The organism is Mycobacterium gastri, assembly GCF_002102175.1.
Taxonomy (GTDB): Bacteria; Actinomycetota; Actinomycetes; order Mycobacteriales; family Mycobacteriaceae; genus Mycobacterium; species Mycobacterium gastri.
Genome location: NZ_LQOX01000101.1, coordinates 1 through 57,035, shown reverse-complemented (window position 1 = coordinate 57,035; position 57,035 = coordinate 1). Strand labels below are relative to the sequence as shown.

Here is a 57,035-nt window from a genome sequence, read left to right as displayed (position 1 = left end):
CGCGCCCGCGGGGTCAAGTTGTGGTCCTTGACGGCTCGCTCGGAGGCCAGCAGCACCGCGCTGGCGCCGTCGGAGATCTGGCTGGCCAGCGCGGCGGTCAGCCGGCCACCTTCGACGAGGGTCGGCAGTCCGGCCATTTTTTCCAGCGATGTCTCGCGAGGTCCCTCGTCCAGGCGGAAGTCGCCCACCGCCACGATCTCGTTATCGAAATGCCCTGCCCTGATTGCGGAGAACGCACGCTCGTGACTGCCGAGCGCGAACCGCTCCATCTCCTCACGAGAGAGGTTCCAGCGATCGGCAATCAACTCCGCACCGCGGAACTGCGAGATTTCCTCGTCGCCGTAGCGGTGCTGCCAGCCTTTCGACTCGGCCGTCGGAGAGCTGAACCCGAATTGCTTGCCAACCTCCATGGCCGACGAGATCGGGATCTGACTCATGTTCTGGATGCCGCCGGCCACGATGATGTCGGCCGTACCCGCCATAATGGCTTGTGCGCCAAAGGAAATCGCCTGCTGGCTGGAGCCGCATTGCCGGTCGACGGTGACACCGGGTACTTCCTCCGGATACCCCGCGGCCAGCCACGCCAGCCGGCCGATGTTGCCGGCCTGTCCGCCGATGGCATCCACACAGCCTACGATCACATCCTCGACGGCGGCTGGGTCCACGTCCAGGCGTTCGAACAACCCCCGGAATACGCCGGCCCCCAGGTCGAGCGGGTGCACGCCGGCGAGTGATCCGTTGCGCTTGCCGACCGCTGTTCGCACGGCCTCGACGACATACGCCTCAGGCATGTCACACTCCTTCTCTCGTGATCCCGCCAAGAACGATGGCGAGGTATTTCTGACCCACCTGCTCGGCGGTGAGCGGTCCGCCTGGCTGATACCAGCGCACCGATACCCAGGTGGTGTCCCGGATGAAGCGGTAGACCAAGTCGACGTCGAGGTCGGGCCGGAAGTAGCCCTCAGCGACGCCCTGCTTGAGCACCTCCACCCACATCTTGCGCTGCTGCTTGTTGCGGTCCTCGAGATAAGAGAACCGCGGCTGCGACGACAGTCGCTGGGCTTCGTCCTGGTAGATGACGACTTGGGCGTGCCTATGCTCGATCGCCTCGAACGACGCCATGAACAGGCCCTTGAGCCGTTCCAGCGGATTGGGCTCGGTGTCCACGATTTCGCGATAGCGGGTGAACAGCCAGTCGAGGAACCCCCGCAGTAACTCGTCGACCATCTCCTCCTTGGAGGAGAAATGGTGGTACAGGCTGCCGGAGAGGATGCCGGCGCCGTCGGCGATGTCGCGCACGGTGGTGGCGCGCAGGCCGCGCTCGGCGAACATTGCTGCGGCGAGCTCCAGCAACTCGTCTCGCCGGCTAATAGCCTGACCGGCCACTCGGTCCATTGGACCACACTATCAACCAAGCGCTTGCTCGGCCAGCGAGAGCCTCCCCGTCCGACTCCGTCCGATAGACCGGCAGCACCATCATCGGTCACTAGGACCCAGGGCCCGCGACTGGAAACAACCGCTCCCAACTCATGGCAAAACGGTGGTCCCACCACCCTGGCAGCCGGCAGGCGGCAGGCGGCCGCGCGCGGTTCCGTCAGGACCGCGCGCGGCGCGCCCTTAGCACCTCGAGCGCGCGGACGAGCCCGTCGCGCACTCCGTAGCAGTATTCCTAATGGCCTCCGTGGCCACCTCCGTGGCCACCGCCGTGGCCACCGCCGCCGTGGCCACCGCGGTGGCCACCGCCGTAGCCTCCGTGGCCGCCGCCGTGGCCTCCGTGGCCGCCGCCGTAGCAGAACGAGTTCCAGTACCCGCACCACGGCGGGTTGCTCGGAAGGGGGCCAGGCTGTGCTTGAACGCTCGCAGCCGCACCTAAGCCGGCCAGCCCTAAACCGGCGGTGATAGCGACTGTCGCTGCAGCGGACATGAATCGTTGCTTCATGGTGCGGGCGGAGCCCCCGGGAACTCGACGCGCTCGCCGGTTGCTACCTGGCAAAAGGTTGTTGTTCATTTGATCTGTCGCTTTCGTATATGTGCCCCAAATGGAGCGTTGAACGTCGGTCAGCGATCACCGGCCGTCGTGGCATGGCACAACGACCTGACGCTGATCGATCAGCGACGAGCCACGCAGAACTGCGTCAAAAGGTCTTGACCGGTGCGGGCAGTGGGCAGCACTTTGGGCGGGCCCCGCCCGGCTGCCACCACAAGATTGGCCAGCGCAGCCGTGACAGCGATGCCTGCCGCCACGGCACCAAGTGCTACCAACGTGGTAGCCGAGCGCGGGCACACCGCGGTCGCGAACACGTCGTGACATTGCGTCAACGAGCCGGCGAAAGAATGGGCGTGATCGACGTTGACAGCGAATTCACCGCCCAGCGTGGCGACCAACGGATGCGGCTGATGGGACGCGTGAGTCTCCGAATCCAGCAGCGAGGAGTGGCCGACGAGGGCAACAAGGAAGGCTGCTGTCGCCACGGCGATCAGTGATCGCCACCGCGGCAGCCTGAAAGCGGAACTCAGCCACACAACGCCTAGAGACCGAGTCATCCGTTCCCCCACGGACCTCATACCCCTATAGGGTACGCCGTGAGTGTTGGGCCGGCAACTGAGCGGCAAGCATCACGAAAAGTGCCCGCGAAACGCCCTCGGTGCATCACTTAAGAATGCCCGCGAAATGGTTGATGCTCGCCAGGCATGGGAAGTGGGTTGTCGATGTCGTCTCGCGCCGAGATCACCGCGAAGTTCGCCAAGGCGTATGTGAAGGCGTCGAAGGCGAACAAGGGTCAGATTCTGGATCAGGTGGTGGCGGTCACCGGCTGGTCGCGTGACAACGCTCGGCGCCGGTTGAGGGGCCGCGGCCGGCCACCGGGGGTAGGCCGGGCAATTCGCCTAACGGCTTCGCTGGCAGCACATGCCGACGTTGTCGCTACGCGCTAGGCGGCGGACCGAAACCACACCTCTCCCGGCCGGCGACTGCGATTGCCAATAGACTCACCAACCGCCTACGGATGCTGGTTCGATACCGAAATGACCTCGCCCGTAAGGTAACTCGAGTAATCACTGGCCAGAAACGCGATGGTGGCCGCGACCTCCCAGGGTTCGGCGGCACGGCCGAACGCCTCTCGGGCGGACAGCCGGTCCAGCAGCTCGGCCGAGGTGGTCTTGTCCAGGAACTTATGCCGGGCGATGCTGGGCGAGACGGCGTTGATCCGAACCCCGTACTCGGCGGCTTCTATTGCACTGCAACGGGTTAGCGCCATCACCCCCGCTTTGGCGGCGGCGTAGTGCGCCTGTGAGTGCTGGGCCCGCCAGCCCAGCACACTGGCGTTGTTGACGATCACGCCGCCGTGCGGGGCGTCGCGGAAGTACCGCAGCGCGGCCCGGGTGGCCCGGAACACCGACGTGAGGGAGACGTCCAGGACACGGTCCCACTCGTCGTCGGTCATGTCGGCCACCGGCGTCTGGCCACCCAGGCCGGCGTTGTTGACCAGCACGTCCAGCCGGCCCATGCGCGCGGTGGTCGAGTCGATGAGAGCGTCCACCTGCACACTGGACGTCACGTCGCAGAGCACGCTTTCGACCCGGCCGAGCCCCAGCGCGGCCAGTTCGGCGGCGGTCTCCCCCAACCGTCGCTCGTGGTGGTCGGAGATCACCACGTCGGCCCCCTCGGCAAGCGCGCGGCGCGCGGTGGCCGAGCCGATACCGGTACCCGCGGCCGCGGTCACCACCACCACTTTGCCGTTCAAAAGTCCATGCCCGGCAATCTCTTTCGGCGCGACGGACAAATTCATCCCTTGACCTCCCGCGGCAAGCCGAGCACCCGCTCGGCAATGATGTTGCGCTGAATCTCGTTGGAACCGCCGTAGATGGTGTCGGCCCGGGTGAACAGATACAGCCGCTGCCATTCGTCGAACTCGCCGTCGGTCAAGACCAGTCCCGGCTTGCCGATCACGTCCATCGCCAGCTCCCCGAGGGAGCGATGCCAGTTGGCCCACAACAACTTCGACACGTTGTCCTGACCGGGTTGCTCAACGGCCGGCCCTTCCAAGGTGGCCAGCGCATAGCTGCGCATTGCCCGCAGCCCGGTCCACGCCCGGGCCAGCCGCTCCCGGATGAACGGGTCGTCGGCGGCGCCGGTACGCCACGCGAGCTCGACCAACCTCGAAAGCTCACGGGCATAGACGATTTGCTGACCCAGCGTGGACACTCCGCGCTCAAAGGTCAGCGTCGCCATCGCGACCCGCCACCCGTCGCCCGGCTGGCCCACCACCATGCCGGCGTCGGTGCGGGCGTCGTCGAAGAACACCTCGTTGAACTCCGAGGTGCCGGTGATCTGGACGATCGGGCGGATCTGCACCCCGGGCTGATCCAGCGGCACCAGCAGATACGACAGCCCGGCATGCCGCTTGGAGCCCTTCTCGGTGCGCGCCACCACGAAGCACCACTGCGACAGGTGCGCCAGTGACGTCCACACCTTCTGGCCGTTGATCACCCATTGGGCGCCGTCGAGTTCCGCGGTGGTCGACACGTTGGCCAGGTCACTGCCCGCGCCCGGCTCCGAATAGCCTTGGCACCACAGCTCGGTGACGTCGCGGATGCGCGGCAGGAAGCGCTGCTGCTGCTCGGGCGTTCCGAACGCGATCAGGGTCGGTCCCAGCAGCTCTTCACCGAAGTGGTTGACCTTCACCGGGGCATCGGCGCGGGCGTACTCCTCGTAGAACGCCACCCGGTGCGCGGTCGGCAGTCCCCGTCCACCGTGTTGCACCGGCCACCCCAGGCAGGTGAGCCCGGCAGCGGCGAGGTGCTGATTCCATGCCCGGCGTTCTTCGAACGCCTCGTGCTCGCGTCCCGGCCCGCCGAGCCCCTTGAGAGCTGCGAATTCGCCGACCAGATTGTCCGCGAGCCACTGGCGGACCTCGGCCCGGAACTCCTCGACGTCCTGCATGACCTGTAGGCTAACCTACCAAGCACTTGCTTTGTTAGGCCGTCGGTGAAGGGCGCCGCGCGCCGCTTAGAGGAGCATTCGATGACCGACGATCCCCGCACCGTGCCCGCGGCGCTGGATCGTCTCGCGGGCACGCTCCCCAACCACGAGGTGCTGGTCACCGACGACCGGACGTTCACGGCGACCGCCCTGCGGGACGAGGTACATCGGGCCGCGGCCGCGCTGATCGCGCTGGGTGTCGAGCCCGGCGATCGGGTGGCCATCTGGTCGCCGAACACCTGGCACTGGGTGGTGGCCTGCCTGGCGATCCATCACGCCGGGGCGGCCATGGTGCCGCTGAACACCCGCTACACCGCCGAGGAAGCCGCCGACATCCTGGGCCGCACGCGGGCGCCGGTGCTGTTCGCGATGGGCCGGTTCCTCGGCGCCGACCGGGTCGCCGGCCTGAACTCTCAAGCGCTGCCCGCGCTTCGGCACATCGTGCGGATTCCGATCGAGGCCCCAGAGACCGGCGATCCTGTCCAGGGCACCTGGGACGAGTTCATCGCTCAAGGCACCGACACCGATGCCGTCGCCGCCCGCGCGGGCGCGGTCACCGCCGACGACGTCAGCGACATCCTGTTCACCTCCGGCACCACCGGCCGCAGCAAAGGCGTGCTGTGTGCGCACCGGCAGTCGTTGTCGGCCTCGGCGTCGTGGGCCGCCAACGGCAAGATCACCGGCGACGACCGCTATCTGTGCATCAATCCGTTTTTCCACAACTTCGGCTACAAGGCCGGCATCCTGGCGTGCCTGCAGACCGGCGCGACGCTGATCCCGCACCTGACGTTCGATCCGCTGCGCACCCTGCAGGCGATCGAGCAGCACCGCATCACGGTGTTGCCCGGGCCGCCGACCATCTACCAGACCCTGCTGGACCACCCGGCGCGCCGCGACTACGACCTGAGCTCGCTGCGGTTCGCGGTGACCGGGGCGGCCACCGTGCCGGTGGTGCTGGTGGAACGGATGCAGACCGAACTCGACATCGACATCGTGCTGACCGCCTACGGCCTGACCGAGGCCAACGGCATGGGGACCATGTGCCGCCCCAATGACGACGCGGTGACGGTTGCCACCACTTGCGGGCGCCCGTTCGCCGGGTTTGAGCTGCGCATCGACGAATCGGGCGAGGTCCTGCTGCGCGGTCCGAACGTCATGCTGGGTTATCTCGACGACCCGGAGGCGACGGCGGCTGCCATCGACACCGACGGCTGGCTGCACACCGGCGACATCGGCGCCGTCGACGAGGCCGGCAACCTGCGCATCACCGACCGGCTCAAGGACATGTACATCTGCGGCGGGTTCAACGTCTACCCCGCCGAGGTGGAGCAGGTGCTGGCCCGGCTGGACGGGGTGGCCGATGTCGCGGTGATCGGTGTTCCCGACCAGCGCCTCGGCGAGGTCGGCCGGGCCTTCGTGGTGCCCCGGCCTGGCGCGACGCTCGACGAAGCGACGGTGATCGCTTACACCCGTGAGCATTTGGCGAACTTCAAGGCGCCGCGGTCGGTGCGGTTCGTCGACGCCTTGCCCCGCAACGCCGGCGGCAAGGTGGTCAAATCACAACTGCGAGAGTTGGCCTGAATGGACCTGGCATTCGATGAGCAGACCCGGGCCTTGCAGGCCGAGGTGCGCGAGTTCCTATCGGCCAACAAGGAGTCGATCCCGACGAAGTCCTACGACAACGCCGAAGGCTTTGCCCAGCACCGGCATTGGGACCGGGTACTGTTCGACGCCGGACTGTCGGTGATCACCTGGCCGAAGAAGTACGGCGGCCGCGACGCCCCGCTGCTGCACTGGGTCGTGTTCGAGGAAGAATACTTCCGCGCCGGAGCGCCGGGCCGGGCCAGCGCCAACGGCACGTCCATGCTGGCGCCCACCCTGTTCGCCCATGGCACTCAGCAGCAGCTGGACCGGATACTGCCCAAAATGGCCAGCGGTGAGCAGATCTGGGCCCAAGCCTGGTCCGAACCCGAGTCCGGCAGCGACCTGGCTTCGCTGCGGTCCACGGCAACCAAGACCGACCGCGGCTGGCTGCTCAACGGTCAGAAGATCTGGAGTTCACGGGCGCCGTTCGCCGACATGGGTTTTGGGTTGTTTCGGTCCGATCCGTCGGCCGAGCGGCACCGCGGCCTCACCTACTTCATGTTCGATTTGAAGGCACCGGGCGTCACGGTGCGGCCGATCGTGCAATTGGGCGGCGACACCGGCTTCGGTGAGATCTTCCTCGATGACGTCTTCGTGCCCGACGAGGACGTCATCGGCACCCCGAACGACGGTTGGCGAGCGGCCATGAGCACGTCGAGCAACGAGCGCGGCATGTCGCTGCGCAGCCCGGCCCGCTTCATGGCCGTGGCGGAGCGGCTGGTGCAACTGTGGAAAGCCAACGGCTCACCACCGGAATTCGCCGACCGCGTCGCCGACGGCTGGATCAAGGCCCAGGCCTACCGGCTGCAAACCTTCGGCACGGTCACCCGGCTCGCCGGCGGCGGCGAGCTGGGCGCCGAATCGTCGGTGACCAAGGTCTTCTGGTCCGAGCTCGACGTGGCATTGCATCAGACCGCGCTGGACATCCTGGCCGCAGACGCAGAACTGACCGGCCCGTGGACCGATGGCCTGTTGTTCGCCCTGGGCGGACCGATCTATGCGGGCACCAACGAAATCCAGCGCAACATCATTTCGGAACGGCTGCTTGGCCTGCCACGAGAGAAGAAATAACCGTGGACTTTGCGTTTGATCAACAACAACGTGATTTCGCCGCCAGCATCGACGCGGCGCTGGGCGCTGCCGATCTGCCCGGCGCGGTTCGCGCCTGGTCGGCGGGCGACGTCGCGCCCGGCCGTAAGGTGTGGCAGCAATTGGCCAACCTCGGCGTTACCGCACTCAACGTGGCGGAGAAGTTCGACGGTCTGGGCGCCGATCCGGTGGACCTGGTGGTCGCGCTGGAACGGCTTGGCCGCTGGTGTGTGCCCGGCCCGATCACCGAATCCATCGCCGTGGCACCGGTTTTGCTCGCCAACGACGATCAGGCCGAACGCAGCACCGAGTTGGCAACCGGTGAGCTGATCGCGACGGTCGCGCACCCCCCGCACACACCGCGCGCCGTCGACGCCGACACTGCCGGACTGGTGTTGGTGGTCGACGGAGGCGGAGTCAGCGAGGCATCGATAGGGCAACGCCACCAGTCCGTCGACCCCAGCCGTCGCCTCTATGACGTAACGCCGACCGGCGAACGCTGGCACGCAGACATCAAGCGCGCCTACGCGTTCGGCGTATTGGCCACTGCGGCGCAACTGGTAGGTGCCGCCGAAGCACTGCTGAGCGCGGCCGTCGACTATGCCAAGCAGCGGGCGCAGTTCGGCCGGGTCATCGGCTCTTATCAGGCGGTCAAGCACAAACTCGCCGACGTCCACATCGCGGTAGAACTGGCCCGCCCCCTGGTATACGGCGCGGCGCTGTCATTGGAGCCGCGCGACGTCAGTGCGGCGAAAGCAGCGGCATCCGAAGCGGGTCTACTGGCGGCCCGCTCGGCGTTACAGACTCACGGCGCTATCGGATTCACCCAGGAACACGACCTGTCACTATGGCTACTGCGGGTGCAGGCCTTGCGCACTTCCTGGGGTACGCCGGAGGAGCACCGACGCATGGTGCTGGAGGCGCTATGACTGACGAGCGGGAGATGCTGCGCGAGACCGTCGCCGCGCTGGTGGTCAAGCACGCAAGTCCAGCCGCGGTGCGAGTGGCGATGGAGTCCGACCGCGGCTACGACGAGTCCCTATGGCGGCTGTTGTGTGAGCAGGTGGGCGCCGCCGCGCTGGTCATCCCGGAGGAGCTGGGTGGAGCTGGCGGCGAATTAGCCGACGCGGCAACAGTTTTACAGGAGCTGGGCCGGGCGCTGGTGCCCTCCCCGCTGCTGGGCACCACGCTGGCGGAACTGGCGCTGCTGGCCGCACCCGAGCCGGACGCCCAGACGCTCACCCGGCTCGCCGAGGGCGTCTCGATCGGCGCGCTGGTCCTCGACCCCGACTACGTGGTCAACGGTGACGTCGCCGACGTCGTCGTCGCCGCCAAAGACGCTCAATTGAGCAGGTGGACACGCTTCACAGCACAGCCTGTCACCACCATGGATCCCACCCGCCGGCTGGCCCGCGTACGGCCGCAGGAAGCCCAGACGATCGGCGCCGACCCGGGCCTGGCCGACATCGCGGCAATCCTGCTGGCCGCCGAGCAGATCGGCGCCGCCGAACGGTGCCTGCAGCTGACCGTCGAATACACCAAGAACCGAGTGCAATTCGGTCGTCCCATCGGCAGCTTCCAGGCACTCAAGCATCGGATGGCCGATCTCTACGTCGCGGTCGCCGCGGCGCGGGCCGTCGTCGCCGACGCCTGCACCGAGCCCACACCCGCCAACGCGGCCACCGCGCGACTGGCCGCCTGCGAAGCGCTCAACACCGTGGCCGCCGAAGGCATCCAGTTGCATGGTGGCATCGCGATCACCTGGGAACATGACATGCACCTGTATTTCAAACGGGCACATGGCAGCACGCACCTGCTGGACCCGCCACGGGAGTTGTTGCGGCGCTTGGAGTCCGAGGTGCTTCCCACACCATGACCAATCGTGTTGCGCTGCGTGCCGGCATCCCACCCTTCCACGTGATGGATGTCTGGCTGGCGGCCGCCGAGCGCCAGCGCACCCACGGCGATCTGGTCAACCTTTCGGCGGGCCAGCCCAGTGCGGGGGCCCCCGAACCGGTACGCGCCGCAGCGGCCGCCGCGCTGCATCTCAATCAGCTGGGTTATACGGTGGCACTTGGCATTCCAGAGTTGCGGTCGGCTATCGCGGCGGACTATGAACGCAAGCACGGCATCGACGTCGACGTCGACGCGGTGGTGGTCACCACCGGTTCATCGGGCGGCTTCCTGCTCACCTTCCTGGCCTGCTTTGACGTCGGCGACCGGGTGGCGATGGCCAGCCCCGGCTATCCGTGTTATCGAAACATCCTGTCCGCCTTGGGATGTGAGGTGGTCGAGATACCATGCGGGCCGGGGACCCGGTTTCAGCCCACCGTGCAGATGCTCGCCGAACTCGACCCGCCGGTGCAGGGCCTGGTTGTGGCCAGCCCGGCCAATCCCACCGGCACGGTCATCCCGCCCGCCGAGTTGTCGGCGATCGCGTCATGGTGCGACGAATCTGGGGTTCGGCTAGTCAGCGATGAGGTCTATCACGGCCTGGTGTACCAGGGAGCCCCGCAGGCCAGCTGCGCCTGGCAGACCTCACGAAACGCGGTAGTAGTCAATAGCTTTTCCAAGTACTATGCCATGACCGGGTGGCGGCTGGGCTGGTTGCTGGTGCCGAGGGAGCTGCGCCGGGCGGTCGACTGCCTCACCGGCAACTTCACCATCTGCCCGCCGGTGCTGTCGCAGATTGCCGCGGTATCGGCGTTCACCCCCGAGGCGACCGCGGAAGCCGACGGCAATCTGCGGCACTATGCGCGCAACCGCTCGATGCTGCTCGATGGCCTGCGCCGCATCGGGATTGACCGGCTGGCTCCCGCCGACGGGGCGTTCTATGTCTACGCCGACGTTTCGGACTTTACCACCGACTCGTTGGCGTTCTGCTCACAGTTGTTGGGCGACACCGGAGTAGCTATCGCGCCTGGGGTCGACTTCGACACCTCGCGGGGCAACTCGTTTGTCCGGATGTCGTTCGCCGGGCCGACCAGCGACATCGAAGAAGGCCTGCGCCGGATCGGGTCATGGCTACCAGGGAGCTGATAGTTCACCCGCGACGGGCTCACGCTTCAGCCGCCGCCGAAACAGACTTCGTCAATGCGGGCTTCTAGCGCGCTGCGTTGGCCGACATCTGCCACGTTGATGCCGAACTGCCCGCTTAATGTGTCAACCACCGCCGCCGCGTCCGCCAGGACCATCTTCTCGGTCCGGCCGCCGCGATGGACCGCCAGGATCCGGCCCGTCAAGTTCCACCGCGCGTCGTCGGTCACGGTGGCAGCCATCAAGCCGGTGACGAAGTGCGACGACGGGTGCGTCGAGACAAACCAACTGCCCACCTTCAAATCGATCTGCGGCCGGCTGACCGTGCTGAATTCATACAGCGGCTGCCACCGGTCGCGAACCAGCACCTGCAGCACCAGCCCGTCACCGCGGTCATCGAGCCGGTACGGTTCATGCGTCGTTTGCTGGATGCATCGGGTCTGCAGCCGCAGCGGCGACGTCGGCGTCTGGCCGCCGAAACCGACGTCCACCAGATACGAACCGTCCGAGCCGGGAAAGGTCACCGCGAGCACGGTATGCGTCTGGGCCGGCGGCGGCGTGTCTGGCGGCGCCATCCACACCACCCGGCCGGTCAGCCGCCGCAGCCGAAACCCGAGTCCGGCCAGCACGTCGCCCGTTAGACCGTTGTGCTCGTAGCAGTAACCGCCGCGGCGCCGGTGGACGAGCTTGTCCATCAGCGATTCCGGGCTCAAGTCGTCGACCGGTACCCCCATCAGCGGATCGAGGTTCTCGAACGGAATCGCCCGGGTGTGGGCGCTCACCACCTCCCGCAACACCGCCAAGGTGGGTTCGGTGGGTCCGTGATAGCCGATGCGTTCGAAGTACGCGTTGAGATCCAGCGCCATAGAGCCATTTTGCTGGCTGGCGCACGACTTCGACAGCATATACCCAAGGGGGTATTATCATGTCGTAGTTCACCCGACATCGGGAAAGCTGCAGAAGGAGGAGCCAGTGGCTGACGTCGAGCTCTACATCGATCCGGTATGCCCATTCGCCTGGGCCGCTTCGCGATGGCTACTCGATGCCGCGCACAAGACGGACACACCGGTCACGCTGCGGCAGATGAGCCTGGCCGTACTCAACGAGGGCAACGACCTCAGCCCGAAGCAACAGCAGATGATGGATCGATCACGACGGCTCGGCCGGCTGTTCGCCGCGGTCGCCAGCCAGCATGGGCCGGACGCATTCGCGCGACTCTACGACGCGGTTGGCGCCCGGATCCATCTTCGCCGGGAAGAGCTGTCCACTCACGCGGTCCGCCGATCCCTGGCCGAATGCGAACTTGACGAATCACTCTCCGAATCGCTCGACGACAGCGCACTCGACGAGGCCGTCCGGAGCGCGCACCAGGCCAGCCAGGACACGCTGGGCGGCTCGGCCGGCAGCCCGATCATCGCGGTCGGCGGGCGCGGTTTTTTTGGACCGGTGCTGACCGGGATACCCGGCAGCGACGACGGCGTCCGCCTGCTCGAGGCCGTCCTCACCGCCGCGACCACGCCCGAATTCGCCGTGCTGCAGCGGCCTTACCAGGGGCCGCCCGTTCTCGAGGAGGCACGCTGAATGTGCCACGCCGTCCGGTGCCGCACCTGCGGGAAAGTGACGTGGGCCGGTTGCGGGGCGCACGTGGATCAGGTTCGCGCGACGGTGCCCGAATCGCAGTGGTGTCCAGGTCACCCGAAGCAGTCCCTTAAGCACTTGTGGCATCCGCGGCGGACCTAGCAGCCTCGGCTATCCGGCAGCGCCAAATGGATTGCCGGGCGGGCATTGTCGGGTCCAGCAGTGGCTCGTGGGGCCATCCGCCAAGACCTCCGACGGAGCAATTCTCGCGTCCGTGACCAGCCTGGCGAGCGCCGGATTTGCGCGTGCTATTTCGGTCCTGCCGTCGCGTCGGGCGCAATCGCAACTGCCGCTCCACCCCGGCCAATGCGCCGACCCTGCGCAGGCCAGCTCCCAACATCCACACCCGCAACATCTCGCGTACCTCGATCACCGAAACCTCCCGAAACATCCAGCGGACCCTCCTCCACATCGATCGATGTGAAGCGATCCGATCCAGTAACCGAGCAACCCGCGGCGCGACACGCCGGTGGTCCCATTACTGGCAAACGGGTGGTCCCATGACCGTGGCTAAACCCTGCTCAAACCGGTCCCATCACCGTGGCGGGCGACAGGGTGACGGATCTGCGCACCAAATTTCGCGGGCGGGGGCTGTCCGGGTGGCCAATGTGGGCGTCGTGAAGACGGCCTGGTGCGTCCGTGGTGTAGGTCGTGTGGTTTTGGCGACGTGGATTGCGCGCGGTCGAGCACCTGCCACGCACCAGCGCAGAGTTGTCAGACCCGGCTGTGATGATGTGGTTATGTCGTTGACCGCATCGCCGACCGCGGCGCTGAGCCCCAATGAGCGTCTTGAGGTGTTGTTTGCGGAGTTGGCGGAGTTGGCCGGTCAGCGCAACGCGATTGACGGGCGCATTGTGGAGATCGCCGCTGAAATGGATCGTGACGAGCTGTGCGGGGCCACGGGGGCACGGTCGGTGGCGGCGTTGCTGGCCTGGAAGCTCGGGGTGTCCTCGGGCAACGCCCACACGATCACCACCGTGGCGCGCCGGCTCGAGGAGTTCCCCCAGTGTGTCGCGGGCATGCGGGAGGGCTGGCTGTCGCTGGATCAGGTCGGCGTCGTCGCCGCACGGGCCGGTGCGGGATCTGATGAGCATTACGCGCAGCTGGCCCGGGTCGCCACGGTCAACCAGCTGCGCACCGCGGTCAAGCTCGAACCGCGACCCGAACCCGATCCTCGGCCCCACCCGCAGCCCTCGATCACCAAGACCACCGATGAGCAGGGCAGCTGCTATCGGATCAAACTTGCCCACGACGACGCGGCGAAGTTCGACGCCGCGCTGGCGTCTCATCGTGAGGCGCTGATCGCCGAGTGGAAACACGATCACGACAACGGCGCGGGCGCGTCAGATCAGCGGCCGCCGTTGCCGACCACCGTCGAGGCGTTCATGCGCCTGGTCGAGACCGGCTGGGACGCCGAGGCGGCCCGCCGGCCCCACGGGCAGCACACCACGGTCGTGGTGCACGTCGACGTCAAGGACCGCGCCGCGGCGCTGCATCTGGGCCCGCTGCTCTCCGACGCCGAGCGCCGCTACCTCAGCTGTGACGCCAGCTGTGAAGCATGGTTGGAACGCGACGGCCAGCCCATCGGCGCCGGCCGGGCGACCCGCGTGATCAACCGCCGGCTGCGCCGGGCCCTCGAGCACCGCGACCGCACGTGCGTGGTTCCCGGCTGTGGCGCCACCCGCGGCCTACACGCCCACCACGTTCGCCATTGGGAAGACGGCGGCGCCACCGAGCTGGACAACCTGGTGCTGCTCTGCCCCTATCACCACCGCAGCCACCACCGCGGCGTCATCACCATCACCGGCCCCGCAGCCAATCCCACCGTCACCGACGACTGCGGCCGACCGCTGAGCGCCGGATCGCTGGGACGCCCGCCGACCCTTCCCCCGCCCGCTGTCGCAGCCTATCCCGGGCCCACCGGCGAGCGCGCCCACTGGTGGTGGTATGAACCCTTCCAACCCCAACCGCCACCACCAACCAACTGAGTTGGCTGCCGGCCAGGTCATTGCAAGTACCGGATCGGAGCTTAAACGGGTTGGCGCATCAAGGAATTCGTTCGCGATACACGCAGCAACGGCCATCGTGAACAGTCAAAGCCGACAACCGCACCCGCTACCCGACGACCTCGCAACGCACTCCTTACGATCCCGCGACGACGTGCGCACTAACAACTAACGTGAGCCAACTCGGGTCAATGCCGTGCCGGACTAAAGGACCTAAAGCCAGGTGTCCTGGGTGGTAGTGGTGAGGAATGCTTCCAGGTCGTCTCGCCACTGCGCCGGCGTGGTCTTGTCCGGCTCGATGCCGGTGTAGTCGCCACGGTAGAACAGCAGCGGCCGCGGCTTGATCTTCGGGACTTCCGACAGCGAACTGACCGCGCCGAACACGACGAAGTGATCCCCGCCGTCGTGTACCGAGGCAACGGTGCAGTCGATGTAGGCCAGCGATCCGTCGATGATCGGTGAACCGAGTTCGGAGAGATGCCAATCGATCCCGGCGAACTTGTCGGCTTCCTTCGAGCCGAATCGTGCCGACACGTGCTTCTGCTTCTCGGTCAGCACGTTGACGCAGAACCGGCCGGCTAACTCGATCGCCTTCCAGGACCGCGACACCTTGGTCGGACAGAACAGCACCAGCGGCGGTTCCAAAGACAGCGCCGCGAACGACTGACAGGCGAAGCCGACGGGCACGTCGTCATGCACTGTGGTGATGATGGTGATGCCGGTACAGAACTGACCCAGCACATTGCGGAACGTGCGTGGATCAATTGGCGCCGACATGGCTAGCCCTGGGCACCGACCGTGAAGTCGTGCCCCCACAAACTGACCGCGGTGCTCTCCCGGGCGATCCACTCGTCGTCGTCGACTTGCCTTCCTTCGCAACCGAATTCGACGTCGAAACCGCCGGGGGTCTTCATATAGAAGGACAGCATCAGGTCGTTGACGTGTCGGCCCAGCGTCGCCGACATGGGTACCTTTCGGCGCAGCGCCCGATCCAGGCACAGGCCCACGTCGTCGGAGTTCTCCACCTCGACCATCAGGTGCACGATGCCAGACGGAGTCGGCAACGGAAGAAAGGCCAACGAATGGTGGCGCGGATTGCAGCCGAAGAAACGCAGCCAGGCCGGCGGACCGTCGGCCGACCGGCCGACCACCTGTGGCGGAAGCCGCATCGAGTCACGCAGCTTGAAGCCGAGCACGTCCCGGTAGAAGTGCAGCGCCTCGGCGTCGTCACGAGTGGTCAGCACCACGTGGCCCAAACCCTGCTCGCCGGTGACGAACTTGTGCCCGTACGGGCTGACGACCCGGCGGTGTTCCAGCGCGGCGCCGTGGAAGACGGCCAGCGGGTTGCCCGACGGGTCGGAGAACAGGATCATCTCGTCCACGCGCCGATCCGCCAGTTGGGCGGCGGTCGCTTCCTTGTACGGCGTGCCCTCCAAGTCGAGCCGATTGCGGACCTCCTGCAGCCCTGCGGCATTGGCGCATTCCCAACCGGCCTCCGCCAGCCGGTCCCGCTCACCCGGCACGATCACCAGCCGGGCGGGGAAGTCGTCCATCCGCAGATACAGCGCCCCCTCGACGCTGCCCTTGCCTTCGACCATGCCGAGCACTTTGAGACCGTACTCGCGCCAAGCGGCCATGTCGGTGGCCTCGATGCGCAGATAGCCCAGCGCCCGGATGCTCATCTGGCACCTCCTAAGAAATCGATCGTCAGCTTGTTGAACTCGTCGAACTTCTCCACCTGAGCCCAGTGTCCACACTGCCCGAACACGTGCAACTGGGCGCGCGGGATTGTCTTGAGGGCGACCAGCGCTCCGTCGAGTGGGTTGACCCGGTCCTCACGGCCCCAGATCAGCAACACCGGCTGGCGCAGCCGGTACACCTCGCGCCACATCATGCCCAGCTCGAAATCGGCCCCGGAGAACGACTTTCCCATCGCCCGTGTTGCCGCTAACGACTCCGGCGTGCTGGCCAGTTCGAAACGCTGGTCCACCAACTCCGGCGTGATCAGCTTCTGGTCGTAGACCATGACCCGCAGGAACGCCTCCAGGTTTTCCCGGGTGGGTTCGACCGAGAACTTCCCCAGCCGCTTCACTCCCTCGGTCGGGTCGGGCGCGAACAGGTTGATGCTCAGCCCGCCCGGGCCCATCAGCACCAGGCGTCCGGCCCGGTCGGGGTGATCGAGCGCGAACCGCACCGCGGTGCCGCCACCCAGCGAATTACCCACCAGTGGAACGCGACCCAGCCCAAGCTGGTCGAAGAGTCCCTTGAGCGCGGTCGCGGCATAGCGGTTGAACTGCCCGTGCTCGGCCCGCTTGTCGGAGTGGCCGTATCCGGGTTGATCGACGGCCAGCACGTGGAAATGCTTGGCCAGCACCGCGATATTGCGGGCGAAGTTCGTCCAGCTGGACGCGCCGGGACCGCCGCCGTGCAGCAACACCACCGTCTGGCCGTTGCCGACACCGGCCTCGTGATAGTGCAGCTTCAACGGTCCGTCAACGTTAACCTCGGCATAGCGCGACGTCGACTCGAAGGTGATTTCCTCAGTCGTTGCGGGCATCAGACCATAGTGTCGCCGGGCGGCAACCCGAACTCGTGGTTCCCGAAGATCACGTACGCCCGCTCCGGGTCGTTGGCCGCGTGCACCCGGCCGGCATGCGCGTCACGCCAAAAGCGTTGAATCGGAGCCTCGTTGGACAGCGCAGTGGCCCCGGACGCCTCGAAAAGCCGGTCGATCGAGGCGATCGACCGCCCGGTGGCGCGCACCTGGTCGCGCCGCGCCCGGGCCCGCAGCTCGAACGGAATCTCCTTGCCGGCGGACAGCAACGCGTACTCGTCGCCGACGTTGCCGCTCAGCTGGCGCCACGCCGCGTCGATGTCGCTGGCCGCCTCGGCGATGCGGACCTTGGCGAATGGGTCGTCCTTGGCCTTCTCCCCGGCGAACGCTGCTCGTACCCGCTTGCCCTGGTGCTCCACATGCGCGGCGTAAGCGCCGTAAGCCATGCCCACGATGGGCGCCGATATTGTAGTGGGATGCATTGTGCCCCAGGGCATTCTGTAGACAGGAGCGGTGTTGGTCTGCAGTCCGCCGGCGGTGTGGTCGTTCATCGCCTTGTAGGACAGGAACCGGTGCCGCGGCACGAAGACGTCCTTGACCACCAGCGTGTTGCTGCCGGTGCCCTTCAGGCCGACCACGTACCACACGTCGTTGATCTCGTATTCGGTGCGCGGGATCAAGAAGCTGCCGAAATCGACCGGTCGGCCATCCTTGATGACCGGGCCCCCGACGAACGTCCAGGTGGCGTGGTCGCAGCCGGACGACCAGTTCCACGACCCGTTGACCAGATAGCCGCCGTCGACCACCACTCCGGCGCCCATCGGGGCGTACGACGATGAGATCCGCACATTGGGGTCTTCGCCCCAGACCTCTTCCTGGGCCCGTTGGTCGAACTGCGCCAGATGCCAGTTGTGCACACCGATGATCGAGCTCACCCAGCCGGTGGAACCGCAGGCGCTGGCCAGCCGGCGGGTCGCCTCGAAGAACAGCGTGGGATCGCATTGCAGTCCGCCCCACTGCTGCGGCTGCAAGAGGGTGAAGAAACCGACTTCTTCGAGTGCCTTGACGGTTTCGTCGGGCAGCCGACGCAGATCTTCGGTCGCCTGAGCGCGCTCGCGGATCTGCGGAAGCAGATCATCGATGGCAGCCAACACCGCCTGCGCATCACGCTGTTGAATGGACGTCACTTACGTTTGCCTCCTGGGAGCGCGGCCTGTTCGACGACCGGAGTGGACTTAGGGAAAGACTAGAACACGTTCCGATTTGTGTCGAGCAGGGTATTCCTGCGGCTGGTAGCGGTGCGAATCCAGTTTTCTATAACATGTTCTAGTTGAGACACAGAGAGGCAGGGTATTGACCGAGGCAATCCCTGACGAACCACTGGGCAGCCACGTCCTGGAGCTGCAGATCGCCGACGTCGTCGCCGAAACCGACGAGGCGCGCTCGCTGGTGTTCGCGGTGCCCGACGGACCGGACGATCCGCAGATCCCGGCTGAGCGGCTGCGCTACGCACCGGGTCAGTTTCTGACCCTGCGTGTTCCCAGCGACCGCACCGGCTCGGTGGCACGCTGCTACTCGTTGTGCAGTTCGCCGTTCACCGACGACGCGCTGACCGTCACGGTCAAACGCACCGCGGAGGGATACGCGTCGAACTGGCTGTGCGACCACGCGCACCCCGGGATGCGGATTCACGTGTTGGCGCCGTCGGGCAACTTCGTGCCCAAGACGCTCGACGACGACTTTCTGCTGCTGGCCGCCGGCAGCGGCATCACACCGATCATGTCGATTTGCAAGTCGGCGCTGGCGCAAGGCGGCGGACAGGTGACACTGGTCTACGCCAACCGTGACGACCGCTCGGTGATCTTCGGCGAGGCGCTGCGCGAGCTGGCCGCCAAGTATCCCGACCGCCTCACCGTCGTGCACTGGCTCGAGTCGCTGCAAGGGCTGCCGAGCGCCACCGCGCTGGCCAAGCTGGCCGCCCCGTACACCGAACGTCCGGCCTACATCTGTGGGCCCGGCCCGTTCATGCAGGCGGCGCGAGACGCCCTGGAAATGCTGAAAGTGCCTGCCGCGCAAGTGCATCTCGAGGTGTTCAAGTCGCTGGATTCCGATCCGTTCGCGGCGGTGAAGATCGAGGACAGTGGCAGCGAGCCACCGGCCACCGCGGTGGTGGAACTCGACGGCGAAACCCACACGGTGTCCTGGCCGCGCAACGCCAAGCTGCTCGATGTGCTGCTGGCCGCCGGTCTCGATGCGCCGTTCTCCTGCCGGGAAGGCCACTGCGGCGCCTGCGCCTGCACACTGCGCGGCGGCAAAGTCAGGATGGAAGTCAACGACGTGCTGGAGCAGCAGGACCTCGACGACGGGCTGATTTTGGCCTGTCAATCTCATCCGGAATCTGATTCGGTAGAAGTGACCTACGACGAATAGTCGCGGGGGCTAGGTTTCATCCGGGCGGAAGGATGCGAGATGAAGCGGCTGCTGCCGGGTGCTCCGATGGTCGCGGCGATCGCCGGGGTGTTGCTGACCTTCGCGCCCGCCCCGCATTCGCCGGCGGCCAGCAACACGGCCACCACCCTGTTCCCGGTCGACGACACCACCCAGCTGGAGACACACACCTTTGTGAATTGCCACCCGAACGGCAGCTGTGACTTCGTCGCCGGCGCCGATTTGCGCACACCCGACGGCGTCACCGGGTTCCCGCCCGATCTGTGGGCCCGCCAAACCACCGAGATCCGGCCGACGAACCGGCTGACCTACCTGGACGCCCACGCCACCGGCCAGTTCGAGCGAGTGATGAAGGCCGGCGGCTCCGACGTGATCACCACCGTGTACTTCGGCGAAGGCCCACCGGACAAGTATCAGACGACCGGCGTCATCGACTCGACCAGTTGGTCGACCGGCCAACCGAGCACCAACGCCGGCGTCATCGTGTGCACCCACATCCAGGTCGTCTACACCGGCGTCAACCTCACCTCGCCCAGCACCTGCGCGCAGACAAACTTTTCGTAGCGCGGTAGACGCGCCGCGACGCCGCCGGTCCGCTGGGAGGGTCCGGCGCTGCCCGAACGGCGGTTTTCATTCTGCGCTCAGGGCGCCGAAATCGCAGCCCGCAGCACACTGGGCGCAGGCTGGACGCCCTGGATGCAGACTCGCGCCTCAAGCGCCTGGGAAACGACGGGCTGGCCAGCGGATCGCTGGGAGCAGCCGTAGCGGCGAGGCGTTGGCCGCCTCAGCGCTGACATACGCGCCTGCGCCCGCCATCCCCGGCCCACAATTCACCAATTCGTTTGGCGGGCAGCCAGATAACGCGATAGGCCAGGCAGCAGCTCGCCGACGTGCGGCAAGGTTAGCAGTCATGCTAGATACGTAGCGGTTTGCACCACCCGTAGATTGCGCTGGGTGGCCAGCAAGCGGCTACCGTGGCCCCATTCGGGATGATATCCGGGACGGGAGATTCGATGCCCTACGTCAAATCCGCTGTGCGCAGCAAGCAGGCAGTGGCTGCCGCGCGCGTCGTGCTGATGCGTGATGGGGTCGGCGGCACCACGATGCGCGCCGTGGCGGACGAAGCCGGCATACCGCTGGGGACGCTGCAATACGTCTTCCCGAGCAAGCAAGGCCTGCTGCGCGCGGTCATCGAGGATGTCGTGGAGGAGATTGCCGATCTCCTGAAGAGTTCGGCCGAGCTCGAAGCCGGGCTCGAACACGCGATCAGGTGCGGGTTGCGCAATTTCTGGGAAACGCTGGTCGCCGACCACCGCGATCTGCAACTCGTGCAGTACGAACTCGTCACCCACGCGCTGCGTACGCCCGGCTTGGAGGCGCTGCCGCGCTGGCAGTACGAGAGGTACACCGAGGTCGTTACGCAGTGGTGCCAGGAGGCAGCGACACGGGCCGGGGAGACATCCGCGCTTCCCTTCGATCGGCTCGCTCGCGTGCTGGTGGCCAGCATCGATGGGCTGGTCCTGCAGCATATCGCCAACCCGGACGTCAGGCGCTCCGCGCAGGACCTCGAGGCGATCATCGAGACAGTCACCGCGCTCGCCGCGGTCCGGTCGGCTTCGACCTAAACCAGACCTAAACCGCACTAAACCTTGTGGGCTCATGTCGCATGCTCTACTCTAAGCAGAACTAAGTCATACGACTGTATTAGTTGAAGGGGAATTTTCGATGACGGACGTGGATGTCGTTGTCGTCGGCGCCGGGCTCGCCGGGCTCTCGGCGGCTCGCAAGCTGGTGGCAGCGGGGATGACCGTGCGCGTCCTCGAGGCCCGTGATCGGGTGGCGGGCCGCAACTTTGGCGGGTTTCTGAGCAACGGCGTGCCGGTCGAGATGGGCGGCCAGTGGGTGGGGCCGAGCCAGCACGCCGTGCTCGAGCTGATCGACGAACTCGGACTGGAGACGTTCCCTACCTACGACACCGGCGACGCGATCTCGTTCTACGACGGACAGGTGGTCCGGTACTCCGACGCGACGTTCGGCCTCCCGGCCGACAGCCTGGCCGAAATCGGTCGCCTGTTGGAGGTTATCGAGACGCTCGCGGCCTCGATACCCACCTCGGCGCCCTGGCGAGCGGACGATGCGGCGGAGCTGGACCGGCAGAATTTCGACACCTGGCTGGCCGCGAATACGACTGACACCGTGGCACTTCGGTTCTTCCGGCTGATCGTGCCAACGCTGTTCTCCGCGGAAACACCTGAGCTTTCGTTATTGCACTTCCTGTTCTACATCCGGTCGGGCAACAATTTGGCGACCATGCTCGCCGTCACCGGAGGCGCACAGGAGAGCCGTGTCGTGGGTGGGACGCACCGGATCTCCGAGCGGATGGCCGAGGATCTTGCCGATCGGGTGCAACTTGGGGCGGTGGTACGCACGATCACCCAGGACGGGCAGGGTGTCATCGTCTCCTACGAGGACGCCAGCGCCGGCCAGACGGGCAAGCTCAGGGCTGGCCACGTCGTGGTCGCGATCCCGCCGACGCTGGCAGGCCGGATCCGTTACTTGCCGCCGCTGCCCGCCGCGCGCGACGGCCTTACCCAGCAGTTCCCGGCGGGGTCGGTGATCAAGTTCCAAATCGGCTACCAGACGCCGTTCTGGCGCGAGGCCGGTCTCAGCGGCTTCGTGACCAGCCTGGACGACGCGTTCAACGTCGTCCTGGACAACTCTCCTGCCGACGCTTCCTGCGGTGTGCTGGTCGGCTTCTTGGAGGGCGCGCACGCCCGCGAGGCGGCGGAGCTGCCGACCGAGCAGCGCCACAAGCTCGTGATCGATTCGCTGGTGAAGTATTTCGGGCCGCAAGCCGCTGAGCCGTTCGACATCGTCGAACAAGACTGGGCTGCAGAGGAATTCACGCGAGGTTGCTACGGTGGCCGTCTCGGTGCCGGCGCACTGACTCAGTATGGCAAGGCGCTGGCCGCGCCGGTCGGCCGCATCCACTGGGCCGGAGCGGAGACGGCCCAGGTGTGGAGTGGCTACATGGATGGCGCGATCACCTCGGGCCGCCGCGCTGCCGAGGAGATCCTCGCCGCTGTTTGAGAGTGCGCTTACTCAACCGACCGCAGCCACGGTGAACCGCAGGGGGTGGGGCCGAGCCGGGTTCGTGGCGGCTGGATCACCGTTGGATCACCGATCCGCTCAAGGGAATTGGAGGATTAGCCGGACCCCGGCCAGGAAGCGTCGAGTTCCTGGCCGGGGATCCCAGCTGCGGTGCTGGGCGGCTTGCTGCGGCGCAACTACGCCGGTGGCATCAACACGGTGTCGATCAGGTACACCGTCGCGTTGGCGGTGGGTACCCCGCCGCAGACCACGCCGGCGTTGTTGACGCTCAGGCTGTTGCCCTGGCCGTTGACCATGACGTTGGCTCCCTGCAGCGTCTTGTGCGGGCCGACCACCCTGGCCGGGCTCAGCTGACCTTGCACCACGTGGTAGGTCAGGATGCGGCTCAGCAGGTTTGAATCGGTCTTGAGCTGGTCGATCGTCGACGCCGGCAGCTTGCCGAACGCGGCATCGGTCGGCGCGAACACGGTGTACTGCCCATTGTTGAGCGTGTCGACCAGGTTCACCTGCGGGTTGAGCTTGCCGGACACCGCCGACGTCAGTGTCGTCAGCATCGGATTGTTGGAAGCCGCCACCGCCACCGGGACCTGCGACATGCCCTCCACCGATGCCGGGCCGCTGGGGTTGGCGGCCGCGTAATCCGCGCATCCCGGCCCGACCAAATCGGCCGCGCCGGCACTTGGCGCGGTGGCCACCGCCAGACCCACGACGGCCGCTGCCACCAAACCCGTTGCTGCAATTGAACTTTTCATCGCGTATCAGCTCCTTCAGTATTGTCGACGACGTTGTTGTGCCGTCTCATTCATGCCGGACATTGGTGATTCGGAGCCGCACCGGTCTCGGATTGCCGATTTCGGAAATCAGCCGTAGGTGAAGGAGTACACCTGCAGCCCTTTTCCGGGGCGCAGCTCCAGGGCGCCGCTGTCGATCCGGTCGCCGCCGACGATCTGGTGCGACGTCGGCGGTCCGCTGATCGGCACCGTGGTGGTCTGGCCGTTCCGGGTCACCGTGAGGGTTCCGGTGCCGCCGATGACGACGTAGACGTTCTTGGCGTGGTAGTTGAGTTTGATGCTCGACTCGTCGCTTTCGGCCGTCGCCCCTTGGTAGTCCAGGGACCATGGCCCGCGCAGTGCGAAGCTGTCAGCGGCCAGGGTTGGCGGATAGTCGAATGTCGCCGAGCCTTCGTCGTACTGACCGCCGCCGCCGTAGTTGACTACCTTGCCGACCCCGAAGTAGGTCTCGGGAGTGGTTTGTTGGCGCGGCGTGAGGTCGGTCGCGTCCACCGGCGCCGGGAGTTTCACCCCGGGGTCGGCATTGACGAGCAACTGCCTGATCAGGTTTTCGGTGACGTCGTAGTCGCCTTCGCCGAACTTGATGTGTCGCACGGCGCCGGTGGCGTCGATCAGATACTCCGCGGGCCAGTACCGGTTGCGGTAATTGGTCCAGCTGGAGTAGTTGTTGTCAAGCGCGACTGGGTATTTGATGTCCAGGTCGGCGGCGCCCTTGGCGACGTTGCCGGGCACCTTCTCGAACGCGTACTCCGGTGTGTGTACTCCGATGACCTCGAAACCCTGGTCCCGGTATGCGTTGTACCAGCCGACGACGTGCGGGATGGCCCGTTGGCAATTGATGCACGAGTAAGCCCAGAAGTCGACCAGGACCACCTTGCCGCGCAGCGATCGCAGGTCGAGGGGTCGGCCGCCGGGTGTGTTCAGCCAGCCGGCAATACCCCTGAGATCTGGTGCCGTGCCACAATTTTCGAGTTCTTTACCGCCGTTGCTGCAATTCGACAGCTGCGCGTTCTGGTCGTTGACGATGCCGCCGAGGTTGAGTTTCTGCCGGATCTGCTGATCACTGCCCAGCCTGTCCTGCAGCGAGCTCGTGTAGTCGGGAATGGCACGCTGCAGCACCGAGGGCAGGTTGAACACCAGCGCCACCGCGAGCAGGATCGTCACAATGCCCGCGGCGACCCGGATTTCCCGCTGCCGACGCCGAAAAGCACTCACCCGCTCGGCCACCCGCTGACCGGCCAGCGCGAAGAACAACAACGGCAGCGCGGCGCCGGCCGCGAAAGCCAGCGTGAGAACGACTGTGCCGACACCGATTTGCGCCGTCGCCCCGGCCACCACGATCGCGGCAAGCACCGGCCCCGCGCAGGGGACGTAGAGCACGCCCAACGCCAGCCCCAGACCGAAACCGTTGCGGCGGTTGCCGACCTGCTTTTGCGGGATCCGGGAGAACGGCCGTTCCAGCAGCTGCTCGACCCTGGGAAACATCAGGCCCAGCCCGATCGCGACCAGCGCAACCAGAGCGACCCAGCGAATCGCGTCCTGGGGCAGATGCAGCAGCGACAGCAACGCCGAGCCGGTCAAGGTGACCACGCTGAAGCTGAACACCAGGCCGCCGATCACCCGGTAGGGGCGCAACCTCTCCGACAGCCCCCGCCGCGGTTTCGTCGCCACCGCGACGTCGCCGCCAGAATCGTTATGCGCGGCCAACTCTGGGCCACCTCGCTGCGCGCCCACGAAGAATATCACCGGCAGGACCGGCAGAATGCAGGGTGATACGCCGGTGATGAGGCCCCCGACCAAGCCGATCAGCGCAAGTGTCAACATGTTTGGTATTCGGCGCTGATCCGCAATTGGATTGGTGCGAAGCGGCACAAACAAAAACAGCCCGGCCGCGGCCGGGCTGTTTTGGATAGAACTGGCAAAGCCTACTGGCTCGGCGGCATCAACACCGTGTCGATCATGTACACGGTCGCGTTGGCGGTGTGAACGCCACCGCATACCAGCCCCGCATCGTTGACCTTGAGGTCGTTACCTTGGCCGGTCACGGTCACGTTGGCCCCTTGCAGGGTCTTGTGGGTGCCGTCGATCTTGCCCGGGCTCGCCTGACCCTGCACCACGTGATAGGTCAGGATGCTGCGCAGCAACTGTGAGTCCGTCTTGAGCTGGTCGATCGTGGCCGCGGGCAGCTTATCGAAGGCCGCGTTGGTGGGTGCGAATACCGTGTACTGGCCGCTGTTGAGGGTGTCGACCAGGTTCACGTTCGGGTTCAGCTTGCCCGACAGCGCCGACGTGAGCGTCGTCAACATGGGGTTGTTCGACGCCGCGGTCGCCACCGGATCCTGCGCCATGCCGGCTACCGACCCCGGACCGCTGGGATTCTGCTTGGCGTACTCCGAGCAGCCCGCACCGATGAGGCCGGCTGCCGGATCGGCCATCGCCGACGTCGACGCGGGCGCCGCCATGCTGGTCGGCGCGCTGCTGCTCGTCGATGGCCCACTGGCCGACTTGTTGCTCGAACAAGCCGCGAAACCCCCGATTGCGATCGCCGCGAGGCTTGTCGCCGCGATTGTTCTGGCCCAAGCGTTGATCATGTGCGTTTCGACTCCTTCGTCACCAGACGGCCGTGTGCCGCTCCTGTCGGACATAAGCCATTCGGAGACACGGGCACCGCGGATGGGTGCGATGGATGCCAGATCCGCGAACCGGCGACGACTACCTAACGCGGCAGGCCAAGCAGCCGCTCGGCGGCCAGCGTGAGCAGTATCTGCTCGGTACCGCCGGCGATGGTGAGGCAGCGAGTGTTGAGGAAGTCGTATACCGCTTGGTCTTCCACCAGGCCGCCGCCCTCGGACACGTCCATCATGAATTCGGCCAGCGCTTGGCGGTAGCGGACCCCGATGAGTTTGCGCACGCTGGATTGCGCGCCCGGATCCTGTCCGCCGACGGCCAGCTGGGCGATGCGCTGATCCAGCAGCGCACCACATTGAGCAATGACGATCAACCTCGCCAGCCGATCCTGCTGGGCGACGTCGGGCTCCGTCTCGGCCAGCACCTCGAGCAGCTTCTCCATGGGGTTACCGAGCGCGGTACCGGTGGCCATCGCCACCCGCTCGTTGGCCAGCGTGGTGCGCGCCAGCCGCCAGCCGTCGTTGACCGCGCCGACCACCATCTCGTCGGGCACGAACACGCTGTCCAGAAAGACCTCGTTGAACAGCGCGTCGCCGGTGATCTCGCGCAGCGGCCGGATCTCGATCCCGGGTGACGTCATGTCCACCAGAAAGTAGGTGATGCCCTTGTGCTTTGGAGCGTCCGGGTCGGTGCGCGCCAGGCACACCCCCCACCTGGCCAGGTGCGCCTTGGACGTCCACACCTTCTGCCCGGTCAGCAGCCAACCACCTTCGGTGCGAACCGCCTTGGTGCGCAGCGACGCCAGGTCCGACCCGGCGCACGGTTCGGAAAATAGCTGGCACCAAAGGAATTCACCGCGCAGGGTGGCCGGCACGAAACGCTCGATTTGTTCGGGCGTGCCGTGCTCGAGAATGGTCGGCGCCGCCCACCAGCCGATCACCAAATCCGGCCGCACCACACCGGCCGACGCCAGCTCCTGATCGATCAGCAACTGCTCGGCCGCGGATGCGCCGCGCCCATACGGCGGCGGCCAGTGTGGGGCCAACAGCCCGGCATCGGCCAGGGCAGGCTGCCGCTTCTCTTCCGGCAACGCCGCGACTTCGGCTACCGCGGCGGCGATCGCGGGTTGCAGCTCCTGCACCCCGGTCAGGTCGATAGTCAGCCGGCGGCGAACGCCGTCGCGGGTGAGCGCGCCAATGCGGCGCAGCCAGCGCTCGGCGCCGCCGAGAAACCGGCCGTTGGCGTGGGCCCGGCGCAGGTACAAGTGCGCATCATGCTCCCAGGTGCAGCCGATGCCGCCGAGCACCTGGATGCAGTCTTTGACGTTGGCTTTGGCGGCGGCGATACCGAGGCCGGCGGCCACGGCAGCCGCGATAGCGAACTGACGGTCGTCGGAATCCCCCGCGGCCCGGGCCGCGTCGGCGGCGGCCACCTCGGCCTGCTCGGCGCGGCACAGCATCTCCGCACACAGGTGTTTGACGGCCTGGAAGCTGCCGATCGGCTTGCCGAACTGCTCACGGACCTTGGCGTAGGCCACCGCGGTGTCCAGCGCCCAGCGGGTCACTCCGGCGGCCTCGGCGGCCAGCAGGGTGGCGGCCAGGTTCTCGACGCGCTCCCGGGAATCGGCGATCGCGGTGGCCGGCGCCACCGGCGCCGAAGTCAACACCACTTTCGCCAACGGCCGCGAAAAATCGGTGGCCCGCAACGGCTCCAGCGCCACGCCGTCGCCGGCGGTATCGACCAGCAGCCACCTGCCCTCGGCCGGCAACAGCAGCACGGCGCCGGCGACGGCGCCCAGTGCCCACGGAACGGTGCCCGATACTCGTCGGGTCTGGGCGTCGAACCGCACATCGCCTTCCAGCGCGAGCCCGGCGACACGTTCGCCGGAGGTCAGTGCGGTCAGCAATTCGGGATCCGGCACCACCAGGCTGGCCAGCGCGGTGGTCACCACCGGCCCCGGCACCAAAGCCGTGGCGGCCTCTTCGACCATGGCGCACAGGTCCTCGATGCTGCCGCCGGCACCGCCGCGATCCTCTGGGACGGCAACACCGAACAATCCCAATTCGGCCAGGCCCGCGAACACCGGTCGCCAGGCGTCCGGATTGCCTTGCTCGATGGCGCGGCTCGCCGCCGTCGCAGCCGCTCCGGAGGCCGAAGTGCGAGCCCAGTCGCGCACCAACTCGCGAGCCGCGCATTGTTCGTCGGTGCCGGTCGCTACCACCTTCAGCCCTTCCCGTGGGGAAATTCACCTGGCCGGAAACGTCCGAGGAACATTCAAAGCCACTAGAACGTGTTCTAATAGTGAAAATGATCAACCGTCAAGTCGACCACCATTAGGCCAGTACACGACGTTGTCCCCGCGACCGGGAGGTGGGAAATTCACGCACAGCATGCGTATCGTTTGGCGACGAACCGCCCGGGAGAGGAGTTGCGCGTTACATGTCTGCAGCGAACCCGAGTCCGAGCCGCGTTTCTGACGCTCAGCCGCGCGAGGTCATGAACGTGGCGGTATTGGCTGAGTCCGAGTTGGGTTCGGAGGCACAGCGAGAGCGTCGCAAGCGCATCCTGGATGCCACCATGGCCATCGCCTCGAAGGGCGGTTACGAGGCGGTGCAGATGCGCGCGGTGGCCGATCGGGCCGATGTCGCGGTCGGCACACTGTACCGGTACTTCCCGTCGAAGGTGCATCTGCTGGTGTCGGCGCTGGGCCGCGAGTTCACCCGCATCGACGCCAAGACCGACCGCTCCGCGCTGGCCGGCGGCACTCCGTTTCAGCGGCTGAATTTCATGGTCGGCAAGCTCAATCGCGCGATGCAGCGCAATCCCTTGCTCACCGAGGCGATGACGCGTGCCTACGTGTTCGCCGACGCGTCGGCGGCCAGCGAGGTCGACCACGTGGAGAAGCTGATCGACAGCATGTTCGCCCGCGCCATGGCCGACGGCGAACCGACCGAAGACCAGTACCACATCGCCCGGGTGATCTCGGATGTGTGGTTGTCAAATCTGCTCGCGTGGCTGACCCGTCGCGCGTCGGCCACCGACGTCAGCAAGCGGCTGGACCTCGCCGTGCGTTTGTTGCTCGGTGGCCAGGAGAGTGCCTAACTAAGCTAAGCCTAAGTGGGTGGCCCGGAGGTTCGGCCCCGGATCAGCTCGGTAGCGAGCAGCTCGACGACGGGCAGACCGGACCGCGGCGGCCGATGCAGCAGTTCACCGGCCCGTCGGCCCTTCTGCAGACTCGGCTGCGACACCGTGGTGAGCCCGCGGCTGATCGCTTCCGGCACGCCGTCGAACCCCGTCACGGTCATCTGACCTGGCACGTAAATGCCGTGTCCGCGAAGGTAATCCATGGCCGAGAGCGCCAAAATATCCGCGGTGCACATCAGCGCGGTGATCCGCGGATTGGCCGTCAGCGCCACCTTGGCGGCAGCGCCGCCCGACGTCGGCAGGTGCTCGTAGCTTTCCACCACGGTCAGCGAATCCGGGTCGACGCCGGCGGCCGTCATCGCATCCCAGACGCCGATGATGCGCTCGCGCTGCACGTCGAAAGCCGGCGACTTCAGCCGCTCCGCGTCGACCAGGCCCTGGCGCCGGTCATGACCCAGCCGCATGGTCAGCAGCCCGATGTGGCGATGCCCCAACCCGAGCACATAGTCGGCGACCTTTCGCATCGCCGCCCGGTCGTCAATGCCGACCCGGGACACTCCCGGCAGGTCCTTCGGCTGGTCGACCACCACAACCGGCAACCGCCGCTGCAGAACCACCTGCAGGTAAGGATCGTCGTGGCACACCGAATACACGACGAAGCCGTCCACCCCGGCGTTGAGCACGGCGGTCATGCCGTCCTCCAGGCTGCGGCTGGCGCCGACGGCTACCAGCAGCAGGCCCTGCCCCGGCTCCTCGCACGATTGCGCCACCCCCGCCACGAAATCGCGCGCCGCCGGGTCGCTGAAGAAGTAGGTCAGCGGCTCGGCCATCACCAAGCCGACGGCTCCCGCTTTGCGGGTCCGCAGGGATCGCGCCACCGGGTCGGGTCCGGCGTAACCCATCCGCTTGGCCGTGGCCAGTACCCGCTCCCGCAGTTCGGCGGAAAGCTGATCCGGTCGGTTGAACGCATTCGAAATGGTGCTGCGCGACACCTTGAGCTCAGCAGCCAGCGACGCCAGAGTCGCCCGACGGCGAGGTGTGGGGCCCACGTTCGGTGAGGCTACAGCGGCTCCGTCGGAGCGGCTACGCCGCCGTTACGCCGAGTGCTCGCGCGGCCTCGACGTCCCGGCCTTTATGCTGGTCGCACCTGGTCCCGAGGCGGTCGGCACGGTGCCGGCGCAGCCCGGTTCAGGCGTCGCAAGGTTCGCGAGGGGGAGAAGACAGTGCGCCGCGCTCGACGAGCTGCTGTTCGGCGTGAGCCAGGTCAACACCGAGCTGGGTGCGACGTCGATGAAGGTGTGGTACCGGGCCAAGGCGGCCGCTCGGCACTGACCGGGCCTCGCCGGCCATCCTGGCGATCGGAACCCGCGGCATCCCGCAATAAGCTGGGCAGGTGGCTTCCATCGACCTCAACGCCGACCTCGGTGAAGGATTCGGCGCCTGGCAGCTGGGTGACGACGACGCCATGCTCGAGATCGTCACCAGCGCCAATGTGGCGTGCGGCTTCCACGCCGGAGACCCGGCCGGACTGCTGCGGGTCTGCCGGTCGGCCGCCGAGCGCGGCGTACGGATCGGAGCCCAGGTCGGCTATCGCGACCTGTCGGGCTTCGGCAGGCGCTTCATCGACGTCGATCCCGAGGATCTGCTTGCCGAAGTCGTGTATCAGATCGGTGCGCTGCAGGCCATCGCCCAGGCCAGCGGCTCAACGGTGTCCCATGTCAAACCCCATGGCGCCCTGTACAACACGATCGTGACGCACCGCGAGCAGGCGGCTGCCGTGGCGGCGGCGGTGCGCATGGTCGACCCGGCGCTGCCGGTGCTGGGCATGATGGGTTCGGTGTTTTTCGAAGAGGCTAGCCGCCTCGGCCTGCGCACGGTTGCCGAGGCGTTCGCCGATCGTGCCTACCGGCCCGACGGGCAGCTGCTATCCCGCCGTGAACCGGGTGCGGTATTGGACGATGCCGCAGCAATCGCGGAGCGCGTGGTGACCATGGTGACCACCGGCGAAGTCACCGCCGTCGACGGCGCCCACGTGCCCATTATCGTGGAATCGATTTGCGTGCACGGGGATTCGCCAGGGGCGGTGCAGATTGCGACCGCGGTGCGGGATCGGTTGGCGGCCTCCGGCGCTGAGATCAAGGCGTTCTGCTGATGCGGCTGAAACTCGGTCGTCCCGACCTTGCCCGCTATTCCAGCCGGTTCAGTGTGCCTGCGGCCCAACCGGATTCGCCGTTGTCGGTGCTGTGGATGGGCGTGAGCACGCTGCTGCTCGACGACGGCTCGTCGGCGTTGATGACCGACGGCTACTTCTCCCGGCCCAGCCTGGCGCAGGTGGCCGCGGCCAAGGTGTCGCCGTCGCCGGCGCGGGTGGACGGCTGCCTGGCCCGCGCGAAGGTGTCGCGGCTCGCGGCCGTCATCCCGGTGCACACCCACATCGACCACGCGATGGATTCCGCACTCGTGGCCGACCGCACCGGCGCGCAACTGGTCGGGGGCGAGTCGGCGGCCAACATCGGGCGCGGCTTCGGGCTGGCCGAAGACCGGCTGGTGATCGCGGTCCCCGGCCAGCCGATCGAGTTGGGCGCCTACGACGTCACGCTGGTGGAGTCGCACCACTGCCCGCCGGACCGATTTCCCGGGGTGATCGACGCACCGGTGGTACCGCCGGTGCGGGCGTCGGCCTATCGCTGCGGCGAGGCATGGTCGACGCTGGTGCACCACCGCCCTTCGGGCCGGCGGCTGGTGATCCAGGGCAGCGCCGGTTTCGTCAAGGGCGCACTGGACGGGTACCGGGCCGAGGTCGTCTACCTCGGTGTCGGCCAGTTGGGCCTGCAACCGCGGTCCTATCTGGTCGACTACTGGACCGAGGTGGTGCGCGCGGTCGGCGCCCGACGGGTGATCCTGGTCCACTGGGACGACTTCTTCCGTCCGCTGTCAAAACCATTGCGCGCCATACCGTATGCGGCCGACGACCTGGACGTGTCGATGCGCATCCTCGATGAGCTGGCCGCCGCAGACGGCATCTCGTTACAGCTGCCGACGGTGTGGCGGCGCGAGGACCCGTGGGAGTGAAGAGCTCTACGTCTTGACCCTCGTCGTTGCGCTGTTGCTGCTTGCTGTGGTCCTCGGTTTCGCGGTCGCCCGTTCGCGCGGTTGGCCCGAGGCGCTGGCGGCGGTGCCGGCGGCCGTCGTCCTGATCGGGATCGGCGCGATTTCGCTCCAGCAGGCGGCCGCGCAGGTGGCTGGGCTGGCACGGGTAGTCGCATTCCTGGGTGCCGTACTGGTACTGGCCAAGCTGTGCGACGACGAGGGCCTGTTCGAGGCCGCAGGTGCGGCGATGGCGCGGGCCAGCGACGGGTCGGGCGGGCTGCTGCGGCAGGTGTTCGTCATTGCCGCCGTCATCACCGCGGTGCTCAGCCTGGATGCCACCGTGGTGTTGCTGACCCCGGTAGTGCTGGCGGTCGTGCGGCGGCTGCGATTGCCGGTGCGCCCGTACGCCTACGCCACCGCGCACCTGGCCAATGCCGCGTCGCTGCTGCTTCCGGTGTCGAACCTGACCAATCTGCTCGCCTACCACGTCGCCGGGATCTCGTTCATCAAGTTCACGCTGGTGATGGGGCTGCCGTGGCTGGCCGCGGTGGCGGCGGTCTACGTGGTGTTCCGGTGGTTCTTCGCCCCGGACCTGCGCGTGGCGCCCGACCCCGAGCAACTCGGGCCGCCGCCGCGGCCGCCGGTGTTCGTGTTGGTGGTGGTGGCGCTGACCCTGGCCGGGTTCGTGATCGCCGAGGCGGCGGGGGTGGCGCCGGCCTGGGCCGCAGCGGCCGGCGCGTCGCTACTGGCGCTGCGCAGCCTCGCCCGTGGCCACACGTCGGTGACGGAGATCGTGCGCTCGGCGAACGTGGCGTTCCTGGTCTTCGTGCTGGCGCTGGGCGTCGTCGTGCAGGCGGTCATGCTCAACGGAGTGGATATCGCCATGTCCACGGTGCTGCCGTCGGGACCCGGGCTGCCGGCCCTGCTCGGTATCGCGGTGGTGGCCGCCGCGCTGGCCAACCTGGTCAACAACCTTCCGGCGACCCTGGTGTTGCTGCCGCTGGTCGCGGCCAACGGGCCGGCCGCGGTGCTGGCGGTATTGATCGGCGTCAATATCGGCCCCAACCTGACCTACGTCGGCTCACTGTCCAACTTGCTGTGGCGGCGGGTGTTGCGCCGGCACAACGTCGAAGCCGGCATCGGCGAATACACCCGCCTGGGTCTGTGCACGGTACCCACGGCGCTAGTGGCGGCGGTGGTTGCGCTGTGGGCGAGCGTGCAGCTACTGGGCACCTAACGGCGCGAGCAATAGCAAAATCGGCCCCCGTCAGGCGGGTGCGACCGAAGTTCTCTGATGCGGCTCGGCAACACTGGATAGCCGTAATCATGTCGTCACCTTCGCCCGGGCCGCCGCCGGGCAATGTCTTGGGAAAGCTCCGTCGCTCCCCGGTCAATGTCGGATCGGCGCTGGCGGCACCAAGGACCAGCCCGTGCCTGGATGCCCCCGGCGATCCCAGTTGGTGCCTGCCCAGACCTTTTCGGGCCAGTTCAGCCAGAACCAGGGGTGCGGTGGGAGGGATCCCGATATCGTCTCCACTTGACGACCGGCGAGGGCTGGCCTGGTGATTAAACAGGAGGTGCCAGATGTCGTTTGTAATCGCGACTCCGCAGGTATTGACGGCGGCGGTCGATGACTTGGCCGGTATCGGCTCGGCGATCAGCGCGGCCGACGCGGCCGCGGCGGCTTCCACCACACGGCTGCTACCCGCCGCCGCCGATGAGGTGTCGGTGGCCATTGCGGCATTCTTTGGGACGCACGCGGAGGCCTATCAGGCACTTAGCGCCCAAGCGGCGGCGTTTCACCAGCAGTTCGTGGCGGCCTTGAATGCGGGTGCGGGGTCGTATGCGGCCGCCGAGGCCGCCAATGCGTCGCCGTTGCAGACCCTCCAGGAGGACGTGCTGGGGCTGATCAACGCGCCCACTAACTTCTTGTTTGGGCGCCCGCTGATCGGCGACGGCGCCAACGGGCGGACCGTCGGTGGCGTGGGGCAGCCCGGCGGTGTGGGCGGGATCTTGATCGGCAACGGCGGCAACGGCGGCGCGAGCACCACGCCCGGAGTAGCTGGTGGCGCCGGCGGGGCCGCGGGGCTGATCGGCAACGGGGGCACCGGCGGCACCGGCGGCAATGGTGCCGGCGTAGGCGCCGGCGGAGCCGGCGGCGCAGGCGGCGCTGGCGGGTGGCTGTATGGCAGCGGCGGCGCCGGCGGAGGCGGCGGCAACGGGGGCGGCGGCTTACCCGGCGGCACCGGCGGCGCGGGTGGAAACGCGTGGTTGTTCGGCGCCGGCGGCAACGGCGGCGGCGGCGGCGGCGGCCAGTCCGCCGGCGGCATGGGCGGCGCCGGCGGCAACGGCGGGTTGCTGATCGGCAACGGCGGCGCCGGCGGTGGTGGCGGTGGTGGCGGCGGCGGCGCTCCTCTTGGTGGTGGCGGCGGCGGCGGCGGCAGCGGCGCCAGCGGCGCCGACGGCACCGGTGGTAACCCCGGCGTCGGTGGTGCCGGCGGCGGCATCGGCGGCGGTGCCGCCGGCGGCAACAGCATGGCCGCCGGCGGCGCCGGCAGTGGCGCCGGCGGCACGGCCGGCCTCGTCGGCGCATCCAACGGTGGCAACGGCGGAGCCGCGTTCGGCCGGAACGGCGGCCTCGGCGGTGCCGGCGGTGGCGGCGGCGGCGGCGGATTCGCCGGCGGTGCCGGCGGTGCCGGCGGGACCGGTGGCTGGCTGTTCAGCACCGGCGGCGGCGGCGGCGGTGGCGGCGGCGGCGGCTCCGGCGGCGGTGGCGCCGGGGGCGCCCATCTAGCCGGCTTATTTGGGCTGTAGCCAGCGCCCACCGGGTTTCTCAACACCCCAAAATGCCTTCTGAACTGCGCTATTAACGATTGCTGTCGTCGTTATTGAATCAGCGTTCTCAAACCACCTTGCTGTACCGCGGCTACGTTTCGGTGCCGGCCCAGTCTCGGCACCCCAACCGGGTCGCCGTTGGGTAGCGCGGCCACCTGCCGGCGCAGCCCGACCGACAACCGAACCCCGCTGCCGCCCGGCCTCGCCGAGCGCTGCCTGTGCGGGCCCCGACTAGCTGCTGGCGCGCGATCTACTGTCAAGCCCAACAGCGCCACCGGCCCCGACCCTGAGTATGCCGAGGTGTCGATGCTGGCGCTGCATCTGCTGCAGTCGGCGCTGGTGCACATCAACACACCTCTGCTGCAAGCGGTTCTGGAGGTTCCGGAATTCCACGACCTGATCGGCGAGGATGAACGCCGCGCCCTCATACCGTTGTTTTGGTCGAAGATCAACCCTTACAGGCGGGTTCCGCCTCGACATGGGCACCCGATTGGATCTCTGCGCTGAAGGCTCCGCGGAGCCACCCGGAGTCTGTGCTGTAGCCACGGGCTATCGCTACGTCCGAAAGGGGGATCGCCAGCACGTCGCGCAACAGCGCTGGATAGCCGGTGATGACGCCGTCGACGCCATAGGCGATCTGCTCCCACATGGCATCGGCGTCGTTGACGGTCCACGGAATGACCTTGAGCCCCAACAAATGTGCTCGATCGACAAATGCGTTGCCGGCAACCAGCGCGTACCTGGGAGAAAGAATGCTCGCACCCACCAGCATCGCCCCGATCATCGGGTCGCCAACTACGGCCGGGTTGATACCCGCCAGCCATGGCGAATCGGGTACCCAAGTCTGCTCGTTCCACAAGGCTACCAACAGGATCGACGGCTCGGCCTGGTGCACCATCGGCAGCGTGCGCCAATCGAAGCTCTGAATTTCCACGCGGTCGACCTTGCCCGCGGACCTGACCGCTGCCAGCACCACGTCGACGAATTCTTGCGGGCCTGCCGATGCGCCCGGATGGTCGGCTTGCACCTTGGTTTCGATGTTGTAGCGCACATCAGCGCGGTATGAGTCGGTGAGCGCAAAAACATCCGGCAAGGTGGCTATCTTGTTGCCCCACACCATTTCAGCCCGGGGAAACTCGCTGCTCGGCTTGCCTCCGGTCGTCTCGCCGCGACCACCGGAGTGTGCCTGCAGGTCGAAGCCGGGCCATTGCGCGAACGCCGTCGGCAGCGGAGCGAGAACCGCGGCAGCCGGGGGCAGCACCGCAGCACCGACGCGGGAACGCAAGTTACCGCCTTCGCTGGCGCGCGATTTCGGCGAGCACCACGCCGGCGGCCACCGAGGCATTCAGCGACTCCGCATGCCCGGCCATCGGGATGGACACCACCTCGTCACAGTTCTGCCGCACCAGCCGCGACAGCCCTTTGCCCTCGGAGCCGACGACCACCACCAACGGGTCGCTACCGTCCAGGTCGTCGACGGCGGTCTCACCGGCGGCATCCAGCCCGATCACCCGTAGCCCGCGGTCGGCCCAATCCTTCAGCGTCCTGGTGAGATTGGTCGCCCGAGCCACCGGAATACGGGCGGCCGCGCCTGCACTGGTACGCCATGCGACCGCCGTTACCGACGCCGATCTGCGCTGCGGGATCAGCACACCGTGACCACCGAACGCCGCCACCGAGCGCACGATCGCGCCGAGGTTGCGCGGGTCGGAAATGTTGTCCAGCGCCACCAACAACGCCGGCGGCGTGTCCATGGCGGCCGCGACCAGATCGTCAGGGTGGGCGTAAACGTACGGCAGCACCTGCAAAGCGATGCCCTGATGCAGGTGGTTGGCCGTCATCCGGTCCAGATCGGCACGCGGAACTTCGAGGATCGAGACCCCGGAATCGGCTGCCCGAGAGACGGATTCATTGAGACGCTCGTCGGCTTCGGCGCCGAGCGCGACGTACAACGCGGTGGCAGGCACTCCGGCGCGCAGGCATTCCAGCACGGGGTTACGGCCAAGCACCGTCTCGGCTTCGTCGATGCGACTCCGCGCCGGGCGGCGCGGAGTCGCCTTGGCCCGTTTGGCGGCGGGATGGTTGGGCCGCAGGTGTGCCGGCGGGGTGGGACCGCGGCCCTCCAGGCCCCGGCGGCGCTGCCCGCCCGACCCGACAGGGGCGCTTTTCTTGGTGCCGGATTTGCGTACCGCCCCGCGGCGCCGCGAGTTGCCGGCCATTTACTTGCCGTCACCGCCCAGCGTCCACTGTGGCCCGTCGGCAGTATCGGTGACCTCGATGCCGGCGTGCTTGAGGCGATCCCGAATCTGGTCGGCAAGCGCCCAGTTACGCTGCTCGCGCGCCTTCTCGCGGTTTTCCAGCTCGGCCTGTACCAGCACGTCGACAGCCGCCAGGGCAGCCGTTGTCTCGTCACGCGATTCCCAGCGTTCGTCGAGCGGGTCGCAGCCCAGGATGCCCATCATCGTGCGGATCGAACCGGCGCTTCGCAATGCGCCTTCATGGTCACCGGCGTCGAGTGCCCGGTTGCCTTCCGCGCGGGCGTGGTGAATTTCGGCCAGCGCGATCGGAACCGACAGATCGTCGTCCAGCGCCTCGGCGAAACGCGGCGTCCATTCGCCGGGCAGGACGGCACCCACTCGGCTGCGCACCCGGTGCAGGAAATCCTCAACTCCGACATAGGCTTTGACAGCGTCCTGGAGGGCGGTGTCGGAAAACTCGAGCATCGAGCGGTAGTGCGCGCTGCCCAGGTAGTAGCGCAGCTCGGGCGGCCGGACCCGCTGCAACATCGCCGGTATGGCCAGCACATTGCCCAACGACTTGCTCATTTTTTCCCCGCCCATCGTCACCCAGCCGTTATGCAGCCAGTAGCGGGCGAACCCGTCGTCGGCGGCGCGGCTCTGCGCGATCTCGTTCTCGTGATGCGGGAAGATCAAATCCATACCGCCGCAATGGATGTCGAACTCAGACCCCAAGTAGGTACGGGCCATTGCCGAGCATTCCAGGTGCCAGCCGGGCCGGCCCCGGCCCCAGGGTGTCGGCCAGGACGGCTCGCCGGGCTTTTCGCCCTTCCACAGGGTGAAGTCGCGCTGGTCGCGTTTGCCCGCGGCCACCCCTTCGCCCTGGTGGACGTCGTCGATCTTGTGTCCGGACAGCTGGCCGTAATCCAGGTAGCTGAGCACGTCGAAGTAGACGTCCCCGTCGCCGGTATAGGCATGGCCCGTTTCAATCAGACGTTGGATCAATTCGATCATCTGGGTGATGTGCCCGGTGGCGCGCGGTTCCGCGGACGGCGGCATGACATCCAGGGCGTCGTAGGCGGCGGTGAACGCCCGTTCGTAGGTGGCCGCCCATTCCCACCACGGTCGGCCCGCGGCGGCGGCCTTGTTCAAGATCTTGTCGTCGATGTCGGTCACGTTGCGGATGAACGCGACGTCGAAGCCTCGTGCGATCAGCCAGCGCCGCAGGATGTCGAATGCCACCCCGCTGCGGACATGCCCGATGTGCGGCAGTCCTTGAACGGTGGCGCCGCACAGATAGATCGAAACGTGTCCGTCGCGCAGCGGCACAAAATCGCGCACGGCGCCGGCCGCCGTGTCATGGAGCCGCAAGCGGGCGCGATCGGTCACGACGTGCCAGCTTACTGCCTACAACCGCGACGGCCGCCCGGCCCTACTGGGCTGGGAACGGGTCGCGCAGCGAAATCACCAATGCCGTCGCGATGGCGGCCCGACCCTCGCCCCGTCCGGTCAGGCCGAGCCCGTCGGTGGTGGTTGCTGACACCGATACCGGCGCATTGAGTAGGCGCGACATGACGGCCTGCGCCTCGAGCCGGCGCCAACCGATCTTGGGCCGATTGGCGACCACCTGCACGGCGGCATTCCCCACCCGATAGCCGTGCTGCGTGATCAGCTCGACGACATGACGCAGCATGTCGGCTCCGCTCACGCCTGCCCAACGTGGATCGTCGACTCCGAAGACGTCGCCGATGTCGCCCAGCCCGGCCGCCGACAGCACGGCATCACACAACGCATGCGCCGCAACGTCACCGTCGGAGTGGCCGGCGCAGCCGTCGGCGCTCGGAAACAGCAGGCCCACCAGCCAGCATGGGCGTCCGGGATCGATCGGGTGCACATCGACACCCAAACCCACCCGCGGCAGTCCGTTCACCCGCGCACCACCGCCTGGGCCAACAACAGATCGAGTCGGTTGGTGATCTTGAACGCCAGCGGGTCACCCTCGACCACCTGAACCTGGCCGCCGATGTGCTCGACCAGTGATGCGTCGTCGGTGAAGTCGGCGTTGCCCGCGTGCTGGTAGGCGCGTAGCAGCAGATCGCCGGCGAACCCCTGCGGGGTCTGCACTGCCCTGAGCCCCGCCCGTTCCGGAGTGCCTAAGACCACCCCGTTGGCGTCGACGGCCTTGATGGTGTCGGTAAGTGGTAGCGCGGGCACCACGGCGGCGTGGCCGGCCCGCAATGCGTTGACCACTCGCGCGACCAACGAAGGTGGCGTCAACGCCCGCGCTGCGTCATGCACCAGCACAAACGACGGCTCCGAGGTCTCAACCAGCGCGGCTAGGGCCAGGCGCACGGTCTCGGTACGGTCGGCACCGCCGGCAACGACCATGGCCTTATGTCCGAGGATCAGCTTTGCTTCGTCGGTGCGATCCGGCGGGACGGCTACGACGACATGGTCGACGACCTTGGATTCCAGCAGGCCCTCGACGGCGCGCTCGACCAGGGTTCGCCCGTCGAGTTGATAAAACGCCTTGGGTACGCCAACGGCCAGCCGCTCACCCGACCCCGCGGCCGGAACGATCGCGACTACGGCGCGTGCGGCTCCAGTCACCCAGAGTCTCGGGGTCTTCAGGAAGCGGCGGCCAGAACCTCGTCGAGGATGGTCTCTGCTTTGGCGTCGTCGGTGCTCTCAGCCAGCGCCAGTTCCCCGACCAGTATCTGCCGAGCCTTTGCCAGCATCCGCTTCTCGCCTGCGGACAAACCCCGCTCCTGGTCCCGACGCCATAGGTCACGCACCACTTCGGCGACCTTGTTCACGTCGCCGGAAGCCAGCTTCTCGAGATTGGCCTTGTAACGACGTGACCAGTTGGTGGGCTCTTCGGTGTGCGGGGCACGCAACACCTGGAAAACCTTGTCAAGGCCTTCTTGGCCGACGACGTCGCGGACTCCAACGTACTCAGCGTTATCAGCAGGCACACGAACGGTCAGGTCGCCCTGCGCCACTTTCAAGACGAGATACTCTTTTTGTTCCCCTTTGATGGTTCGGGTTTCGATCGCCTCGACTAACGCAGCACCGTGGTGTGGATAGACGACAGTGTCACCGACCTTGAAGATCATCTGATTTGAGCCCCTTTCGTCACTCCATGCTAACACGCCGCCCTGGCGCGTGCGGATCAACGGTGCAGGTCAGGGGCACCGCAGCCGGAGATTGGGGGTTGACATGGGGATCAAGACGTGCATCGCCGCGCCGATTGCCGCCTGTCGCCGCTATCTCAAGTGCGCCCAGTGGTGGGGTAGCCGATGGCCCACCCGTCGACAGCGCCGCCGGCCCAAGCAGGGTGGGACGGGCCCCGCCGGCCAACCCGGCGAGGCATGGTCACCCGGTGCCGGAAGATTGGTCGATGCTGCCAGATCGCGAATCGCACGCGCCATCGGCACCGGCGCTACCGCCGGCGGCAGCAACCTACTACTGTGCATAGTCGAATCGCAGTCAGCAGGCCCCCCGTCATGCGGTCTGCCAAGCTCCGAACCCAGCAGGAGGCATTGAGTGAACCGCTTCAAGATCCGCCTCACCCTGGTGGGCCTGGTCGCACTGATTGCCGCACTGGTGAGCGCTTGCGGAACCGGCCAGATCTCGCAGACCGCGAATCAGGAGCCCGCCGTCAACGGCAACCGGCTGACCATAAACAACGTGCTGCTGCGCGATGTCCGGATCCAAGCTCTGCAGCGCAGCGGCGATTTCCTGCAGCCCGGCAGGAAAGTGGACTTGGTGCTGGTGGCTATCAACCAATCCCCGGATGTGGCTGATCGTTTGGTGAGCATCGGCAGCGACATCGGCACCGTGACGATGACCGGTGACGCACGGCTGCCCGCCGCCGGGATGCTGTTTGTCGGTACGCCGGACGGCCAGCTCGTTGCGCCGGGCCCGTTGGGGTCGAATCAGGCGACCAGGGCAAGCGTGGTCTTGACCAAACCCATCACGAACGGCTTGACGTACAGCTTCACCTTCAACTTCGAGAAGGCCGGACAGGGCACCCTGATGGTGCCGATCGCGGCACCGCTTGCTCAGCCACACGAGCAGGCGACCACTCCGGTTCGGCACTAACCACACCCACGCAGGGGTGTGCGAGATCTGTCGTACCCGACCGATACGGTCACGGCGTGGCCAACGTGCGTTCGCAATTCCGCTGCTCGGATTGTCGTCACCTCACCGCCAAGTGGGTGGGGCGGTGCCTGGAATGCGGCAGCTGGGGCACCGTCGAAGAGGTGTCGATACGTAACGTGGCCGGCGCCAGTGGTCGCCGCTTGCCGGCACCGGCGTCGCGCGCCGTTCCGATCAGTTCGGTCCAGCCCAACTTGAACCGGCACCGTCCGACCGGCATCGACGAGCTCGACCGGGTGCTGGGCGGCGGTGTGGTGCCAGGGTCGGTGGCGCTGCTGGCCGGCGAACCCGGTGTCGGTAAATCGACGCTGCTGCTCGAGGTCGCCCATCGCTGGGCGCAGTCGGGACAGCGCGCGCTGTACATCTCCGGTGAAGAGTCCACTGGGCAGATTCGGCTGCGCGCCGACCGGATCGGCTGTCAAGGCGAACAGGTGTATCTGGCCGCCGAATCCGACGTGCACGCGGTATTGGGCCACATCGAGACCGTGCAGGCGGCGCTGGTCGTCATCGACTCGGTGCAGACGATGTCCACCAGCGAGGCCGACGGCGTCGCCGGCGGGGTCACCCAGGTGCGCGCGGTGACGGGCGCCCTGACCGCGGCCGCCAAGTCTCACGGGTTCGGGCTGATCCTGGTCGGCCATGTCACCAAGGAAGGGTCGATCGCCGGACCTCGCTCGCTGGAGCATCTCGTTGACGTGGTGCTGCATTTCGAAGGCGACCGCAACAGCGGGTTACGGATGGTCCGCGGGATCAAGAACCGGTTCGGCGCCGCCGACGAGGTTGGATGTTTCCTGCTGCACGACAACGGCATCGAAGGAATCGCCGACCCGTCGAACCTGTTCCTCGATCAACGGTCCGCTCCCGTGCCCGGTACCGCCATCACCGCGACACTCGACGGGAAGCGGCCGCTGATCGGGGAAGTCCAGGCGTTGCTGGCCACTCCGGCGGGCGGTTCGCCGCGACGGGCCGTCAGCGGGATCGATCACGCCCGCGCGGCGATGATCACCGCCGTTCTGGAAAAGCACGCCAAGTTGACCATCGGTGTCAACGACATCTATCTGTCAACCGTCGGAGGGATGCGATTGACCGATCCGTCATCCGATCTGGCGGTTGCGATCGCGCTGGCCTCGGCGTACGCGAACCTACCGCTGCCCACCACGGCGGTGATGATCGGCGAAGTCGGGCTGGCGGGCGACCTGCGACCGGTCAACGGCATGGACCGGCGGCTCGCCGAGGCAGCTCGTCAGGGATTCAACATCGCATTGATCCCGCCCGGTCGCGAGGCGGTGCCGGCGGGTCTGCGAGCACTGCGCGCACCCACGATCGCGGCGGCGCTCGAGCACATGATCGACATTGCCGACCACCGCACCAGCGCCCCCGCCAACGTGTGTCGTCTGGACACTCGTCACTAAGTGGCCCCGCTCATAGCAGAATGCACGCTGTGACACGTCCGACCCTGCGTGAGGCTGTCGCCCGCCTGGCACCCGGCACGGGGCTGCGGGACGGCCTGGAACGTATCCTGCGTGGCCGTACCGGCGCCCTGATCGTGCTCGGCTACGACGAGAATGTCGAGGCCATCTGCGACGGCGGCTTCTCCCTCGACGTCCGCTACGCCCCGACCCGGCTGCGCGAGCTGTCCAAAATGGACGGAGCCGTGGTGCTCTCCACCGACTGCAGCCGCATAGTGCGGGCCAACGTGCAGCTGGTCCCGGATCCGTCGATACCGACCGACGAATCGGGCACGCGCCACCGCTCGGCGGAACGATCCGCCATCCAGACCGGCTACCCGGTGATCTCGGTGAGCCACTCGATGAACATCGTGACCGTCTATGTCGGCGGTGATCGTCATGTGCTGACCGACTCGGCGACCATCCTGTCCCGAGCCAACCAGGCGATAGCGACACTGGAACGCTACAAGACCCGACTCGATGAGGTCAGCCGGCAACTCTCGCGGGCCGAGATCGAAGACTTCGTCACGCTGCGCGACGTGATGACGGTGGTGCAGCGGCTCGAGCTGGTCCGGCGAATCGGCCTGGTGATCGACTACGACGCCGTGGAACTCGGCACCGACGGGCGTCAGCTGCGGCTGCAGCTGGAGGAGCTGCTCGGCGGCAACGACACCGCCCGCGAGTTGATTGTCCGCGACTACCACGCCAACCCGGAACCGCCGACCAAAGCCCAAATCGACGCGACCCTGGATGAGCTCGACGCGCTCTCGGACACCGAACTGCTCGATTTCGCCGTGCTAGCAAAGGTTTTCGGCTATCCCACGACGCCGGAGGCACAGGACTCGGCGTTGAGCCCGCGGGGCTATCGCGCAATGGCAGTCATCCCGCGACTGCAATTCGCCCATGCCGATCTGCTGGTGCGTTCCTTCGGAACGCTGCAGGGTCTGTTGGCCGCCAGTGCCGGCGACCTGCAATCTGTCGACGGCATCGGCGCGATGTGGGCCCGTCATGTGCGCGAGGGCCTGTCACAGCTGGCCGAGTCGACGATCGCTGACCAGTAAAGCGCTAACCACCTTGAGCGGGCGGGGCCTCCGGCGGCGGCGCCACAGCCGGGCCAGGGGCCGACGGCGGCCCCGGCGGCTGCGGCGGCTGGTTCAACACGAACGGAACCGGAAGCGACCGAAGGTTGCCCAGCTGGACGACGAGGTTGTAGGTGCCGGGACCGATCGCCGGCCGGGGCAATGGGCAATGCGGCGCCGACCCCATCCCGGTCCAGGTCACCGCGGTTGTCACCTGCTCCCCCGGAGTGAACATCTTGACCAGGGTCTCGTTGGAGGGCGCGCAGTCCAGGTTGGACCACAAGCGCTTGTTATCCAGCGAGTAGACGTATGCCGCCAGCACCGCGGCCCCGACGTCGCGTTTACAGGCCACCAGCCCGATGTTGGTGACGACCATGGTGAATTTCGGCTGGTCACCGATGTAGTACTGGGGCGCGTTGGTCAGTCCCTTGACCGCGAGCGTGGAATCCGGGCAGTCGTCCCCCTCTTTGAGCACCGGCGGCGGTTGCACCGCGGCGGTGGGAGTGGGCATCTCCGGGTTTTGCCCCTGCGGAGCTGCCGGAGCGTTGGCGGCGCTTTGCCCAGCCGGTTCCGGCGCCTGCGGCGCGTTTGAGCCGGGATGGCTTTGCGCGGAGCCCGGTTTCTCGGCGCTGACAGGTTTGGCGCCGGCGGTGTTACCGACGAAGGCGACGACGGCAGCCACCGCAATTCCGATCACCACGACCGCGACGCCCAGGGCCAGTCCCCTGCGCCGCCAGTAGATCTCGGTAGGTAGCGGGCCACGCGGTTCCAGATCCAGCACATTCACACCGTAGGCCCAGGTCACGCCGACCCGTTTGATCCGCCTCGGCGTGTCGCGAGGTTAGCTGGGCCCTATCGATGGCGAACCGTGTTAGAGGCGCCGGGATGTCAGCCTTCCTCGCCGATGTCACCGACGTGATCTCGCAACACCGCCCGCCCGTCGGAGAGCTGGTAGGTCACGCCCACGATCGCCAGCGCGCCCGCAGCAACCCGCTCTGATATCGCCCTGGAACGGGCCATTAGCTGCGCCACCGTCTCGTGGATGTGGCGCTCTTCGAACTCGTCAACACGGGTCAGGCCGTCGCGCCGGCCCAGCAGGATGGACGGGGCCACCCGCTCGACCACATCGCGGACGTAGCCCTCGGGCAATTCTCCGCTGTCCAGTGCCGCCAGTGCGGCATCGACGGCGCCACAGCTGTCGTGGCCGAGTACGACCACGAGCGGCACGTTGAGCACCACCACCGCGTACTCGATGGAACCTAGTACCGCCGAGTCGATCACGTGCCCGGCCGTGCGGACCACGAACATATCGCCCAGACCCTGGTCGAAGATGATCTCGGCAGCCACCCGGCTGTCCGCGCAACCGAAAATCACGGCGGTCGGCTGCTGCCCAGCCGCGAGGCCGGTGCGATGGTCGACGCTTTGGCTGGGATGCTCGGGCTTGCCGGCGACGAATCGCTCGTTACCCTCTTTGAGTGCTTTCCACGCGGTTACCGGGTTGGTGTTGGGCATGTCACGCATTCTGCCGTACCGGCCGGTGACCGCGCCGCAGCACATATCATCCGCCAATCTTCTTGCTTGGTACGAGCGATCACGTCGCGACCTGCCGTGGCGCCGGCCAGACGTCAGCGCATGGCAGATATTGGTGAGCGAGTTCATGCTGCAGCAGACTCCGGTGTCGCGGGTGCTGTCGATGTGGCCGGACTGGGTGCGGCGCTGGCCCACCCCGTCGGCCACGGCCGCGGCGACTGCCGCCGATGTGCTGCGCGCCTGGGGGAAGCTGGGCTATCCGCGCCGGGCGAAACGATTACACGAATGCGCCACCATCGTCGCGCGCGACCACGACGACGTGGTCCCCAACGACGTCGAAACCCTGGTGAAGCTGCCCGGTGTCGGCAGCTACACCGCGCGGGCGGTGGCGTGTTTCGCATACGGCCGGCGGGTGCCGGTGGTGGACACCAACGTGCGCCGGGTGGTGGCTCGTGCGGTGCACGGCCGCGCCGATGCGGGGGCGCCGTCGACGGCCCGTGATCACGCCGACGTGTTGGCGCTGCTGCCGAATAATGAATCGGCGCCATGCTTTTCGGTGGCGCTCATGGAACTGGGCGCGACGGTGTGCACGGCCCGGGCCCCGCGCTGCGGTTTGTGCCCGGTGAGCGGCTGCGCATGGCGGGCCGCCGGATATCCCGCTGCGGATGGTCCGCCGCGGCGCGTGCAGGCGTACGCGGGAACCGACCGGCAAGTCCGTGGGCGGTTACTGGACGTGTTGCGCGCCAAGGATTCTCCGGTCAGCCGCGCCGAGCTCGACGTGGCCTGGCTGATCGATACCGCGCAGCGTGACCGGGCGCTGGTTTCGTTGCTTGTCGACGGCCTGGTGATCCGGACGCTCGACGGACGGTTCGCGCTGGCGGGCGAGGAGTAGCTCGCTTAGCCGGATTGACACGGCACGCGCGATGCCGTCGCGATGCCCGCAGCTCAACCACGCGCCCGACATGGCAGCCCAACACGAACCCCGACTTCGCCGTCACCGGGACGTCTGCATTCCGGGCAGTGTGCAACCAGACGGCGGGCGAGCCGCCCCCGAGACGCGTCGGGATGAAGCGGCGCCTCCCGTATACCTGCACCGCCTCGCCATTCGGCTGCCGGGAACCGCTGAAAGCACCATTGGTGGCCGATGTTGCGAACCACGCGATGTGACGGTGACGCATCGGGGAAAGCCCTTGACCCGCAGCGGGTTAACCAGGGTTTGCCGCTGGTGCTTACGGCTCGGTCACATCCTAGACGTGCTCAGAACCGATATTGCCGACCTCCCACATGCCCATTCATAGCAAACTCATATGAATTTTCATTGATGAAAAATACTTCGGTATATATCTTTCGCATTAAGGAGTGGCGAACACTGGAGGAAGGGCAAATGGATCTCGACCGCATCACCAACCCGTTGAGGTTGGCCAAAGGCCCTCACCAGCCCGGAACGGGCGCCGGCTGCGCAATGAACGTCATCTCATACATCAACGGCGACTCGAAGATCACCGACTACCCCGCGTGCTCGGCCCGCCCGTTGGCCGCATTCGTCCAATCGTGCAATGACCTGCTGGCCGGTCCGGGCGGTTACCTGACACCCGAAAACAGCATCATCGCCCTCGACCTTGGCTGGCAGACGGTGGGAACCGCCGGGGTTTCCCGGCGCGTCATCCATGGCTGGGTGGCCGAGCTGTTGACCAGTCCGACCTGGGGACTCGTCCGATACGCCAAAATCACCACAATCAAGGCGATCGCCAATATCGCCGAACTGCATCGGCGCATTGCGCGAGGCACTATGCCGTCGCTCACCAGTTGGCATACCGCGTACGACATTGCGATGGGCGAAGCAAATGCCTTCGTCTTCGCGTCGAACCCCGCTGGGTTCTATGCCCTGCAGGCGGCTCACCAGTCGACCGAGCTCGTCGGAGATCGCCGCCAAGCGACACTGGACGCCGTTACCGGCAGCGCCCTGCGCGCCCACGTGCTCGGTACCGGAATTGACTCGCCGATCCGATACGCCCAGGTCACCTCCGAGGCGATTCAGTCATGGCGCCGTCTGGCCGGGCTACCCCAACCCAAGCGGGCAGCGCCGCATCAGCCGGCGAGACGGAATGACCGTGCCCGACGCTTTGCCCGGACGTCGGCATGACGCACCCGGCGCGGCGATCAACCGGCCGTTCAGGACAAAGCCGAAACAAGCTCACCCACGGTGTGGCTGGCTTCGAGTGGGTGGCGTAGCCGACCCTGCGGATTGAGCTCGTACACGTTGCGACGACCAACCTTGGACTTGATGAGGTAGCCCTCCTCGGTCAGGTCGGTCAATATCGCTTGCACAGAACGCTCGGTGATGCCGATTCGCAGCGCCAGCTCGCGAGCTGTCAGGGGCTCGCCGGTCGACACGCACAGCAACACATGGGCATGGTTCGTCAGGAAGGTCCAAGTTCGGTCGGGAGCTTCGACAGCAGGCTGGGCGGCCGGGCTCAGCTTTTCGGCAACGTCCATTGCCTCATTATAGGGCATTTGGAATTCGCGTAAATCGCTTCGTTAATTGACCATCGGCTAAGGGGCTCGGGTGCCCAGGCGCCGAACGGGTAAGGGCGGCCGAGTGCTGCCGGGTGTCGGTCGATTCGGCGACGGTCGTCGCGGGCGGCGGGCGCGGCCGAGTTTCCGTTGAGGCTGGCAGGGAGTCGGCCGAAGCACTGCGCTGGGTTGGGTGGCTCCCGACGGCCCGGCCGCCGGATCATCGGCGGTGGCTCGCCTCGGCAGGCGCTATCTCAGTCGGCGTCGGCTCAGCCGACACCGAGTTCGGCAAAAAAAGATTCGACCGCGTGGCGATACACCAGCGGGGCTTCATCGTGCACCAGATGACCCGCTTCCGGGATCTTCAGATACGTTGTCGGACAGTCCCTTTCAGCCATTTCACGCATCTGCCCCGGCGGTGTGACCGAGTTGCCGGCCTCGATCAGCAGTGCCGGGGCCCGCACCGCCCGCCACTGCTCCCAGTAGTCGCGGGTGCCCCACTCGGCGGCGATCTCGATCCACCGCGAGGTATCTCCGTGCAGCCGCCACCCGGTGGCGGTGCGGTCGAAGGCCTCCAGAAAATACTGGCCGGCGACCGGGCCGAACTCGGCGAAAACCTGGTCCGCAGAATCAAATTCGACCGGAAGAGCATGCAGCCACGGCTCCCACGGGCCGGTAGTGCGGCCGACGAAATCCGGCGCCATGTCCTCGACCACCAACGCCGAAACCAACTCCGGACGCTGCGCGGCCAAGCACCACGAATGCAAAGCACCCATCGAATGCCCGACCAGCCGCGCCGGCACGCCCAGCGGGGCAACCGCATCACCCAGGTCGGCTACGAAGCGTTCGGTACTGATCGGGTACGGATCGTCGACGTCACGGCCTCGATGCCACGGCGCGTCGTAGGTATAGACACTGCCCAACCGGGTCAGCCAGGGCAGCTGCCGAGACCATGTGCTACCCCGGCCCATCAACCCATGTACCAGGACCAGCGGTTCACCTCGCCCCCCGCGATGGGTCAACAGATCGGTCGGCATGCCGGGCACGGTAACCTAGCGACATGCCAGTGGTGAAGATCAACGCAATCGAAGTGCCCGCCGGCGCTGGCCCCGAACTGGAGAAGCGGTTCGCCCACCGCGCGCATGCGGTGGAGAATTCTCCCGGTTTCCTCGGCTTTCAGTTGCTACGTCCGGTCAAGGGCGAAGACCGCTACTTCGTGGTGACACACTGGGAGTCCGATGAAGCATTCCAGGCATGGGCGAACGGGCCGGCCATCCAAGCCCACGCCGGCCACCGGGCGAACCCCGTGGCGACAAGCGCTTCGCTGCTGGAATTCGAGGTTGTACTCGACGTTGCCGGGACTGGCGAAGCGAAATAGCCGGCAGGCGGCGCCGCGCCGTGCGTTAGCGTTGGGCGCCGCTGCCGCATTAGTGGTCACCCTGGCTCCCGGTTGCGCGCACTCGCCCACCCCAACCGCTAACGCAGCGGATCCAGGGCGCCGCATCGACACCGGAACACCACCCGGCCTGCGCGCCCAGCAGACCGTGGACATGCTCAACTCGGATTGGCCGATCGGTCCGGTGGGCGTCGGCACCCTGGCGACGCCCGGGCAAATCGGTTCCGTCGAGCACACCATGGCAGAGCTGTGGTGGGACCGCCCGTTCACCGTCGAGGGCATAGCCATCGGCGCCAGTGTGGCCACGCTGCATCTCATTTCGTCTTACGGCGCGCGGCAAGACATTCGGATCCATACCGACGACCAGGGCCAGGTCGATCGGTTCGATCTCGAGACCCAGCCACCGTCGGTCGGCTCGTGGCGCGACGTCGACGCCGTGTTGAGCCGAACCGGCGCCCGCTATTCGTACCAAGTCGCCAAGGTGGCCAACGGGAACTGCGACCCGGTAGCCGGCACCAATACCCGCGAATCCTTGCCGCTTGCTTCGATTTTCAAGTTGTACGTGTTGCACGCCCTGGCGGACGCGGTGAAGGACGGCACGCTGTCCTGGGACGAAACGCTCACCGTGACCGCCAAGAGCAAAGCGGTGGGCTCGTCGGGCCTGGAATTGCCTCCCGGGGCGCATGTTTCGGTTCGCACCGCCGCCGAGAAGATGATCGCCACCAGCGACAACATGGCCACCGACTTGCTGATCGAGCGGTTGGGCACCTCCGCTATCGAGGAGGCGCTGGCCACCGCCGGCCATCACGATCCGGCCAGCATGACGCCGTTTCCCACGATGTACGAGCTCTTCTCGGTCGGCTGGGGTCAACCGGATGTGCGTGACCAATGGAAGCACGCATCCCAGCAGGTCCGCGCTCAGTTGCTGCAGCAGGCGAATGCTACTCCCTACCAACCTGATCCAATGCGTGCGCACACTCCGGCCTCCACCTACGGCGCGGAGTGGTACGGCAGCGCGGAGGACATCTGCCGGGTGCACCTGGCGCTGCAGGCCGATGCGGTTGGTCCGGCCGCGCCGGTCAGGCAGATCCTTTCTGCCGTTGCGGGTATCCAACTGGATCGCAACGAATGGCCCTACATCGGCGCGAAAGCCGGTGGCCTGCCAGGGGACCTGACCTTCAGCTGGTATGCCGAGGACAAGACCGGTCAGCCGTGGGTGGTGAGCTTTCAGCTGAACTGGCCCCGAGATCACGGACCGACGGTGACCGGATGGATGCTGGAGGTCGCCAAACAGGTCTTCGCGCTGGTGGGCCCGAAATAGCTAGAGCCGCAACGTCCAGCGCCGTTCACGGAAATGCATCACCGTGCGGCTAAGCGGCGCAATATCAATGCGCCAGAAGGATTTTGGTGGAATATCAAGTGCCACCAAGATCGCCGCGCGAATCACCGCTGGATGCGTGACCGCCACCGTGTTGCCGGCCAGCGACGCGAGCCATCCGGCCACCCGGTCGATCAGGTCGACGATGGACTCGCCGCCGTGCGGCGCTTGAACCGGGTCGGTCAGCCAAGCGGTCAGCTTTTCGGCGTCGACGCTCGCCAGGGTTTCACCACGCCACCGTCCGCAATCGAGATCGGCCAGTCGCGACTCCGTTGTTGGGTTGAGCCCCAATAACTCAGCGGTTTGTCGGGCGCGCCGCTCGGGCCCGGACAGCTGGGACGTGGTTTCCCGGATATCAAGGCCGACAACGGCTTCGGCCTGCCGACGGCCAATGTCGCTGAGCGGCTCATCGACGGGAAAGCGCGCGGCAGCCATCGCATCAGTCATCGCGTGCGACACCAGAGTCAACCGGATGACTTGACCCTTTCGGCACCCTCGCCCAGGAGCCGGCCCGCGAGCACCGAGAACACCAGCCCGATGGTCACCCACAGCACCAGTTGCGTGCCCAGCGAAACCAACCTGAATTCGTAGAGAACATCGGCGGGAAAGCCCGCCGGTGTCTCAGCAATAGTCGGCAATATCAGCATGACCAGCGCGACCGCCACCACATAGGCACCTGCCGCAATCAGTCCGGCATTCCACACCCCAAGTCGGGCCGCGAGCCGTCGGCCCAGCCATACCGCCGCGATCGCCAACACCGCCGACGCCAGCACCATCACCAGATACCATAGGGTGCGCGATCCGATCGTGTCCGCCTGACCGACGGCCGGCGGATTAGGCGGATACTTCACGAACGGCACCAGGTACGTCGCGGTAAACGCTCCCGCCGCCAGCCGGAGCGAAAGCGCCTGTGGTGCAGCGCTTTCCGCACGCCCATAGGCGACGCAAAACGCAACCGCGAACAGCGCACCCATGGCGAGGCCGAAAATCAGTACACCAAAACCCAATCCGGCATTGCCCTGCACGCCGCGGCTGAACAATTCAACGCCGTGCTCGTGCGGCACGCCTAGAGCGTGCGCGGCGTCGGCGCGGCCGTCCTCGAACGCGATTGCGCGGCCCACCACAGGCTCGGCGAACAGGCGGGCGAACCCAAACGCCAGTAAAGCACCCACCGCGCCCGCCAGGAGGCCGCGTGCTATCAGACGCTTCTCCACGACAGCGCCTCAGTGGCAGGGGAATCCGAGCAGATGCCTTGCGTCGTGGAAGAACTCGTGTAGGTGTGAGTCGCTGCCGAACAGCGACACCGCACCCTGATCGATGCCGACGAAGTAGAGCGCCAAGAGCGCCAGGAAGGCGGTGGCCGCCAACCAGAGCGCCGCACCTGCTGCCGACAGATCAACCGATCCGACCTGGGCTGTCTGGGAATTCGCCACAGTCCACTCCTTCTGGGGATCTCGCGTCCCGTTTCGGTGCTGATGACGAGCGTCGGGTTTGACTTTTAAGTGGCGCGACCGTTCTGGAGTTTCACCAGATTCCGTTACTCATCGACAACACCCGTCAGTGTAGACCGCAGACCACCCGGTCGAGCGAACAAATGTCTGCAGCAATCAACGCCCGGCTGTACCGTTGCCGCCGGGCTACCGGGAGAACCGGGTATCCCGGCGGAACCAGGGGTGGGCGGCAACGGCGGCGCGCTCGAACTGCAGGCGTCCGCATCGCGAAATCCTCGTCGCTGCTTTCGACCCGTTAGCCGTCGTAGCCGTCGGTGCCGGATGCTCCTGGTGCACCGGCTAGACCCATGGGGCCGGCTGCGCCGTTTACGCCGGCAATTCCGTTAGGCGATTGAACAAATACGCTTGCGGAGCCACCGGAACCACCGGTGCCACCGTTACCGCCGCCACCGCCGGTGCCACCGAAGCCACCGGTGCCTGCGGCGCCCCTGTGGCCGAATAGTCCAGACCCACCGCCAGTGCCGCCATTACCGCCGTTGCCGCCAGCACCGCCAGTGCCACCGTCACCCCCGGCGCCCCCCGGGCCCCCGTCGCCTGCATAAGCAGGACCAGTCTTGCTGTTGACAATGCTTTGGCCGCCGTTTCCGCCGAACCCGCCTGTGGCGCCGACACTGCCAGTACCCCCAATACCGCCGTTCGCACCATTCCCGCCGTCGCCGCCGGCGCCATACAGCCACCCGCCATGACCCCCGGCCCCACCGTTGCCGCCGCTACCGGCTGCACCGCCGGCCGCGCCGACACCGCCGACACCCCCGACACCCCCGTTACCGCCAAAAACGACAGCAGGTTGGGTGCCCACACCGCTGGTGAAGGCGCTGCCGCCGGTACCGCCTTGGCCGCCGGGGGCACCGATGCCGCCCACGCCGCCCGTACCGCCGGTGCCCCCGGTAACGCCTGGGAACTGGGCCGAGGTGTTGCCGCTGTCGCCGCCCGGGCCGCCGGTACCGCCAATCTCGCCCGGGAGACCGCCCTGTCCGGTTCCGCCCATTGAGCCGTTACCCCCACCTGGGGGGAAGGTTGTGTTATCGAGGCCGGGCGCGCCGTCTGCCGCCTGGCCACTTATTACGTTGGTACCTGCGCCGCCGTCACCGCCGGCACCGGCTGCGCCGCCGGCGCCGCCGGTGCCCCAGATCCCGGCGTTGCCACCGCTGCCGCCGTTGCCGCCTGCACCACCGGGCTGGTTGGCCAAGCCTGCCGGACCTTGGCCGCCAGCGCCGCCGGCCCCGCCGCTGCCGAACAGCAGCCCGCCGTTGCCGCCATTGCCGCCGCTGCCGCTCTGGCCGCCGGGCGCAGCCGCCAGGCCGGCCCCGCCGAGACCGCCATTGCCCCACAGCCCGGCAGACCCACCGTTCCCGCCGTTCGGGTGGGCGAGGTCGCCCGCCCCGCCGTTGCCGCCGTTGCCGAATAGCAGCCCGCCGTTCCCGCCAATTTGGCCGGGACCGCCGTCGACACCATTACCGATCAGCGGGCGGCCCAACAGCGCTTGGGAGGGCGCGTTGATCAGACCCAGCAAGTCCGGCAACCCTGAAGTATTGGCGGCTTCGGTGCTGGCGTAGGAGCCCGCACCCGCGGTCAAGGCCTGCACAAACTGCTGATGAAACGCCGCCGCCTGCACACTCAACGCCTGATACGCCTGGGCGTGCGCCCCAAACAACGCCGCGATGGCCGCCGACACTTCATCAGCGGCCGCTGCGGCTATCCCGGTCGTCGGCACCGCCGCCGCCGCGGTGGCTGAGCTGATTGTCGAACCGATAGTCGCCAGATCCGAAGCCGCCGCCGCGACCATCTCCGGCGCCACCATCAACAACGACATGACCCGCCTCCGACCCCGGGGATAACGCTGGCAATCGCCCGATCAGCATTGAGGAATCAACAGGCCAGAGAATATCGCTGTAAGCGGTCCGACGCGCGGTTTCCGCCAATCCATTCCGATTGATCAGGAAGCGAATCAGCCAGCACGTATCGCCCGTCAGCGGGCAACGCAAACGGGCGGTCATCGAGCACGCTCAGTGACCGCCCGTTACGGCGTCGGGAAGTTGCCGCTACTGCGCCGCTGGGCCAGGCCCACCCGCGCCAGGTGCTCCGGCCTTGGCCAGATCCGGCTCGGCCGGCGGCTTGCGGGTGCCGGTGAAGGTGAACACCGCATCCTCGCCGGCGCCTTCGCCGTCCCAGTTGTCCACGTCGACCGTGACAACCTGCCCCGGCCCGACCTCCTCGAACAAGATCTTCTCGGACAGCTGGTCCTCGATCTCGCGCTGGATGGTGCGTCGCAGCGGACGGGCACCCAGCACCGGGTCGAAGCCGCGCTTGGCCAGCAGCGACTTGGCCTTGTCGGTCAGCTCCAGCGCCATGTCCTTGCTCTTGAGCTGGCCGGCGACCCGGCCGATCATCAGGTCGACCATCTGGATGATCTCGTCACGGGTCAGCTGGTGGAAGACGATGATGTCGTCGATGCGGTTGAGGAACTCCGGGCGGAAGTGCTTCTTGAGCTCGTCATTGACCTTCTGCTTCATCCGCTCGTAGTCGTTCTCACCGCCACCCTTGGTGAACCCGAGGCCGACGGGCTTAGAAATATCGGATGTCCCCAGGTTCGACGTGAAGATCAGCACGGTGTTCTTGAAGTCCACCGTGCGGCCCTGCCCATCGGTGAGCCGGCCGTCCTCGAGCACCTGCAACAGGCTGTTGTAGATCTCCTGATGCGCCTTCTCGATCTCGTCGAACAGCACTACCGAAAACGGTTTGCGCCGCACCTTCTCGGTGAGCTGACCACCCTCCTCGTAACCGACATATCCGGGCGGAGCACCGAACAGCCGCGACGCGGTGAACCGGTCGTGGAACTCGCCCATGTCGATCTGGATGAGCGCGTCGTCGTCGCCGAACAGGAAGTTGGCCAGCGCCTTGGACAGCTCGGTCTTACCGACGCCGGACGGGCCGGCGAAGATGAACGAGCCCGACGGGCGCTTGGGGTCTTTCAGCCCGGCGCGGGTACGCCGGATGGCTTTCGAGACGGCCTTGACGGCATCTTCTTGTCCGATGATCCGCTTGTGGATCTCGTCTTCCATGCGCAGCAGCCGGGTGGTCTCGGCCTCGGTGAGCTTGAACACCGGGATGCCGGTCCAGTTGCCCAGCACCTCGGCGATCTGCTCGTCGTCGACCTCGGCGACCACGTCGAGATCCCCTGAACGCCACTGCTTTTCGCGCTCGGCCCGCTGGGCGACCAGTTGCTTCTCCCGGTCCCGCAGGCTGGCGGCCTTCTCGAAGTCCTGGGCGTCGATGGCCGATTCCTTCTCGCGGCGGGCCTCGGCGATCTTCTCGTCGAACTCGCGCAGGTCCGGCGGCGCGGTCATCCGGCGGATCCGCATCCGGGCCCCGGCCTCGTCGATCAGGTCGATCGCCTTGTCCGGCAGGAACCGGTCGTTGATGTAGCGGTCGGCCAACGTCGCCGCCGCCACCATCGCGCTGTCGGTGATGGACACCCGGTGGTGGGCCTCGTAGCGGTCCCGCAGACCCTTGAGGATCTCGATGGTGTGCTCCACCGTCGGCTCGCCGACCTGCACCGGCTGGAAGCGGCGCTCCAGCGCGGCGTCCTTCTCGATGTACTTGCGGTACTCGTCGAGCGTGGTGGCACCGATCGTTTGCAGTTCACCACGAGCGAGCTTCGGCTTCAGAATGCTGGCCGCGTCGATGGCGCCCTCGGCGGCACCGGCACCCACCAGGGTGTGCAGCTCGTCGATGAACAGGATGATGTCGCCGCGGGTGTTGATCTCCTTGAGCACCTTTTTGAGGCGCTCCTCGAAGTCACCGCGATAGCGCGAGCCCGCCACCAACGATCCCAGGTCCAGCGTGTAGAGCTGCTTGTCCTTGAGCGTCTCGGGGACCTCACCGTGCACGATGGCCTGGGCGAGGCCTTCGACGACGGCCGTCTTACCGACACCGGGCTCGCCGATCAGCACCGGGTTGTTCTTGGTGCGCCGGCTCAGCACCTGCATCACCCGCTCGATTTCCTTCTCGCGGCCGATGACCGGGTCCAGCTTGCCCTCCATGGCGGCCGCCGTCAGGTTGCGGCCGAACTGGTCGAGCACCAGCGAGGTGGACGGTGTGCCCGATTCGCCGCCCCGGCCGCCGGTGCCTGCCTCGGCGGCCTCCTTGCCCTGGTAGCCGGACAGCAGCTGGATCACCTGCTGACGCACCCGGGTCAGCTCGGCGCCAAGCTTCACCAGAACCTGAGCCGCTACGCCCTCACCCTCGCGGATGAGGCCCAGCAGAATGTGCTCGGTGCCGATGTAGTTGTGGCCCAGTTGCAGCGCCTCCCGCAGGCTCAGCTCGAGGACCTTCTTGGCCCGCGGAGTGAACGGGATGTGCCCGGACGGCGCCTGCTGCCCCTGGCCAATGATCTCTTCGACCTGGCTGCGGACCCCTTCGAGCGAGATACCCAGCGACTCCAGCGACTTGGCGGCTACGCCTTCGCCTTCGTGAATAAGACCCAACAAAATGTGCTCGGTGCCGATGTAGTTGTGGTTCAGCATCCGGGCCTCTTCTTGCGCCAGGACGACGACCCGGCGGGCACGGTCGGTAAATCGTTCGAACATCGGCGGTTACCTGCTCTCCTCATCGGTACTTTGGTCGGCCCCGTGCCGGTCCGGCTCGGCCCCGCGTACCTGCTGTCCACTGTAATGGTCGGCCCGCCAGGGTTCATAACCTTGCGGTACCTAGGAACGCGCTGAATAACCTGTCCATTGTTGGTCGTGTCTGACGGCTGTGCGCGGTGTGGCGTGTGATGATGTTG

Annotated in this window: 54 protein-coding genes and 1 pseudogene (1 of these 55 running past the window's edge); 25 read left to right on the top strand and 30 right to left on the bottom strand. The window is 66.9% G+C overall.

The window, feature by feature from the left end:
* From fadA6 to lpqS, 3 genes are all read right to left on the bottom strand, one after another.
* Positions 1-791, bottom strand: partial view of a steroid 3-ketoacyl-CoA thiolase FadA6 gene (gene fadA6, locus AWC07_RS11375; protein WP_036406219.1) — the 5' portion only. It extends 358 nt beyond the left edge of the window; 791 of the gene's 1,149 nt are visible here — the first part of the coding sequence; the start codon lies at positions 789-791; its stop codon lies off the left edge, out of view.
* Between the two features lies 1 nt (position 792).
* Positions 793-1,395, bottom strand: a complete 603-nt coding sequence (gene kstR2 / locus AWC07_RS11370; RefSeq protein ID WP_036406222.1) for a TetR family transcriptional regulator KstR2 — start codon at positions 1,393-1,395, stop codon at positions 793-795.
* A 714-nt stretch (positions 1,396-2,109) separates the two neighbouring features.
* The gene (lpqS, locus tag AWC07_RS11360; protein WP_482805311.1) at positions 2,110-2,523 is read right to left on the bottom strand and encodes a putative copper homeostasis (lipo)protein LpqS; all 414 of its coding nucleotides are present in this window, start codon (positions 2,521-2,523) and stop codon (positions 2,110-2,112) included.
* Between the two features lie 186 nt (positions 2,524-2,709).
* Here lpqS and AWC07_RS28070 point away from each other — a divergent pair, with 186 nt between their 5' ends.
* Positions 2,710-2,934 carry a hypothetical protein gene (locus AWC07_RS28070; RefSeq protein ID WP_208622404.1) on the top strand — a complete coding sequence of 75 codons (225 nt, stop codon included), beginning with the start codon at positions 2,710-2,712 and terminating at the stop codon, positions 2,932-2,934.
* A 65-nt stretch (positions 2,935-2,999) separates the two neighbouring features.
* On the opposite strand, the gene ipdF is transcribed toward AWC07_RS28070, so the two are convergent.
* Positions 3,000-3,788 carry a (5R,7aS)-5-hydroxy-7a-methyl-1-oxo-2,3,5,6,7,7a-hexahydro-1H-indene-carboxyl-CoA reductase gene (ipdF, locus tag AWC07_RS11350; RefSeq protein ID WP_036406231.1) on the bottom strand — a complete coding sequence of 263 codons (789 nt, stop codon included), beginning with the start codon at positions 3,786-3,788 and terminating at the stop codon, positions 3,000-3,002.
* The gene (ipdE1, locus tag AWC07_RS11345) at positions 3,785-4,942 is read right to left on the bottom strand and encodes an acyl-CoA dehydrogenase IpdE1 (RefSeq protein ID WP_036406233.1); all 1,158 of its coding nucleotides are present in this window, start codon (positions 4,940-4,942) and stop codon (positions 3,785-3,787) included. The genes ipdF and ipdE1 overlap by 4 nt, the downstream gene beginning before the upstream one ends.
* Positions 4,943-5,023: 81 nt before the next feature.
* Here ipdE1 and fadD3 point away from each other — a divergent pair, with 81 nt between their 5' ends.
* The 5 genes from fadD3 to AWC07_RS11320 are packed head-to-tail and all read left to right on the top strand — an operon-like array spanning position 5,024 to position 10,753.
* Positions 5,024-6,562 carry a 3-((3aS,4S,7aS)-7a-methyl-1,5-dioxo-octahydro-1H-inden-4-yl)propanoate--CoA ligase FadD3 gene (fadD3, locus tag AWC07_RS11340; protein WP_036412489.1) on the top strand — a complete coding sequence of 513 codons (1,539 nt, stop codon included), beginning with the start codon at positions 5,024-5,026 and terminating at the stop codon, positions 6,560-6,562.
* Positions 6,563-7,696 (top strand): acyl-CoA dehydrogenase family protein, encoded by a 1,134-nt coding sequence (locus tag AWC07_RS11335; protein ID WP_036412491.1) that lies wholly within the window; start codon positions 6,563-6,565, stop codon positions 7,694-7,696. It abuts the gene before it with no gap.
* Positions 7,697-7,698: 2 nt separating this feature from the next.
* A complete protein-coding gene (locus AWC07_RS11330) occupies positions 7,699-8,643 on the top strand; it encodes an acyl-CoA dehydrogenase family protein (protein WP_036406235.1) in 945 nt (314 codons plus the stop codon).
* Positions 8,640-9,590, top strand: coding sequence for an acyl-CoA dehydrogenase IpdE2 (gene ipdE2, locus AWC07_RS11325; RefSeq protein ID WP_036406237.1), 951 nt, complete (start codon positions 8,640-8,642; stop codon positions 9,588-9,590). The genes AWC07_RS11330 and ipdE2 overlap by 4 nt, the downstream gene beginning before the upstream one ends.
* Positions 9,587-10,753, top strand: a complete 1,167-nt coding sequence (locus tag AWC07_RS11320) for a pyridoxal phosphate-dependent aminotransferase (RefSeq protein WP_036406239.1) — start codon at positions 9,587-9,589, stop codon at positions 10,751-10,753. Before ipdE2 ends, AWC07_RS11320 begins: the two co-directional genes overlap by 4 nt.
* Positions 10,754-10,779: 26 nt before the next feature.
* Here AWC07_RS11320 and AWC07_RS11315 read toward each other — a convergent pair whose 3' ends face one another.
* Positions 10,780-11,616 carry an arylamine N-acetyltransferase family protein gene (locus AWC07_RS11315; protein ID WP_036406241.1) on the bottom strand — a complete coding sequence of 279 codons (837 nt, stop codon included), beginning with the start codon at positions 11,614-11,616 and terminating at the stop codon, positions 10,780-10,782.
* A 106-nt stretch (positions 11,617-11,722) separates the two neighbouring features.
* On the opposite strand from AWC07_RS11315, the gene AWC07_RS11310 reads away from it, so the two are divergent.
* The gene (locus tag AWC07_RS11310) at positions 11,723-12,331 is read left to right on the top strand and encodes a mycothiol-dependent nitroreductase Rv2466c family protein (protein ID WP_036406243.1); all 609 of its coding nucleotides are present in this window, start codon (positions 11,723-11,725) and stop codon (positions 12,329-12,331) included.
* 797 nt (positions 12,332-13,128) lie between these two features.
* A complete protein-coding gene (locus AWC07_RS11300; protein ID WP_085105072.1) occupies positions 13,129-14,376 on the top strand; it encodes an HNH endonuclease signature motif containing protein in 1,248 nt (415 codons plus the stop codon).
* Between the two features lie 231 nt (positions 14,377-14,607).
* On the opposite strand, the gene hsaB is transcribed toward AWC07_RS11300, so the two are convergent.
* Genes hsaB through hsaA form a run of 4 tightly spaced genes read right to left on the bottom strand, consistent with a single transcriptional unit; the run spans position 14,608 to position 18,135 of the window.
* On the bottom strand, positions 14,608-15,171 hold the full coding sequence (gene hsaB, locus AWC07_RS11295; protein ID WP_036406245.1) for a 3-hydroxy-9,10-secoandrosta-1,3,5(10)-triene-9,17-dione monooxygenase reductase subunit: 564 nt from the start codon (positions 15,169-15,171) through the stop codon (positions 14,608-14,610).
* Positions 15,172-15,173: 2 nt separating this feature from the next.
* Complete coding sequence (hsaC, locus tag AWC07_RS11290) at positions 15,174-16,076, bottom strand: iron-dependent extradiol dioxygenase HsaC (RefSeq protein ID WP_036410061.1); 903 nt, start codon at positions 16,074-16,076, stop codon at positions 15,174-15,176.
* Positions 16,073-16,951, bottom strand: a complete 879-nt coding sequence (gene hsaD, locus AWC07_RS11285; RefSeq protein WP_036410062.1) for a 4,5:9,10-diseco-3-hydroxy-5,9,17-trioxoandrosta-1(10),2-diene-4-oate hydrolase — start codon at positions 16,949-16,951, stop codon at positions 16,073-16,075. The genes hsaC and hsaD overlap by 4 nt, the downstream gene beginning before the upstream one ends.
* Positions 16,951-18,135 carry a 3-hydroxy-9,10-secoandrosta-1,3,5(10)-triene-9,17-dione monooxygenase oxygenase subunit gene (gene hsaA, locus AWC07_RS11280; RefSeq protein WP_036406247.1) on the bottom strand — a complete coding sequence of 395 codons (1,185 nt, stop codon included), beginning with the start codon at positions 18,133-18,135 and terminating at the stop codon, positions 16,951-16,953. The genes hsaD and hsaA overlap by 1 nt, the downstream gene beginning before the upstream one ends.
* 166 nt (positions 18,136-18,301) lie before the next feature.
* Between hsaA and AWC07_RS11275 the strand changes: the two genes are divergently transcribed.
* From AWC07_RS11275 to AWC07_RS11260, 4 genes are all read left to right on the top strand, one after another.
* Positions 18,302-19,378: a ferredoxin--NADP reductase gene (locus AWC07_RS11275; protein WP_036406248.1), complete on the top strand. Its 1,077-nt coding sequence runs from the start codon at positions 18,302-18,304 to the stop codon at positions 19,376-19,378.
* 39 nt (positions 19,379-19,417) lie between these two features.
* Positions 19,418-19,960, top strand: coding sequence for a hypothetical protein (locus tag AWC07_RS11270; protein WP_036406250.1), 543 nt, complete (start codon positions 19,418-19,420; stop codon positions 19,958-19,960).
* A gap of 449 nt (positions 19,961-20,409) precedes the next feature.
* The gene (locus AWC07_RS11265; protein ID WP_036406252.1) at positions 20,410-21,021 is read left to right on the top strand and encodes a TetR/AcrR family transcriptional regulator; all 612 of its coding nucleotides are present in this window, start codon (positions 20,410-20,412) and stop codon (positions 21,019-21,021) included.
* Positions 21,022-21,121: 100 nt separating this feature from the next.
* Positions 21,122-22,486, top strand: coding sequence for a flavin monoamine oxidase family protein (locus tag AWC07_RS11260; protein WP_036410063.1), 1,365 nt, complete (start codon positions 21,122-21,124; stop codon positions 22,484-22,486).
* Between the two features lie 197 nt (positions 22,487-22,683).
* On the opposite strand, the gene AWC07_RS11255 is transcribed toward AWC07_RS11260, so the two are convergent.
* The 4 genes from AWC07_RS11255 to AWC07_RS11240 form a co-directional block, all read right to left on the bottom strand.
* Complete coding sequence (locus AWC07_RS11255) at positions 22,684-23,259, bottom strand: fasciclin domain-containing protein (RefSeq protein ID WP_036406253.1); 576 nt, start codon at positions 23,257-23,259, stop codon at positions 22,684-22,686.
* A gap of 108 nt (positions 23,260-23,367) precedes the next feature.
* A complete protein-coding gene (locus AWC07_RS11250; protein WP_036410064.1) occupies positions 23,368-25,122 on the bottom strand; it encodes a cytochrome c biogenesis protein DipZ in 1,755 nt (584 codons plus the stop codon).
* A 101-nt stretch (positions 25,123-25,223) separates the two neighbouring features.
* Entirely contained in the window at positions 25,224-25,889 is a 666-nt protein-coding gene (locus tag AWC07_RS11245) for a fasciclin domain-containing protein (RefSeq protein ID WP_036410065.1), read from the bottom strand.
* A 125-nt stretch (positions 25,890-26,014) separates the two neighbouring features.
* Entirely contained in the window at positions 26,015-28,147 is a 2,133-nt protein-coding gene (locus tag AWC07_RS11240; protein WP_036410066.1) for an acyl-CoA dehydrogenase family protein, read from the bottom strand.
* Between the two features lie 281 nt (positions 28,148-28,428).
* Between AWC07_RS11240 and kstR the strand changes: the two genes are divergently transcribed.
* Positions 28,429-29,028 (top strand): cholesterol catabolism transcriptional regulator KstR, encoded by a 600-nt coding sequence (gene kstR / locus AWC07_RS11235; RefSeq protein ID WP_167380059.1) that lies wholly within the window; start codon positions 28,429-28,431, stop codon positions 29,026-29,028.
* 11 nt (positions 29,029-29,039) lie between these two features.
* Here kstR and AWC07_RS11230 read toward each other — a convergent pair whose 3' ends face one another.
* A complete protein-coding gene (locus AWC07_RS11230; RefSeq protein ID WP_036406258.1) occupies positions 29,040-30,119 on the bottom strand; it encodes an Rv3575c family transcriptional regulator in 1,080 nt (359 codons plus the stop codon).
* An 85-nt stretch (positions 30,120-30,204) separates the two neighbouring features.
* On the opposite strand from AWC07_RS11230, the gene AWC07_RS11225 reads away from it, so the two are divergent.
* The 5 genes from AWC07_RS11225 to AWC07_RS11205 all read left to right on the top strand — a co-directional run bounded on the left by AWC07_RS11225 (position 30,205) and on the right by AWC07_RS11205 (position 34,974).
* The gene (locus AWC07_RS11225; RefSeq protein WP_036406259.1) at positions 30,205-30,402 is read left to right on the top strand and encodes a hypothetical protein; all 198 of its coding nucleotides are present in this window, start codon (positions 30,205-30,207) and stop codon (positions 30,400-30,402) included.
* Positions 30,403-30,463: 61 nt separating this feature from the next.
* Positions 30,464-31,222, top strand: a complete 759-nt coding sequence (locus AWC07_RS11220; protein WP_036406261.1) for a LamB/YcsF family protein — start codon at positions 30,464-30,466, stop codon at positions 31,220-31,222.
* Entirely contained in the window at positions 31,222-32,142 is a 921-nt protein-coding gene (locus tag AWC07_RS11215; protein ID WP_036406264.1) for an MBL fold metallo-hydrolase, read from the top strand. The genes AWC07_RS11220 and AWC07_RS11215 overlap by 1 nt, the downstream gene beginning before the upstream one ends.
* Before the next feature lie 13 nt (positions 32,143-32,155).
* Complete coding sequence (locus AWC07_RS11210) at positions 32,156-33,397, top strand: SLC13 family permease (RefSeq protein WP_036406266.1); 1,242 nt, start codon at positions 32,156-32,158, stop codon at positions 33,395-33,397.
* Between the two features lie 347 nt (positions 33,398-33,744).
* The gene (locus tag AWC07_RS11205; protein ID WP_036409488.1) at positions 33,745-34,974 is read left to right on the top strand and encodes a PE family protein; all 1,230 of its coding nucleotides are present in this window, start codon (positions 33,745-33,747) and stop codon (positions 34,972-34,974) included.
* A gap of 553 nt (positions 34,975-35,527) precedes the next feature.
* Here AWC07_RS11205 and AWC07_RS11195 read toward each other — a convergent pair.
* From AWC07_RS11195 to carD, 6 genes and pseudogenes are all read right to left on the bottom strand, one after another.
* A pseudogene (locus tag AWC07_RS11195) lies at positions 35,528-36,280 on the bottom strand (glycerophosphodiester phosphodiesterase family protein); the annotation flags it as partial.
* A gap of 1 nt (position 36,281) precedes the next feature.
* Positions 36,282-37,214 (bottom strand): 23S rRNA (guanosine(2251)-2'-O)-methyltransferase RlmB, encoded by a 933-nt coding sequence (gene rlmB, locus AWC07_RS11190; protein ID WP_036409490.1) that lies wholly within the window; start codon positions 37,212-37,214, stop codon positions 36,282-36,284.
* Complete coding sequence (cysS, locus tag AWC07_RS11185) at positions 37,215-38,621, bottom strand: cysteine--tRNA ligase (RefSeq protein WP_085105070.1); 1,407 nt, start codon at positions 38,619-38,621, stop codon at positions 37,215-37,217.
* A 43-nt stretch (positions 38,622-38,664) separates the two neighbouring features.
* Positions 38,665-39,162, bottom strand: coding sequence for a 2-C-methyl-D-erythritol 2,4-cyclodiphosphate synthase (ispF, locus tag AWC07_RS11180; protein ID WP_036406269.1), 498 nt, complete (start codon positions 39,160-39,162; stop codon positions 38,665-38,667).
* Positions 39,159-39,842 (bottom strand): 2-C-methyl-D-erythritol 4-phosphate cytidylyltransferase, encoded by a 684-nt coding sequence (gene ispD, locus AWC07_RS11175; protein ID WP_036406272.1) that lies wholly within the window; start codon positions 39,840-39,842, stop codon positions 39,159-39,161. Before ispD ends, ispF begins: the two co-directional genes overlap by 4 nt.
* A gap of 17 nt (positions 39,843-39,859) precedes the next feature.
* Positions 39,860-40,348: an RNA polymerase-binding transcription factor CarD gene (gene carD, locus AWC07_RS11170; RefSeq protein WP_007166539.1), complete on the bottom strand. Its 489-nt coding sequence runs from the start codon at positions 40,346-40,348 to the stop codon at positions 39,860-39,862.
* A gap of 430 nt (positions 40,349-40,778) precedes the next feature.
* Between carD and AWC07_RS11165 the strand changes: the two genes are divergently transcribed.
* The 3 genes from AWC07_RS11165 to disA are packed head-to-tail and all read left to right on the top strand — an operon-like array spanning position 40,779 to position 43,902.
* Positions 40,779-41,336, top strand: coding sequence for a copper chaperone PCu(A)C domain-containing protein (locus tag AWC07_RS11165; RefSeq protein ID WP_036406277.1), 558 nt, complete (start codon positions 40,779-40,781; stop codon positions 41,334-41,336).
* 56 nt (positions 41,337-41,392) lie between these two features.
* Positions 41,393-42,805 carry a DNA repair protein RadA gene (gene radA / locus AWC07_RS11160; RefSeq protein WP_036406280.1) on the top strand — a complete coding sequence of 471 codons (1,413 nt, stop codon included), beginning with the start codon at positions 41,393-41,395 and terminating at the stop codon, positions 42,803-42,805.
* A 20-nt stretch (positions 42,806-42,825) separates the two neighbouring features.
* A complete protein-coding gene (gene disA / locus AWC07_RS11155; RefSeq protein WP_139829645.1) occupies positions 42,826-43,902 on the top strand; it encodes a DNA integrity scanning diadenylate cyclase DisA in 1,077 nt (358 codons plus the stop codon).
* Between the two features lie 4 nt (positions 43,903-43,906).
* On the opposite strand, the gene AWC07_RS11150 is transcribed toward disA, so the two are convergent.
* Together AWC07_RS11150 and AWC07_RS11145 are read right to left on the bottom strand one after the other, a co-directional pair.
* Positions 43,907-44,701, bottom strand: a complete 795-nt coding sequence (locus tag AWC07_RS11150; protein ID WP_139829649.1) for a hypothetical protein — start codon at positions 44,699-44,701, stop codon at positions 43,907-43,909.
* 107 nt (positions 44,702-44,808) lie between these two features.
* A complete protein-coding gene (locus AWC07_RS11145) occupies positions 44,809-45,432 on the bottom strand; it encodes a carbonic anhydrase (RefSeq protein ID WP_036413400.1) in 624 nt (207 codons plus the stop codon).
* On the opposite strand from AWC07_RS11145, the gene AWC07_RS11140 reads away from it, so the two are divergent.
* The gene (locus AWC07_RS11140; RefSeq protein ID WP_036413397.1) at positions 45,431-46,342 is read left to right on the top strand and encodes an HhH-GPD family protein; all 912 of its coding nucleotides are present in this window, start codon (positions 45,431-45,433) and stop codon (positions 46,340-46,342) included. The two genes, AWC07_RS11145 and AWC07_RS11140, sit on opposite strands and share 2 nt — an antisense overlap.
* 492 nt (positions 46,343-46,834) lie before the next feature.
* Positions 46,835-47,593, top strand: a complete 759-nt coding sequence (locus tag AWC07_RS11135) for a hypothetical protein (RefSeq protein WP_051508000.1) — start codon at positions 46,835-46,837, stop codon at positions 47,591-47,593.
* A 29-nt stretch (positions 47,594-47,622) separates the two neighbouring features.
* Here AWC07_RS11135 and AWC07_RS11130 read toward each other — a convergent pair whose 3' ends face one another.
* Positions 47,623-47,946 carry a helix-turn-helix transcriptional regulator gene (locus tag AWC07_RS11130; protein ID WP_036413394.1) on the bottom strand — a complete coding sequence of 108 codons (324 nt, stop codon included), beginning with the start codon at positions 47,944-47,946 and terminating at the stop codon, positions 47,623-47,625.
* A gap of 287 nt (positions 47,947-48,233) precedes the next feature.
* The gene (locus AWC07_RS11125) at positions 48,234-49,010 is read right to left on the bottom strand and encodes an alpha/beta fold hydrolase (protein ID WP_139829643.1); all 777 of its coding nucleotides are present in this window, start codon (positions 49,008-49,010) and stop codon (positions 48,234-48,236) included.
* Positions 49,011-49,024: 14 nt separating this feature from the next.
* Here AWC07_RS11125 and mhuD point away from each other — a divergent pair, with 14 nt between their 5' ends.
* Positions 49,025-49,342, top strand: a complete 318-nt coding sequence (gene mhuD, locus AWC07_RS11120; RefSeq protein WP_036413389.1) for a mycobilin-forming heme oxygenase MhuD — start codon at positions 49,025-49,027, stop codon at positions 49,340-49,342.
* A complete protein-coding gene (locus tag AWC07_RS11115; RefSeq protein WP_425271243.1) occupies positions 49,326-50,681 on the top strand; it encodes a serine hydrolase in 1,356 nt (451 codons plus the stop codon). Before mhuD ends, AWC07_RS11115 begins: the two co-directional genes overlap by 17 nt.
* Here the strand turns inward: AWC07_RS11115 and AWC07_RS11110 are convergent, their stop codons facing one another.
* The 5 genes from AWC07_RS11110 to clpC1 form a co-directional block, all read right to left on the bottom strand.
* Positions 50,682-51,173, bottom strand: coding sequence for a histidine phosphatase family protein (locus AWC07_RS11110; protein ID WP_244187565.1), 492 nt, complete (start codon positions 51,171-51,173; stop codon positions 50,682-50,684).
* A 29-nt stretch (positions 51,174-51,202) separates the two neighbouring features.
* Entirely contained in the window at positions 51,203-51,952 is a 750-nt protein-coding gene (locus AWC07_RS11105; protein WP_036413384.1) for a CbtA family protein, read from the bottom strand.
* A 9-nt stretch (positions 51,953-51,961) separates the two neighbouring features.
* Positions 51,962-52,171 carry a CbtB domain-containing protein gene (locus AWC07_RS11100; RefSeq protein ID WP_036413382.1) on the bottom strand — a complete coding sequence of 70 codons (210 nt, stop codon included), beginning with the start codon at positions 52,169-52,171 and terminating at the stop codon, positions 51,962-51,964.
* Positions 52,172-52,484: 313 nt separating this feature from the next.
* Positions 52,485-54,062, bottom strand: a complete 1,578-nt coding sequence (locus AWC07_RS11095; RefSeq protein WP_036413379.1) for a PE family protein — start codon at positions 54,060-54,062, stop codon at positions 52,485-52,487.
* Between the two features lie 229 nt (positions 54,063-54,291).
* Positions 54,292-56,838 (bottom strand): ATP-dependent protease ATP-binding subunit ClpC, encoded by a 2,547-nt coding sequence (gene clpC1, locus AWC07_RS11090; protein ID WP_036413377.1) that lies wholly within the window; start codon positions 56,836-56,838, stop codon positions 54,292-54,294.
* Positions 56,839-57,035 lie beyond the last annotated feature (197 nt).

Coding starts and splice junctions, on each gene's coding strand:
- AWC07_RS11215 (WP_036406264.1), top strand. CDS start 31,222: ATGCGGCTGAAACTCGGTCGTCCCGACCTTGCCCGCTATTCCAGCCGG.
- mhuD (WP_036413389.1), top strand. CDS start 49,025: ATGCCAGTGGTGAAGATCAACGCAATCGAAGTGCCCGCCGGCGCTGGC.
- AWC07_RS11335 (WP_036412491.1), top strand. CDS start 6,563: ATGGACCTGGCATTCGATGAGCAGACCCGGGCCTTGCAGGCCGAGGTG.
- AWC07_RS11245 (WP_036410065.1), bottom strand. CDS start 25,889: ATGATCAACGCTTGGGCCAGAACAATCGCGGCGACAAGCCTCGCGGCG.
- AWC07_RS11315 (WP_036406241.1), bottom strand. CDS start 11,616: ATGGCGCTGGATCTCAACGCGTACTTCGAACGCATCGGCTATCACGGA.
- rlmB (WP_036409490.1), bottom strand. CDS start 37,214: ATGGCCGGCAACTCGCGGCGCCGCGGGGCGGTACGCAAATCCGGCACC.
- AWC07_RS11300 (WP_085105072.1), top strand. CDS start 13,129: ATGTCGTTGACCGCATCGCCGACCGCGGCGCTGAGCCCCAATGAGCGT.
- AWC07_RS11250 (WP_036410064.1), bottom strand. CDS start 25,122: ATGTTGACACTTGCGCTGATCGGCTTGGTCGGGGGCCTCATCACCGGC.
- AWC07_RS11135 (WP_051508000.1), top strand. CDS start 46,835: ATGGATCTCGACCGCATCACCAACCCGTTGAGGTTGGCCAAAGGCCCT.
- AWC07_RS11130 (WP_036413394.1), bottom strand. CDS start 47,946: ATGGACGTTGCCGAAAAGCTGAGCCCGGCCGCCCAGCCTGCTGTCGAA.
- hsaC (WP_036410061.1), bottom strand. CDS start 16,076: ATGAGCATCCGGGCGCTGGGCTATCTGCGCATCGAGGCCACCGACATG.
- AWC07_RS11140 (WP_036413397.1), top strand. CDS start 45,431: ATGTCACGCATTCTGCCGTACCGGCCGGTGACCGCGCCGCAGCACATA.
- kstR2 (WP_036406222.1), bottom strand. CDS start 1,395: ATGGACCGAGTGGCCGGTCAGGCTATTAGCCGGCGAGACGAGTTGCTG.
- AWC07_RS11320 (WP_036406239.1), top strand. CDS start 9,587: ATGACCAATCGTGTTGCGCTGCGTGCCGGCATCCCACCCTTCCACGTG.
- ipdE2 (WP_036406237.1), top strand. CDS start 8,640: ATGACTGACGAGCGGGAGATGCTGCGCGAGACCGTCGCCGCGCTGGTG.
- AWC07_RS11260 (WP_036410063.1), top strand. CDS start 21,122: ATGACGGACGTGGATGTCGTTGTCGTCGGCGCCGGGCTCGCCGGGCTC.
- clpC1 (WP_036413377.1), bottom strand. CDS start 56,838: ATGTTCGAACGATTTACCGACCGTGCCCGCCGGGTCGTCGTCCTGGCG.
- AWC07_RS11225 (WP_036406259.1), top strand. CDS start 30,205: ATGCTGGTCGCACCTGGTCCCGAGGCGGTCGGCACGGTGCCGGCGCAG.
- fadD3 (WP_036412489.1), top strand. CDS start 5,024: ATGACCGACGATCCCCGCACCGTGCCCGCGGCGCTGGATCGTCTCGCG.
- ipdF (WP_036406231.1), bottom strand. CDS start 3,788: ATGAATTTGTCCGTCGCGCCGAAAGAGATTGCCGGGCATGGACTTTTG.
- AWC07_RS11095 (WP_036413379.1), bottom strand. CDS start 54,062: ATGTCGTTGTTGATGGTGGCGCCGGAGATGGTCGCGGCGGCGGCTTCG.
- AWC07_RS11110 (WP_244187565.1), bottom strand. CDS start 51,173: ATGGCTGCCGCGCGCTTTCCCGTCGATGAGCCGCTCAGCGACATTGGC.
- AWC07_RS11265 (WP_036406252.1), top strand. CDS start 20,410: ATGCCCTACGTCAAATCCGCTGTGCGCAGCAAGCAGGCAGTGGCTGCC.
- ipdE1 (WP_036406233.1), bottom strand. CDS start 4,942: ATGCAGGACGTCGAGGAGTTCCGGGCCGAGGTCCGCCAGTGGCTCGCG.
- disA (WP_139829645.1), top strand. CDS start 42,826: ATGCACGCTGTGACACGTCCGACCCTGCGTGAGGCTGTCGCCCGCCTG.
- AWC07_RS11145 (WP_036413400.1), bottom strand. CDS start 45,432: ATGCCCAACACCAACCCGGTAACCGCGTGGAAAGCACTCAAAGAGGGT.
- carD (WP_007166539.1), bottom strand. CDS start 40,348: ATGATCTTCAAGGTCGGTGACACTGTCGTCTATCCACACCACGGTGCT.
- hsaB (WP_036406245.1), bottom strand. CDS start 15,171: ATGTCGGCGCCAATTGATCCACGCACGTTCCGCAATGTGCTGGGTCAG.
- hsaD (WP_036410062.1), bottom strand. CDS start 16,951: ATGCCCGCAACGACTGAGGAAATCACCTTCGAGTCGACGTCGCGCTAT.
- AWC07_RS11255 (WP_036406253.1), bottom strand. CDS start 23,259: ATGAAAAGTTCAATTGCAGCAACGGGTTTGGTGGCAGCGGCCGTCGTG.
- AWC07_RS11205 (WP_036409488.1), top strand. CDS start 33,745: ATGTCGTTTGTAATCGCGACTCCGCAGGTATTGACGGCGGCGGTCGAT.
- AWC07_RS11270 (WP_036406250.1), top strand. CDS start 19,418: ATGAAGCGGCTGCTGCCGGGTGCTCCGATGGTCGCGGCGATCGCCGGG.
- AWC07_RS28070 (WP_208622404.1), top strand. CDS start 2,710: ATGTCGTCTCGCGCCGAGATCACCGCGAAGTTCGCCAAGGCGTATGTG.